The 56,133-nt window shown below is 67.8% G+C and carries 55 protein-coding genes and 1 pseudogene (1 of these 56 only partly in view); 39 read left to right on the top strand and 17 right to left on the bottom strand.

The window, feature by feature from the left end; translation table 11 throughout:
• Positions 1-21 precede the first annotated feature (21 nt).
• Positions 22-579 (bottom strand): NUDIX hydrolase, encoded by a 558-nt coding sequence (locus M2428_RS06420; protein WP_277524890.1) that lies wholly within the window; start codon positions 577-579, stop codon positions 22-24.
• A gap of 172 nt (positions 580-751) precedes the next feature.
• On the opposite strand from M2428_RS06420, the gene M2428_RS06415 reads away from it, so the two are divergent.
• The 5 genes from M2428_RS06415 (at position 752) to M2428_RS06395 (ending at position 6,901) form a co-directional block, all read left to right on the top strand.
• Positions 752-2,230, top strand: a complete 1,479-nt coding sequence (locus M2428_RS06415) for a CCA tRNA nucleotidyltransferase (RefSeq protein WP_277524888.1) — start codon at positions 752-754, stop codon at positions 2,228-2,230.
• Positions 2,231-2,815, top strand: a complete 585-nt coding sequence (locus tag M2428_RS06410; RefSeq protein ID WP_091560715.1) for a histidine phosphatase family protein — start codon at positions 2,231-2,233, stop codon at positions 2,813-2,815. It begins immediately after the preceding gene.
• A 757-nt stretch (positions 2,816-3,572) separates the two neighbouring features.
• Positions 3,573-3,707 (top strand): hypothetical protein, encoded by a 135-nt coding sequence (locus M2428_RS06405; protein ID WP_277524883.1) that lies wholly within the window; start codon positions 3,573-3,575, stop codon positions 3,705-3,707.
• Positions 3,708-3,977: 270 nt separating this feature from the next.
• A complete protein-coding gene (locus M2428_RS06400; RefSeq protein WP_277524881.1) occupies positions 3,978-5,456 on the top strand; it encodes a glycosyltransferase 87 family protein in 1,479 nt (492 codons plus the stop codon).
• Entirely contained in the window at positions 5,453-6,901 is a 1,449-nt protein-coding gene (locus M2428_RS06395; protein WP_277524879.1) for an NAD(P)/FAD-dependent oxidoreductase, read from the top strand. Before M2428_RS06400 ends, M2428_RS06395 begins: the two co-directional genes overlap by 4 nt.
• On the opposite strand, the gene M2428_RS06390 is transcribed toward M2428_RS06395, so the two are convergent.
• Positions 6,898-7,686 (bottom strand): ABC transporter ATP-binding protein, encoded by a 789-nt coding sequence (locus M2428_RS06390; protein ID WP_277524877.1) that lies wholly within the window; start codon positions 7,684-7,686, stop codon positions 6,898-6,900. The two genes, M2428_RS06395 and M2428_RS06390, sit on opposite strands and share 4 nt — an antisense overlap.
• Between M2428_RS06390 and M2428_RS06385 the strand changes: the two are divergent.
• The 14 genes and pseudogenes from M2428_RS06385 to M2428_RS06320 form a co-directional block, all read left to right on the top strand.
• Positions 7,647-8,618: pseudogene (locus tag M2428_RS06385) on the top strand (sensor histidine kinase); the annotation flags it as partial. The gene M2428_RS06390 and the pseudogene M2428_RS06385 overlap by 40 nt on opposite strands.
• Positions 8,615-9,277, top strand: a complete 663-nt coding sequence (locus tag M2428_RS06380; RefSeq protein WP_277524873.1) for a response regulator transcription factor — start codon at positions 8,615-8,617, stop codon at positions 9,275-9,277. The pseudogene M2428_RS06385 and the gene M2428_RS06380, both read left to right, overlap by 4 nt.
• A gap of 125 nt (positions 9,278-9,402) precedes the next feature.
• Complete coding sequence (locus M2428_RS06375; RefSeq protein ID WP_277524872.1) at positions 9,403-11,415, top strand: penicillin-binding transpeptidase domain-containing protein; 2,013 nt, start codon at positions 9,403-9,405, stop codon at positions 11,413-11,415.
• 54 nt (positions 11,416-11,469) lie between these two features.
• Positions 11,470-13,152 carry an ATP-binding cassette domain-containing protein gene (locus M2428_RS06370; protein WP_277524870.1) on the top strand — a complete coding sequence of 561 codons (1,683 nt, stop codon included), beginning with the start codon at positions 11,470-11,472 and terminating at the stop codon, positions 13,150-13,152.
• A gap of 131 nt (positions 13,153-13,283) precedes the next feature.
• The gene (locus M2428_RS06365; RefSeq protein ID WP_277524868.1) at positions 13,284-14,057 is read left to right on the top strand and encodes a DeoR/GlpR family DNA-binding transcription regulator; all 774 of its coding nucleotides are present in this window, start codon (positions 13,284-13,286) and stop codon (positions 14,055-14,057) included.
• The gene (locus M2428_RS06360) at positions 14,054-15,241 is read left to right on the top strand and encodes an MFS transporter (RefSeq protein ID WP_277524866.1); all 1,188 of its coding nucleotides are present in this window, start codon (positions 14,054-14,056) and stop codon (positions 15,239-15,241) included. The genes M2428_RS06365 and M2428_RS06360 overlap by 4 nt, the downstream gene beginning before the upstream one ends.
• Before the next feature lie 77 nt (positions 15,242-15,318).
• Entirely contained in the window at positions 15,319-16,815 is a 1,497-nt protein-coding gene (locus M2428_RS06355) for a bifunctional phosphatase PAP2/diacylglycerol kinase family protein (protein WP_277524864.1), read from the top strand.
• Positions 16,816-17,033: 218 nt separating this feature from the next.
• Positions 17,034-17,975, top strand: coding sequence for an ATP-binding cassette domain-containing protein (locus M2428_RS06350; protein ID WP_277524863.1), 942 nt, complete (start codon positions 17,034-17,036; stop codon positions 17,973-17,975).
• A gap of 3 nt (positions 17,976-17,978) precedes the next feature.
• Positions 17,979-18,869 (top strand): ABC transporter permease, encoded by an 891-nt coding sequence (locus M2428_RS06345; RefSeq protein WP_277524862.1) that lies wholly within the window; start codon positions 17,979-17,981, stop codon positions 18,867-18,869.
• Positions 18,870-18,904: 35 nt separating this feature from the next.
• Positions 18,905-20,284, top strand: coding sequence for a histidine kinase (locus M2428_RS06340; RefSeq protein WP_277524861.1), 1,380 nt, complete (start codon positions 18,905-18,907; stop codon positions 20,282-20,284).
• Complete coding sequence (locus tag M2428_RS06335; protein WP_277524858.1) at positions 20,244-21,011, top strand: response regulator transcription factor; 768 nt, start codon at positions 20,244-20,246, stop codon at positions 21,009-21,011. The genes M2428_RS06340 and M2428_RS06335 overlap by 41 nt, the downstream gene beginning before the upstream one ends.
• Positions 21,012-21,297: 286 nt before the next feature.
• Positions 21,298-22,785, top strand: coding sequence for an amino acid permease (locus tag M2428_RS06330; RefSeq protein ID WP_277524856.1), 1,488 nt, complete (start codon positions 21,298-21,300; stop codon positions 22,783-22,785).
• A 626-nt stretch (positions 22,786-23,411) separates the two neighbouring features.
• Positions 23,412-24,335 carry an intradiol ring-cleavage dioxygenase gene (locus tag M2428_RS06325; protein WP_277524854.1) on the top strand — a complete coding sequence of 308 codons (924 nt, stop codon included), beginning with the start codon at positions 23,412-23,414 and terminating at the stop codon, positions 24,333-24,335.
• Between the two features lie 244 nt (positions 24,336-24,579).
• Entirely contained in the window at positions 24,580-25,896 is a 1,317-nt protein-coding gene (locus M2428_RS06320; protein WP_277524852.1) for a M18 family aminopeptidase, read from the top strand.
• A gap of 13 nt (positions 25,897-25,909) precedes the next feature.
• Here M2428_RS06320 and M2428_RS06315 read toward each other — a convergent pair whose 3' ends face one another.
• Positions 25,910-26,593, bottom strand: a complete 684-nt coding sequence (locus tag M2428_RS06315; protein WP_277524850.1) for a DUF1345 domain-containing protein — start codon at positions 26,591-26,593, stop codon at positions 25,910-25,912.
• Between the two features lie 259 nt (positions 26,594-26,852).
• Between M2428_RS06315 and rpsF the strand changes: the two genes are divergently transcribed.
• The 4 genes from rpsF (at position 26,853) to rplI (ending at position 28,624) form a co-directional block, all read left to right on the top strand.
• A complete protein-coding gene (rpsF, locus tag M2428_RS06310) occupies positions 26,853-27,158 on the top strand; it encodes a 30S ribosomal protein S6 (protein WP_090582123.1) in 306 nt (101 codons plus the stop codon).
• A 55-nt stretch (positions 27,159-27,213) separates the two neighbouring features.
• A complete protein-coding gene (locus M2428_RS06305; RefSeq protein WP_277524846.1) occupies positions 27,214-27,789 on the top strand; it encodes a single-stranded DNA-binding protein in 576 nt (191 codons plus the stop codon).
• Between the two features lie 125 nt (positions 27,790-27,914).
• Positions 27,915-28,154, top strand: a complete 240-nt coding sequence (rpsR, locus tag M2428_RS06300; RefSeq protein ID WP_003800144.1) for a 30S ribosomal protein S18 — start codon at positions 27,915-27,917, stop codon at positions 28,152-28,154.
• Positions 28,155-28,171: 17 nt separating this feature from the next.
• Positions 28,172-28,624: a 50S ribosomal protein L9 gene (rplI, locus tag M2428_RS06295; RefSeq protein WP_091560672.1), complete on the top strand. Its 453-nt coding sequence runs from the start codon at positions 28,172-28,174 to the stop codon at positions 28,622-28,624.
• A gap of 145 nt (positions 28,625-28,769) precedes the next feature.
• Here the strand turns inward: rplI and M2428_RS06290 are convergent, their stop codons facing one another.
• Positions 28,770-29,186 carry a DUF1801 domain-containing protein gene (locus M2428_RS06290; RefSeq protein ID WP_277524688.1) on the bottom strand — a complete coding sequence of 139 codons (417 nt, stop codon included), beginning with the start codon at positions 29,184-29,186 and terminating at the stop codon, positions 28,770-28,772.
• Between the two features lie 140 nt (positions 29,187-29,326).
• On the opposite strand from M2428_RS06290, the gene M2428_RS06285 reads away from it, so the two are divergent.
• A complete protein-coding gene (locus M2428_RS06285; RefSeq protein WP_277524686.1) occupies positions 29,327-29,956 on the top strand; it encodes an FMN reductase in 630 nt (209 codons plus the stop codon).
• 69 nt (positions 29,957-30,025) lie between these two features.
• Positions 30,026-30,442: a zf-TFIIB domain-containing protein gene (locus tag M2428_RS06280; protein WP_277524685.1), complete on the top strand. Its 417-nt coding sequence runs from the start codon at positions 30,026-30,028 to the stop codon at positions 30,440-30,442.
• Positions 30,443-30,523: 81 nt separating this feature from the next.
• Here the strand turns inward: M2428_RS06280 and M2428_RS06275 are convergent, their stop codons facing one another.
• Both M2428_RS06275 and M2428_RS06270 read right to left on the bottom strand, forming a co-directional pair.
• Positions 30,524-31,096 carry a hypothetical protein gene (locus M2428_RS06275; RefSeq protein ID WP_277524684.1) on the bottom strand — a complete coding sequence of 191 codons (573 nt, stop codon included), beginning with the start codon at positions 31,094-31,096 and terminating at the stop codon, positions 30,524-30,526.
• A 3-nt stretch (positions 31,097-31,099) separates the two neighbouring features.
• On the bottom strand, positions 31,100-31,567 hold the full coding sequence (locus M2428_RS06270) for a hypothetical protein (RefSeq protein ID WP_277524683.1): 468 nt from the start codon (positions 31,565-31,567) through the stop codon (positions 31,100-31,102).
• Positions 31,568-32,401: 834 nt separating this feature from the next.
• Here M2428_RS06270 and dnaB point away from each other — a divergent pair.
• Entirely contained in the window at positions 32,402-33,790 is a 1,389-nt protein-coding gene (dnaB, locus tag M2428_RS06265; RefSeq protein ID WP_277524682.1) for a replicative DNA helicase, read from the top strand.
• 6 nt (positions 33,791-33,796) lie between these two features.
• On the opposite strand, the gene M2428_RS06260 is transcribed toward dnaB, so the two are convergent.
• Together M2428_RS06260 and M2428_RS06255 are read right to left on the bottom strand one after the other, a co-directional pair.
• Complete coding sequence (locus M2428_RS06260; RefSeq protein WP_277524680.1) at positions 33,797-34,771, bottom strand: acyl-CoA thioesterase; 975 nt, start codon at positions 34,769-34,771, stop codon at positions 33,797-33,799.
• A 157-nt stretch (positions 34,772-34,928) separates the two neighbouring features.
• On the bottom strand, positions 34,929-35,363 hold the full coding sequence (locus M2428_RS06255; RefSeq protein WP_277524679.1) for a DoxX family protein: 435 nt from the start codon (positions 35,361-35,363) through the stop codon (positions 34,929-34,931).
• Positions 35,364-35,512: 149 nt separating this feature from the next.
• On the opposite strand from M2428_RS06255, the gene M2428_RS06250 reads away from it, so the two are divergent.
• The 3 genes from M2428_RS06250 to M2428_RS06240 all read left to right on the top strand — a co-directional run bounded on the left by M2428_RS06250 (position 35,513) and on the right by M2428_RS06240 (position 37,968).
• Positions 35,513-36,868 (top strand): MATE family efflux transporter, encoded by a 1,356-nt coding sequence (locus tag M2428_RS06250; RefSeq protein ID WP_277524678.1) that lies wholly within the window; start codon positions 35,513-35,515, stop codon positions 36,866-36,868.
• A 59-nt stretch (positions 36,869-36,927) separates the two neighbouring features.
• Complete coding sequence (locus tag M2428_RS06245; protein WP_277524677.1) at positions 36,928-37,521, top strand: hypothetical protein; 594 nt, start codon at positions 36,928-36,930, stop codon at positions 37,519-37,521.
• Positions 37,522-37,605: 84 nt separating this feature from the next.
• Positions 37,606-37,968 (top strand): hypothetical protein, encoded by a 363-nt coding sequence (locus M2428_RS06240; protein ID WP_277524676.1) that lies wholly within the window; start codon positions 37,606-37,608, stop codon positions 37,966-37,968.
• Positions 37,969-38,068: 100 nt separating this feature from the next.
• Here M2428_RS06240 and M2428_RS06235 read toward each other — a convergent pair whose 3' ends face one another.
• Positions 38,069-38,611: a CGNR zinc finger domain-containing protein gene (locus M2428_RS06235; protein ID WP_277524675.1), complete on the bottom strand. Its 543-nt coding sequence runs from the start codon at positions 38,609-38,611 to the stop codon at positions 38,069-38,071.
• Between the two features lie 215 nt (positions 38,612-38,826).
• On the opposite strand from M2428_RS06235, the gene M2428_RS06230 reads away from it, so the two are divergent.
• Both M2428_RS06230 and M2428_RS06225 read left to right on the top strand, forming a co-directional pair.
• On the top strand, positions 38,827-39,780 hold the full coding sequence (locus M2428_RS06230) for an EamA family transporter (RefSeq protein WP_277525515.1): 954 nt from the start codon (positions 38,827-38,829) through the stop codon (positions 39,778-39,780).
• 95 nt (positions 39,781-39,875) lie between these two features.
• On the top strand, positions 39,876-40,148 hold the full coding sequence (locus M2428_RS06225) for a DUF2277 domain-containing protein (protein WP_277524674.1): 273 nt from the start codon (positions 39,876-39,878) through the stop codon (positions 40,146-40,148).
• A 30-nt stretch (positions 40,149-40,178) separates the two neighbouring features.
• On the opposite strand, the gene M2428_RS06220 is transcribed toward M2428_RS06225, so the two are convergent.
• The 4 genes from M2428_RS06220 to M2428_RS06205 form a co-directional block, all read right to left on the bottom strand.
• A complete protein-coding gene (locus M2428_RS06220) occupies positions 40,179-42,470 on the bottom strand; it encodes a heavy metal translocating P-type ATPase (protein ID WP_277524672.1) in 2,292 nt (763 codons plus the stop codon).
• A gap of 87 nt (positions 42,471-42,557) precedes the next feature.
• Positions 42,558-42,788: a cation transporter gene (locus M2428_RS06215; RefSeq protein WP_277524670.1), complete on the bottom strand. Its 231-nt coding sequence runs from the start codon at positions 42,786-42,788 to the stop codon at positions 42,558-42,560.
• A 67-nt stretch (positions 42,789-42,855) separates the two neighbouring features.
• A complete protein-coding gene (locus tag M2428_RS06210; protein WP_277524669.1) occupies positions 42,856-43,218 on the bottom strand; it encodes a metal-sensitive transcriptional regulator in 363 nt (120 codons plus the stop codon).
• A 214-nt stretch (positions 43,219-43,432) separates the two neighbouring features.
• Positions 43,433-43,930: a universal stress protein gene (locus M2428_RS06205; RefSeq protein WP_277524668.1), complete on the bottom strand. Its 498-nt coding sequence runs from the start codon at positions 43,928-43,930 to the stop codon at positions 43,433-43,435.
• 151 nt (positions 43,931-44,081) lie between these two features.
• On the opposite strand from M2428_RS06205, the gene M2428_RS06200 reads away from it, so the two are divergent.
• The 3 genes from M2428_RS06200 (at position 44,082) to M2428_RS06190 (ending at position 45,841) form a co-directional block, all read left to right on the top strand.
• Positions 44,082-44,294 carry a hypothetical protein gene (locus M2428_RS06200; RefSeq protein ID WP_277524666.1) on the top strand — a complete coding sequence of 71 codons (213 nt, stop codon included), beginning with the start codon at positions 44,082-44,084 and terminating at the stop codon, positions 44,292-44,294.
• 79 nt (positions 44,295-44,373) lie between these two features.
• On the top strand, positions 44,374-45,498 hold the full coding sequence (locus M2428_RS06195) for a sialidase family protein (protein ID WP_277524664.1): 1,125 nt from the start codon (positions 44,374-44,376) through the stop codon (positions 45,496-45,498).
• Positions 45,499-45,514: 16 nt separating this feature from the next.
• Positions 45,515-45,841 (top strand): MoaD/ThiS family protein, encoded by a 327-nt coding sequence (locus M2428_RS06190; protein WP_277524663.1) that lies wholly within the window; start codon positions 45,515-45,517, stop codon positions 45,839-45,841.
• A gap of 4 nt (positions 45,842-45,845) precedes the next feature.
• Here the strand turns inward: M2428_RS06190 and M2428_RS06185 are convergent, their stop codons facing one another.
• The 3 genes from M2428_RS06185 to M2428_RS06175 form a co-directional block, all read right to left on the bottom strand.
• Positions 45,846-46,082: a hypothetical protein gene (locus M2428_RS06185; RefSeq protein WP_277524662.1), complete on the bottom strand. Its 237-nt coding sequence runs from the start codon at positions 46,080-46,082 to the stop codon at positions 45,846-45,848.
• A gap of 165 nt (positions 46,083-46,247) precedes the next feature.
• Complete coding sequence (locus M2428_RS06180; RefSeq protein ID WP_277524660.1) at positions 46,248-47,996, bottom strand: alpha-amylase family protein; 1,749 nt, start codon at positions 47,994-47,996, stop codon at positions 46,248-46,250.
• Entirely contained in the window at positions 47,993-48,988 is a 996-nt protein-coding gene (locus tag M2428_RS06175) for a TIGR03885 family FMN-dependent LLM class oxidoreductase (protein WP_277524658.1), read from the bottom strand. The genes M2428_RS06180 and M2428_RS06175 overlap by 4 nt, the downstream gene beginning before the upstream one ends.
• Positions 48,989-49,123: 135 nt before the next feature.
• On the opposite strand from M2428_RS06175, the gene M2428_RS06170 reads away from it, so the two are divergent.
• Positions 49,124-50,209, top strand: a complete 1,086-nt coding sequence (locus tag M2428_RS06170; protein ID WP_277524656.1) for an ATP-dependent DNA ligase — start codon at positions 49,124-49,126, stop codon at positions 50,207-50,209.
• A 109-nt stretch (positions 50,210-50,318) separates the two neighbouring features.
• On the opposite strand, the gene M2428_RS06165 is transcribed toward M2428_RS06170, so the two are convergent.
• A complete protein-coding gene (locus tag M2428_RS06165; RefSeq protein ID WP_277524654.1) occupies positions 50,319-51,635 on the bottom strand; it encodes an MFS transporter in 1,317 nt (438 codons plus the stop codon).
• A gap of 225 nt (positions 51,636-51,860) precedes the next feature.
• Between M2428_RS06165 and M2428_RS06160 the strand changes: the two genes are divergently transcribed.
• From M2428_RS06160 to pcaH, 4 genes are all read left to right on the top strand, one after another.
• Complete coding sequence (locus M2428_RS06160) at positions 51,861-52,703, top strand: IclR family transcriptional regulator (protein WP_277524652.1); 843 nt, start codon at positions 51,861-51,863, stop codon at positions 52,701-52,703.
• A gap of 198 nt (positions 52,704-52,901) precedes the next feature.
• A complete protein-coding gene (locus M2428_RS06155; protein WP_277524650.1) occupies positions 52,902-53,783 on the top strand; it encodes a shikimate dehydrogenase in 882 nt (293 codons plus the stop codon).
• Positions 53,783-55,771, top strand: a complete 1,989-nt coding sequence (locus tag M2428_RS06150; RefSeq protein WP_277524648.1) for a sugar phosphate isomerase/epimerase and 4-hydroxyphenylpyruvate domain-containing protein — start codon at positions 53,783-53,785, stop codon at positions 55,769-55,771. The genes M2428_RS06155 and M2428_RS06150 overlap by 1 nt, the downstream gene beginning before the upstream one ends.
• A 97-nt stretch (positions 55,772-55,868) precedes the next feature.
• A protein-coding gene (pcaH, locus tag M2428_RS06145; protein WP_277525514.1) for a protocatechuate 3,4-dioxygenase subunit beta crosses the window boundary here: on the top strand, positions 55,869-56,133 show its 5' end (the start). The gene runs 587 nt beyond the window's last position; the window shows 265 of its 852 coding nt (coding positions 1-265); the start codon lies at positions 55,869-55,871; its stop codon lies off the right edge, out of view.

Here is a 56,133-nt window from a genome sequence, read left to right as displayed (position 1 = left end):
CGGGGCCGTGACCGGCCGCTTCTAAGGGCGTCGGCGGTCTTCCGGGAGGACTTCTTTGGCCAGATCCGCGATGCGGCGCTCATTCGGGAAGGACAACTTGCGGGCCAGCTCCTGGATAGGAACCCACGCGACGTCGACTGCTTCCTTGTCCGGATCGTTTTCGATGGTGAGTTCCCCGCCCGTGGCCCGCAACAGGTAGTGGTGCACGGTCTTATGGACGCGGTGCCCGCTCACGGTGAACCAGTAGTCGATGCTTCCCAGCGGTGCCAGGATCCTGCCTTCGATGCCGGTTTCCTCGGCGATCTCGCGGACGGCAGCTTCCTCGTTGCTTTCCTTGCCCTCCGGGTGCCCCTTCGGCAGGCACCACTCAAGACGGCCGCCGCGGTTGAGGCGCGCGATGATCGCTACCCGCAGGTCGGCGTCGGACATGTCCACCACGACGCCACCGGCGGAGATTTCCTCGACGGTGGGCAGGGAAGCGTGGCCCGTGTGCTGGACAGGCGCGACATTGGCACCTATTGCCGACGGCAACGGTGCGTTTGTCCTCCTGCCGGGAGCGCTCGGTACGGGATGGGCCATGAGGTCCACTCTAACGACTCTTGCCCGCTGTTGATGACCTAAACATGGCCGGAAAGTGGACGGCCGGGAAAGTCGGCCCGCGCCGGTTCGTCCGCAATCGTGACGAACCGGCCAGATCCTTGAGGGTTCCGGTGTGGGTGCTGGCGCGGTTTTCTGACAAGCTTAAGTAACTATGGCGCACGCACATCACAAGACTGACTCCCACACCGTTTCTTTCCAGGTGGATCCGGTGGTTCTGGAGCTCGGGCAGCGGTTCGTCGACGCCGGCCACGAGCTGTCCCTCGTTGGCGGGCCCGTCCGTGACCTGTTTCTGGGCCGGATCTCGCCCGACCTCGATTTCACCACCGACGCCACCCCGGACCAGACCGTTGCCCTGATCAAGAAATGGGCGGACAACTACTGGGAGATCGGGCGCGCCTTCGGCACCATCGGGATGCGCAAGGGCGACTTCCAGATCGAAATCACCACGTACCGGGCCGACGCCTACGATCCGGAGTCCCGCAAGCCGCTAGTGGCCTTCGGAACATCCCTCACGGATGACCTCCTGCGGCGGGACTTCACCATCAACGCCATGGCACTGCGGCTGCCCATGCTGGAGCTCGTCGATCCTTTCGGCGGCGTCCGCGACCTGCACGCCTCGATCCTCAACACCCCCGGACCGCCGGAAACGTCCTTCTCCGACGACCCCCTGCGCATGATGCGCGCAGCGAGGTTCGCGGCCCAACTGGGGGTGTCGGTGCACCCCGAAGTGCGCGAGGCGATGGTCCGGATGGCGGAACGGATCAGCATCATCTCGGCCGAACGCGTGCGCGATGAACTGATCAAGCTCATCTGCGCCGCACAACCGCGGGCCGGCGTAGACCTGCTGGTCGATACCGGACTCGCGGACCTGGTGCTGCCTGAAGTCTCGGCCCTGCGACTCGAATCCGATGAACACCACCGCCACAAGGACGTCTACCAGCACTCGCTCCAGGTCCTGGAACAGGCCGCCGCCCTGGAATCGAAGGCGGACGGCCCGGTTCCCGGCCCGGACTTTGTGTTGCGGTTCGCGGCGCTGATGCACGACGTCGGCAAGCCGGCCACGCGCCGCTTTGAACCGGGCGGTGCGGTGAGCTTCCGCCACCACGACATGGTGGGCGCCAAGCTGACCGCTAAGCGGATGAAGGCGCTCCGCTTCGACAACGACACCATCAAGGCCGTAGCCAGGCTTGTGGAGCTTCACATGCGCTTCTACGGTTACGGCGAGGCCGGCTGGAGCGATTCCGCGGTCCGCCGCTACATCACCGACGCCGGGCCCCTCCTGGAGCGTCTGCACCGGCTCACCCGCTCCGACGTCACCACCCGGAACCAGCGCAAGGCGGACCGGCTATCCTTCGCCTATGACGACCTCGAGACCAGGATTGCGGCGCTGCGGGAACAGGAATCCCTCGACGCCGTCCGCCCGGACCTTGACGGTGGCCAGATCATGGCCCTGCTCGGCCTCAAGCCCGGCCCCGTGGTGGGCCGCGCCTACAAATTCCTGCTCGAAGAACGCATGGAGCACGGACCGCTCGATCCAGCCGTCGCCGAATCCCGCTTGCGGGACTGGTGGGCGGGCCAGCCCGAGGCGGCGCCCGCCGGCGCCGAACTTTCCACCACAGAGGAGTCCTAAGTGACTGCACCATCTAACGGCCCCCGCCCCCAACTGTGGATCCTGCGGCACGGCGAAACAGAGTGGTCCAAGAGCGGGCAGTACACCGGGCTCACCGACATGCCCCTCACGGTGGAAGGTGAGCAGCAGGCCGTGGAAGCGCGCAGGGTGCTCGAGACCGTCGACTTCGACCTCGTGCTGACCTCGCCCCTGCGCCGTGCCCGCCGGACCGCCGAACTCGCCGGCTACCCTGACGCCCAGCTGGAGCCGCTGGCGGTGGAATGGGACTACGGCGACTATGAGGGCATCAGCTCAGACCTCATCCGCAAGGACAACCCCGAATACCTGATCTGGACGCACGGCGTGCCCAACGGTGAAGCGCTCGACGACGTCGCCGCCCGGGCGGACAAGATCGTGGCCCGGGTACTGGAATCGGGCCTGGACAATGTGCTGATCGTCGCCCACGGACATTTCTCCCGCATCCTGACGGCCCGGTGGCTCGGACTCGACCCCCGCGAGGGCCGGCACTTCGTGTTGGGAACTGCCAAAGTCTGCACTCTGGGATGGGATAAGAAGACCCCGGCAATCGTGCGCTGGGGACTCTAAAACCGGTTTTTAAAACAAAGTCAAAGAAAGTTTATGAATTCGGTAGGCAACTGCCGCATTCGTAGTGTATTTTTATTTCTGACCCCAGAGCGACTTGCCGGGGTCACGGCGCGCGTCGCCCGGCCAGTCAGCCGGAGCCACGGCAGAACAGAAAAGGAGGTTGGGAAAATGATGATTACTTTGACTAGCGGATGGATGTACACCGCCACCGCCACCCCGGCCTCGTTCGCTGTGCCGCGCCCAAATGTCGGACTGACTGTTTCCTGACCGCTTCCCGTCCCAGGTAATACAACCTGGGGCCGGCGGCAGCTGGCTTCCTCAACGGAACGCCTGGTAACGGCAGCCTGAACAGGCGGAACCACGTGGTTGCGCAGCCTCCCCATAGTTCGGAACCCAGCTTCTTGTTGGGGTCTCGGCGCTACCGCTTCCAAGGCCATTCTCCATCGAATAACTTCTCCGTATCCGGAATTCCGGCTTAGTTAAAGCCCTGGAATTTGGCGTCTAATTGTCGCGCCCGGAATCGGCTATTCGAATTCAAGTACTTATGGCTCTATTTGCCGTGCCCAAAATATCCCCGCCCGATTCGCCCGACCATTCCTGTCTGCCGCCTGTTTGTTGTCGGCCAGGCAGCAACCCCCACTAATGAAAGGTCCCTGTGGCTACCCCAACCACCGCTCCAACCCACGACCACACCGCCCTATCCGCCGTACCCGCCGCCAAGACGCACCGATCAAGCCCCCGAGGGGAGGTAAGAGCCATGATGAACAAGCTCTATACGGTCCTGTTCCGAAAGCTGGCATACCGGGAGTCGACCCGCTTCAACGGCCAACTCCTGGACCAAAGGCGAGACGACACCTTCCTCGCCATGCATCAGGCCGGCCTGATTCGCTGAACCCCTGATCTGCTGACTACAGGACACTTCCGCCACTGGTGCACGGACCAACCCCGTGCAGGGACGAAACCCGTTACCGGAAGGACTGTCCGCAGCGAAGGAGAACCTGATGACTGACATCGGAACCGATCCCAGGGAGCCCGTGCGGCGACGCGCGGGCTCCCCCCTTTAAGTCACCTTCATCTCCCCTGTTGCGCGCGGGAGGCGATCCGACGTGCCAGGAACGCCACAGCGCCGCATGGGGCAACCGCCCCCGGTAAGCTCAAGGACATGCAGGAGACAAAGCCGCCGGAGCGCAAACGGATCCGATTGGTCATCCCGAGCCGCAGCGACCCTTTTCTCCGAAACTTCACGGAACTGGTAGGCGGTCCTTTGGGCCAACGCTCGGCGCCCGGGATCGTTTCGCCAGGATTCTTCACGGTGGAGCGTGTTTTGGTGCTCCTCACAGTCCTCGCGGCCCTGGCCGGGATTCTACTCAAGAACTTCTGCCGCACCCACGGCTGGGAAACACCCGGACAGTTCTACGCCACCTGCTACTCGGACTTTCCGGAACTGTTCCGCAACCGCGGCCTCGGCGATGGCGCCTTCCCCTTCATTACACAGGGAAGTCTCTTTGAGTACCCCGTGCTGATGGGGTTCATTGCGGGCGCCACGGCGCTTCTAGTGCCCGGCGCCGGCACCGGGGACCCCCGCGTCCTCGGCTACTTTGACGTCAACGCCACCCTGATCGCCGCCGTCTGGATCGTCACCGTGCTGGCCACGGCACGGACGTACCGGCCGCGGTCCTGGGACGCGGCGATGGTTGCCCTTGCCCCCGGCATTGTCCTGGCCGGTGTCATTAACTGGGACATGTGGGCCGTGTGCATGCTGGCCCTTGGCATGTATTTCTTTTCGCGAAACAAGCTTGTCCTCGCCGGAATCTTCATCGGCTTGGGCACTGCCACCAAGCTCTACCCCCTTTTGATCCTCGGTGCCGTCCTGCTGCTGGCGCTCCGGAGCGGGCGCATCCGGGCGCTCGTTATCACTGCCGGCGCTGCAACCGCGGCCTGGCTGGCGGTCAACGTCCCGGTGGCCGCGGCAAATCCGGACGGCTGGAAGTACTTCTACCAGTTCACGCAAGAACGGCCTGCGGGCTACAGCTCCCCCTGGTTCGCCTACAACCTGGTGGCCGGCCGGCTGGGCTGGAACCCGCTTGAGGCCGAAGCCATCAACTCCCTGGCCCTGGACCTGTTCCTCCTGGCCTGCATCCTGATTGGCGTCCTCGCACTGACAGCACCCCGGCGGCCGAGGATCGCGCAGTTGGCGTTCCTGATCGTGGCCGCATTCATCCTGACCAACAAGGTGTACTCGCCCCAATTCGTACTGTGGCTGATCCCCCTCATCGCCCTCGCCCGGCCCCGTTGGCGCGACTTCCTCATCTGGCAGACCATCGAAGCACTGCACTGGGGCGCCGTCTGGATGTACCTCGGGCAGGCGACCAGCGGCGGTTCGACCCAGCACAACATCGACATGCCCTACTACGTCCTGGCAGTGGTTGCCCACATGCTCGCCACCGCCTACCTGATGGCCCGCGTTGCTTGGGACATCTGGGATCCGTCCTACGACGTGATCCGCCGCCACCGGATCGATGATCCGCATGGCGGACCCTTCGACGGCGCCCCGGACTGGCTGCGGATCAATCTCCGCCGGCCTGCGACGTCCGTAGTGCCGTGGCGGAAGGGTGCCGTGGCGGAAGGCCCCCGCAAATGACTGACGTCGCCGTCGTCGGTTCCGGCCCCAACGGGCTGGCCGCGGCGGTGACCATGGCGCGGGCCGGACTCAAGGTCCACGTGTTCGAGGCGGCCGCCACCCCCGGCGGCGGGCTCCGCACCGCCGAACTGATGGAACCGGGCCATTTCCACGACGTCTGTTCGGCTGTGCACCCCATGGTTCTGGCCTCACCATTCTTCCGCCGGTTCGAGCTGTCCCGGCGCGTGCCCCTGGAGGTGCCGGAACTCTCGTACGGATCCCCGCTCGACGGCGGCCGTGCGGCGCTGGCCTACCGCTCCCTGGACCGTACTGTTGCGGAACTCGGGCGCGACGGCGCCGCGTACCGCCGGCTCATGGAGCCTCTCGTGCGGCGGGTGGAGGGAGTCGCAGACCTGACCCTGAACCAGCTGCTGCGGATTCCGGGAGACCCCGTGGCAGCCGCCGCATTCGGCCTCCGGGCGCTCGAGCAAGGCTCGCCGCTGTGGAACGCGAGGTTCAGCCAGGACCTGGCTCCCGCACTGCTGAGCGGGGTCGCCGCCCACGCCGTGGCGCCGCTGCCTTCGGTGGCCGCTGCCGGCGCGGGCCTCATGCTGGCCGCCCTGGGGCATGCCGGCGGCTGGCCTATTCCGCACGGCGGATCGGCCGCGATTGCCCGGGCGCTGACCGCTGACATCAAAGCCCATGGCGGGGTGATCGAGACCGGGAGGCAGATTACTTCACTCGCGGAGCTGCCGCCGGCCCGGGCCACCCTGCTGGATGTGGCGGCGCCCGCGCTGCTGCACCTGGCGGAGGGCAGGCTCCCGGCACGCTACCGGAGCTCCCTGGAGTCCTTCCGCTTCGGGAACGCGGCCTGCAAGGTCGACTTCATCCTCTCCGGACCGGTGCCGTGGGCGGCGCAGGGCCTCGCCGATGCCGGGACCGTGCACGTGGGTGGCACCAGGGCAGAAACCGCCGAAGCGGAACGCCTGGTTGCCGCGGGACGCCATCCGGACCGGCCCTACGTGCTGGTCTCCCAGCCCTCGCGTTTCGATTCCGGCCGCGCCCCGGCCGGCCGGCACATTCTGTGGACCTATTGCCATGTTCCGGCCGGCTCCGCGGTAGATATGAGCGACGCGGTCATGGCGCAAATGGAGCGCTTCGCACCCGGCTTCCGGGACCTGGTGGTCGAGTTCAAAGTGACGACGGCGGCAGGTTTGGCTGCGTACGACGAGAACTTCGTCGGCGGGGACTTCGGCGCCGGCCGCATGGACCTTTGGGGAGTGCTGCGGCGGCCGGTGCTGAGCCCCGTTCCATGGCGGACGCCGCTGCCCGGCGTGTATTTGTGCTCGTCGTCCACCCCGCCGGGTCCCGGCGTCACCGGGATGCCCGGCTTCCACGCCGCCAGGTATGCCCTCAAGGACATGTTCGGGCTCGGCGTTCCTGGCCTCGGCTACCGCGTCCCCTAACCCAACCTCGGGGCCCCTAACCGCGTGTCCGCAGCCGCCGGCGTCGCCGCCATGGAGGACAGCCGTCCGTCCCGCATACTCGCCACGGCGTCCGTGAGCGGGACGAAATCGGTGTCGTGGGTGACCATGACGGTCGCCACGCTGAACTCGTCCGTGACCTGCCGCAGCAACCGGACGATCGCCTCGCTGCGGGGGTGGTCAAGGGCCGCTGTGGGCTCGTCCACGAGCAGCACGGCTGGATTTCCCATGAGTGCCCGGGCAATGTTGACGCGCTGGCGCTGCCCGCCGGAGAGCTGGTGGGGCCGCTTCGCGAGGGCGTGCCCGAGACCCACAAGATCCAGCAGACCTGCGGCGCGTTCGGCGGCCGCCCGGGCGGCTCCTCCGCGCAGGCGCTGGGTGATCACCAGCTGTTCCATCGCCGTGAGGGAGGGCAGGAGGTTGGGCTGCTGGAAGATGATGCCGAGCTTGTTCCGGCGCAGTGCGGTGCACCCGGCGTCGGGCAGTCCGCCGGCGTCCTGGCCGTCGATCAACACCAGGCCGGCGGAAGGCCGGACGAGGGTGGCGGCGACGGCCAGCAGGGACGACTTTCCGGACCCCGAGGGGCCGATCAAGGACACAAACTCCCCTGCGTGAACCTTGAAGCTCACGTCGTCCAGGGCCTTAAGGGTGCCGTCTCCGTCCGGGTACTCCAGAGTGACGTTGACCAGGTTAAGAGCGGGCTGCCTCAGGGCGGACTTGCTCAGGACACGTGCTCCGGCGCCGGCTGGCGCTGCCCGCGATCGCATTCAGCACCCTCTTTGTCATTGGGGCGCTCTGGTTCCACAACGGCGGTGCCGCATCGCCGCAGCTGCCCATGGTGCTCGGGCCCGCGTTCGGCGCAGCCTTCGCCGTGGTCACAGGGCTGGCCTACCGGGCACTGTTCCTGGAGGCCGAAAACCAGCGGCTGGCGGCCGAGGAGCTCCGCCGCACCCGTGCCCAACTCGCGCGAACCCAGCACAATGCGGGCACCCTGGCCGAGCGCACCCGGCTGGCCCGCGAAATCCACGACACCCTGGCCCAGGGCCTGTCCAGCATTGTGCTCATGGGTCGCGCGGCCGAGAAGGCCCTGGACGACGGCGAACCCGCCGTGGCACGGGAAAGGCTCCGCATTGTCCGGGACACGGCCGCCGCCAACCTGGCGGAGGCCCGCAACTTCGTCCGGGCGCTCCAGTCCCCCGATCTCGAGGACGGCTCACTGGTGGCGGGCCTTCTCCGGCTGTGTGAGACGACCGAGGCGGAGACCGCCGCGCGAGGTGCCGCGCTGCGCTGCCGCCTCGACGTCGAAGGTGTGCCGGTGGAACTCCCGGGCGCCCACCAAACCGCCCTGCTCCGGGCCGCCCAGGCGAGCCTGGCCAACGTCCGCGTTCATGCGCAGGCGCGCACCGCCGTCGTCACCCTTTCCTTCCTGGGCCCGGAAGTGGCCATGGACATCTACGACGACGGCACCGGGTTCGAGCCCGCGGCCTTGCCGGCCCGTCCCGACGGTTCCGGCTACGGGCTGACGTCGCTGCGGGAACGCGTGGCCGCCCTCCATGGCCAGCTGGACATCGAGTCTGCCCCGGGCGAGGGAACCGTGGTGGCCATCCGGCTGCCACTGGGGCAAGCGCCTGATTCCGCGCCGGCCACATCGTCCGGTTCCAACGCCACATCGGGGCAAGCCAGCGGGGGCCGGCCATGAGCAACATCCGGGTGTTCCTGGTGGACGACCACCCGGTGGTCCGGGCCGGGCTGCGGGCGATGCTGGGTGATCTGCAGGGCATCACCGTGGTGGCCGAGGCCGCCGACGGCGGCGCCGCCCTGGCCGGACTGGCCAAGCTCCACACCCTGGGCAAGCCCGCGGACGTGGTGCTCATGGACTTGCAGATGGGCGCGGGCATGGACGGCGTCACCGCCACCGGCAAGATCAAAGCCGGAGAGGCAGGGCAGCCGGCGCCTCCGGTGCTCATCCTCACCACCTATGACTCCGACGCCGACATCCTCGCCGCCGTCGAGGCCGGCGCCAGCGGCTACATGCTCAAGGATGCCCCGCCGGAGCAGATCCGCCAGGCGGTGCTCGCCGCCGCAGCCGGCGGGACGGCGCTGGCACCCGAGGTCGCGGCCAGGCTGAGGCTGATGGGCCGGATCAGGAATCCGGAGCCGGCCCTGTCCGCCCGCGAGATCCAACTGCTCGAACTGCTGGCCACCGGGATGGGAAACCGGGCGATCGCGAAGCAGCTGTTCATTTCCGAGGCCACGGTCAAGACCCACCTGGTGCACATCTACGGCAAGCTCGGCGTCGACAACCGCACTGCCGCGATCGCCGTGGCCGCCCAGCGCAGGATCATCCGGCGGCCCTAGGCAGCCTGAGGCGTGCCCTGTGCCTGAGTTTCGTGACGATGTTATGCGACGGTGTTGTGTGCCGGTGCTTTGTGACAGTCCCATGTGACAGGGGAGTTGTCAGTGGTCCGGGGCATAATGGCGGCATGGGGAACACATCCAAACTTTCACTGGCCCTTGTGGGTCTTGTTCTCGGCGCCTCGCTGGTAGCCTGCGGGGACGGCCGGGACGGCGCAGAAGGCGCCGCCCAGCAGCTCGCCACCGCGGTGTCCGCTCTCGACGTCGGCTCGGTCGCCTTCGAGGGGAAGGAATCGGGCGCCGCCAACGACCAGCTCAAGGAAATATTCCAGGGGCTGGACCCGGACAAACCGGCCGTGCAGGCCGGCGAGCTGACCTTCGAGTCGGACACGGCCACGTTTCCGCTGAACTACACCTGGAAAGTCGGCGCGGAGGAGTGGAAGTACACCGTTTCCGCGCAGCTGACGAAATCCGGCGACAAGTGGCTTCCGGTGTGGACGCCGGCCATCCTGGTGCCGGACCTCGCTGACGGGGAGATCATCACCCGTGCCACCCAGACGCCGCAGCGGGCCTCCATCCTGGGCGCCGGCGGCGCCCCGCTGGTCGCGTACCGGCCAGTGGTCAACGTTGGCATCGACAAGCCGGCGCTCGGCGGCGCTGACCCCGCAGACTCCGCCACCAAGCTCGCCCAACTGGTCGGCGTGGATCCGGCAGCCTACGCCCAGCAGGTCGCGGCGGCCGGTCCGGACGCCTTTGTTCCGGCCATCACCTTCCGCGAGGACGGTGCCCGGACCATCACGGACCAGCAGATCTCCGCAATCCCCGGCGGCCGCGCCATCCCGGACAGCCTGCCGCTGGCACCCACCCGCACATTTGCGCGGGCACTCCTGGGTACAGTCTCCGAGGCGAACGCGGAGCAAATCGAGAAGTCCGGCGGCGCGCTCAAGCCCGGTGACACCACCGGAGCCGGGGGCCTGCAGCAGCAGTATGACACGCAGCTGCGCGGAACCGACGGCATCGTGATCCGGGCACAGAAAGCCGGACTCACCGCCGCGGAAATCCAGGCGGCCTCCCCCGATCCGAGGCGGGTGCTGTTCGAGACCGGCATCAAACCCGGAACCCCGCTGAAAACCACCCTGGACCCGAAGCTGCAGCAGCTCGCCGAAGACGTGCTCGGCAAGGTCGGCCCCGCATCGGCCATCGTGGCGCTCCGGCCCTCCAGCGGCGCCGTCCTGGCGGCCGCGTCCGGGCCAGGCAGCAACGGCTACGACACCGCGATGCTGGGACAGTACGCCCCCGGATCGATCTTCAAGATGGTCGATTCCCTGGCCATGTTCCGCAAGGGAATGACCCCCGATTCCAAGGTGGACTGCCCGGCGACCCTCACGGTGGACGGCCGCACCTTCAAGAACGCCGAGGGATACCCCGCATCCTCACTGGGCTCCGTGACACTGCGCGATGCCTTTGCACACTCCTGCAACACCGCGTTCATCAACGCCCGCGACACCGTCAGCCAGGCGCAGCTCGAATCCGCCGCGACCTCGCTGGGCGTGGCAGTCGAAGCGCCGGCGCTCGGAGCCGCCGCGTTCCTCGGCTCGGTCCCCGGAGACGCCGAAGGAACCGAACACGCCGCCTCCATGATCGGCCAGGGCAAAGTGCTCCTGTCCCCGCTGGCCGCCGCCATCATGGCCGGCTCGGTAGCCAAGGGGGCCCCGGTGGCCCCCCAGCTTGTACTGAACCCGAATGAGGGTGTCACTTCCCCGGGTGCCGGGAGCACCGCCACTGCCGGAACCGGCACGGAGCCGGCCGCCCCGTCCTCCGGTGATGCGACGGCGTCGGCCGCGCCACCGGCCAAGGCCGCCGAAACACCCGTAACGGCAGCGGAAGCCGCGGCGTTGGCTGACATGATGCGCGCCGTCGTGACCAGCGGGCATGCCGGGTTCCTGGCCTCCGTCCCGGGCGAGCCCGTCGGCGCGAAGACCGGAACGGCTGAGTTCGGCAAGGACACCCCGCCCAAGACCCACGCCTGGATCGTGGCTGTGCATGGTGACCTGGCCGTCGCCGTCTTCGTCGAGGACGGCGGCCTTGGAGCCACCACGTCCGGACCGCTGCTCAAGGAGTTCCTCACCCGAGCCAGCTGAGCAGGAAAAGTCCGCGCCGCCCGGCTGCGGGAAGACCGTGGGAAGATTGAACGCGTGGCTCATATTGACGTTTCCGGCATCGACTACTTCCTCTCCGACGGCACCCAGCTGCTCAACGGGGTGACGTTCAAGGTCCCGGACGGCACCAAGACGGCGCTGATCGGGCCGAACGGAACCGGCAAGACCACGTTGTTCCGGATCATTTCCGGCGATCTCGTGTCGGATGAAGGCGTGATCGGCCGCTCCGGCAACATGGGGATCATGCGCCAGTTCGTGGGCCAGGTCCGGGATGACTCCACGGTCCGCGACCTGCTGGTCTCCGCTGCGCCGCCGGCGCTGGCCGCTGCCGCGCGCACCGTCGACGAGGCAGAACTCGCCATGCTGGAGCACGATGACGAACCCACCCAGATGGCCTATGCCCAGGCCATCGTGGACTGGGGAGACGCCGGCGGATATGACGTCGAAACGGTCTGGGACGAGGTCTGCATGGCCGCCCTTGGCCTGCCGTTCGACCGTGCGCAGCACCGCCCGGCGTCGAGCCTCTCCGGCGGCGAACAGAAGCGGCTGGTCCTCGAGGCCCTCTTCGCCGGCCCCGACGAACTGCTGTTGCTGGACGAGCCGGACAACTACCTCGACGTCCCGGGCAAGCGCTGGCTCGAGGCCAAGCTGAACGAGTCGAAGAAGACCGTGTTCTTCATCAGCCACGACCGTGAACTGCTCAATAACGCCGCCGGCCGCATCGTCACGCTGGAACCGGGCATCAACGGCGCCGGCGCCTGGATCCACGGCGGCGGTTTCGGCTCCTACGTGGAGGCCCGGGCGGACCGGAACGCGCGCTTCGAGGAGCTGCGCAAGCGCTGGGACGAGGAGCACGTAAAGCTCAAGGAACTCGTCAACATGTACAAGAACAAGGCCGCGTTCCGTTCCGACATGGCCAACCGCTACCACGCCGCGCAGACCCGGCTCGCGAAATTCCTCGAGGCCGGTCCGCCAGAAGCCCTGCCGATCGAGCAGAACGTGCAGATGCGGCTCAAGGGCGGGCGCACGGCCAAACGCGCCGTCGTGGCGGAGAAGCTGGAACTGACGGGCCTGATGAAGCCGTTCTCCACCGAGATCTGGTTCGGCGACCGGGTGGGCGTCCTTGGCTCCAACGGTTCGGGCAAGAGCCACTTCCTGCGCCTGCTCGCGACCGGCGGCACCGATCCGGAGCGGGAGCACCTGCCGGTGTCCGACGTCGAAATCGCGGAAGTGCCGCATGAGGGCACCGTGAAACTCGGCGCCCGGATCCGGCCCGGCTTCTTCGCCCAGACCCACGTCCGGCCCGACCTGCTGGGAAAGACCCTGCTCGAAATCCTGCACCGGGGCGACGAGCACCGCTCCGGGATGGGCCGGGAAGCCGCCGCCGGGGCGCTGGACGGCTACGGGCTGGCGGCACAGTCCGAGCAGAAGTACGACTCCCTCTCCGGCGGCCAGCAGGCGCGGTTCCAGATCCTGCTGCTGCAGCTCTCCGGCGCTACGCTGCTGCTGCTCGATGAGCCCACCGACAACCTGGACCTGCACTCGGCCGAGGCCCTGGAACGGGCGATCGACCACTTCGAAGGCACCGTCCTGGCGGTCACCCACGACCGCTGGTTCGCCCGCACCTTCGACCGCTTCCTGGTCTTCGGCTCCGACGGCAGGGTCTACGAGTCCGCCGAACCGGTCTGGGACGAAAAACGCGTCGAACGCGCCCGCTAAAGCCAATACGGGTCGCTCAGCACCGGTTCCGACGGAATTCATGGGTCCTGAGTGACACCGTACTGCCACTGAGCCGCGCATGAGACCCGCAACAAAATGATTAAGTGATCATAAACCGTTAGCATTTGAGCATGAATACTGATGAGCGGCACCGCCTGATCGGCGAACTGCTTCGCAACCGGGAACAGGTGACGGTGGACGACCTCATGGCCGCCTGCGGCGCGTCCGGTGCCACCATCCGCCGCGACCTCGACACCCTGGCCCTGCACGGCGTGCTGCGGAGGATCCACGGTGGGGCCAAGAGCCTGGTTTTCGGCGGTGAAAACCCGCAATACGGCCAGCGCGAGCTGGAGGACCACACCGCCAAGATGCGGATCGCCGCCGGTGTGGCGGCCATGCTCCAGGACCGGGGCCACGTCTGGCTGGACAGCGGCACCACAGCCACGGAGGTCGCCCGCCAGTTGCGCCAACGCGAGATGACGATCATGCCGATGTCGTTGCGAGCCGTCACCGCGCTGTCCCTGGACGATGTGCCTGCCGGCCGCCGCCCCGAACTCCTGATGCCGGGCGGCAGCCTCGTGCCCGGTGAACTGTCCTTCCGCGGGCCCATGACGGAATCCAACATCCGCTCTCTGCGCTTCGACACCGCCGTCGTCACGCCCTGCGCCCTGAACCTCAAGGACGGGCTGTTGGCCCACGACCTCGACGACGCCGCAGTCAAGCGTGCCGGCCTGGAATCCGCGGCCCGGGTGATCGTCGCGTGCGCCGGATCCAAATGGAACGCCAGCGCCGTCGCCCTTGTCGCATCCCTGGACGCCGTCGACGCCATCGTGACCGACCGGCAGCTCGGCCCTGAAGAACTTGACCAACTCGCGCAACACTCGGTGGAAGCAGTGATCGTATGACCAGTACCGCAACCGTCCCGCAACTTAGAGCTGCCACCGGGGCGACTTTCCTTGTCTTCGGGATCAACGGATTAGTGTTCGCCAGTTGGGCAGCCCGCATCCCGGCGGTGACGGAGATCCTGCAGATCACCGCGGGCCAGATGGGAACCCTCCTGCTGTGCCTGGCGGTCGGCTCGCTGATCGCCCTGCCCACGGCCGGGTTCGTCGTCGGCCGGATCGGCACGGCCAACACCGTCCGGGGTGCGGGCCTTGTGGCCGCGGCGGCCGGCGTCGGCGTCGCGCTGTCCCTGATGGCGGCCTCCGTCCCGGGGACGGCGATTGCCCTGTTCTTCTTCGGCATCGGCGTCGGGCTCTGGGACGTTTCGCAAAACATCGAAGGTGCCGACGTCGAGCACCGGCTCGGCCGGACCATCATGCCGCAGTTCCACGCGGCCTTCAGCGGCGGCGCGTTCGTCGGCGCCCTGATCGGCGCCGGACTGTCCACCCTGGGGGTCGGGCTCCCGGAGCACCTGCTGGTCATAGCCGCAGTCGTGGCCGTCCTGACCACGGTGGCCCCGCGGTACTTCCTGCCGCATCTGCCCGCCGCGGTGCCCGCCGCCGGGGACACGGACCACGCAAAGGGCGGTTTGGCCTGGCGGGATGGCCGCACGCTGCTGATCGGCGTCGTCGTTCTCGGCGCCACCCTGACTGAAGGCGCCGGCAACGACTGGATTGCCAAGGCCGCGGTGGACGGCCTGGGCGCCGAACAATCCACGGGGGCGCTGCTCTTCGCCGCCTTTGTGCTGGCGATGACCGCCATGCGCTTCTTCGGCGGCCGCGCGATCGATGCCTACGGCCGCGTGGCCGTGCTCCGCGCCAGCATGGCCGCGGCAGCTGCGGGCCTCTGCCTCTTCGTCTTCGCAGGAACCATCTGGCTGGCCGCTGCCGGTGCCGTGCTGTGGGGCGTGGGTGCCGCCCTCGCATTTCCGATCGGGATGTCCGCCGCGGCGGATGACCCCCGGAGAGCGGCCGCCCGGGTGTCCGTCGTGTCCACGCTGGGCTACATTGCCTTCCTGGCCGGGCCGCCGCTGCTGGGCTTCCTGGGGGATGTCACCGGTATCAGGGCCGCCCTGCTGGCGATCGGGATTCCGATTCTGGTGGCCCTGGTGCTCGCTGGAGCCGCGAAGCCCTTGCGCGCGAGGTAGATACCCGCGAGGCGGGTGCCCCGCCGCGCCCGCCGAACTCCGCCTGCGGCCTGGCTCTCCGGCAGTATGGTGGTCAAATGCGATCCATGCTGAGGAAGGCCCCAGGCCGCCTGTCGAAATTCGACCGCAAACTCGTCCGCGCCGTCTCTAATCTGCCGGGCGGAGGCCACGACGACTTCTTCCGCCGCCTGTCCGCTTCCGCCAACAAAGGCAAACTCTGGTTCGGCGTTGCCGGGGCCATGGCCCTGGTGCCCGGAAAGACGCGCCGGGCAGCGGTACATGGGCTCATCGCCCAAGGCGTGGCGTCGGCAGTCACGAACCTCGTGTTCAAGACCCTCCTGCCGCGGACCCGCCCCCTGCCCGAACACCTTCCGGTCTTCCGCTTCGTCCACCCACAGCCGACGAGTTCGTCCATGCCGTCGGGCCATTCGGCCTCCGCGGTGGCCTTCGCGCTCGGAGTCGGCATGGTCCGCCCGGCGCTGGGTGCGGCGGTGGCCCCTGTCGCGGCCGGGGTGGCCTACTCCCGGATCCACACCGGGGCCCATTGGCCCTCGGACGTGCTGTTCGGTTCCGCGATCGGCGCCGGCGCGGCCATGGTGACGCGGAAGTGGTGGCCCGTCCGGCCGCCGTTCCCCGAAACCCGCCGCGCCGCCGCCCGCGCCGCGGAACTCCCGGAGGGACAGGGGCTCTGCATCGCGGTCAACACCCTCGGCGGGTCCTATGCTGACGAGACAGTTGACGCCCTGCAAAAAACATTCCCCAAAGCGTATATAAAGAAAATCGCGCCCGACGAGGCCGTCGACGCTGGCATCGCCCAGCTCGCAACACGGCCGGGCATTGCGGCCCTGGGCGTCTGGGGCGGGGACGGAACCGTGGGCGCCGCGGCCGCCGCCGCCGTCGAACGTTCCCTTCCGCTGCTGGTGCTCCCCGGCGGAACGCTCAACCACTTCGCCCGCGACGCCGGGACGCCCACCCTGGCGGCGGCGGTCCAGGCGGGCTCGCACGGCGAGGCCGCCGTGGCCGACGTCGGTCACGTGAGCGTCGAACGCGGGCTCCCCGACAGCCCGGAGCACCTCGAACTGATCATGCTCAACACGGCCAGCATCGGTCTGTACCCGAACCTGGTCCGCCGGCGCGAACAGCTCCAGCCGGCGCTGGGGAAACCCCTGGCCGGAGTGGTGGCCATGTTCCGGACCTTCGCGGCCGGCACCCCCACCACCCTGATCGTCAACGGGGTGCGGCACCGGCTGTGGATCCTGTACATCGGGCGCGGGCGCTACTACCCCCGCGACCACGCGCCGCTGGTGCGCCCTGTGCTGGCGGACGGGGTCCTGGACCTGCGGATGATCACTGCCGATGAGCCGTTCGCCCGGCTGCGGCTGCTCTGGGCGGTGCTCACGGGCACCGTGGGCACGTCCGGGATCACCCATCTGAGCGAAACGGACCGGATCACGGTGGAACCCGGGAACGGGCCCATGGTCCTGGCTGTCGACGGAGAGGTCATGCCCGGGGTGCGGAGCGTGGAATTCACGGTCCGCCGCGACGCGCTGACCTACTACTCGCCGCTCGGCTGAGCGGGCGCCCGCCCGCGCCGGCCGACACTCCCGCCCACACAGATCCGCGGCCAGATCCCGGGCGGGCGGGTGTGTCATCCTCCCGGACTACCCTGATTCGCCCCTGAATCATCCCTGAGACCGGCGAAATACGCCGCCGGCCTCGGTAGCGTGGTGTGCAGACGGGCCCGTGACTGCGGTGCCCCGGACCATCTCCCGCTACGCAAAGGAACGCTTCCATGATCGAAGCACGAGGCCTGACCAAGGTTTACGGCGACAAGACCGCCGTCGCCGGCGTCAACTTCACCGTCGAAGCCGGCCGGGTCACCGGCTTCCTGGGTCCGAACGGGGCCGGAAAATCCACCACCATGCGCATGATCATGGGGCTGGACCGGCCGACGTCGGGCTCAGTGACCGTCAACGGGTCGCCGCTGGCCGGGCACGCCGCCCCGCTGCGCGACGTCGGCGCACTGCTCGACGCCAAGGCCGTCCACACGAGCCGCTCCGCCTACAACCACCTGCTGGCCATGGCCGCGACCCACAGCATCCCCAAGAAACGGGTCCACGAAGTCATCGAGATGACCGGGCTGGCCGAGGTGGCCAAGAAAAAGGTCGGCGGCTTCTCGCTGGGTATGGGCCAGCGGCTGGGCATCGCCGCCGCCCTTCTGGGCAACCCGCAGACCGTGATCCTGGACGAGCCCGTCAACGGTCTTGACCCGGAAGGCGTGGTGTGGGTCCGCAACCTGGTGAAGTATCTGGCCTCCGAGGGCCGCACGGTCTTCCTCTCCAGCCACCTCATGAGCGAAATGGCCGTCACGGCGGACCATCTGATCGTGATCGGCCGCGGGAAGATCATTGCGGACGCCCCGATCCAGGAAATCATCACCGGCCAGGGCCAGGGCCGCACTCGGGTCCGCACCGACCAGCCGGACCGGCTCATGCAGCTGCTGGCCGGAACCGGCGTCTCGGTGGAGGCCCGGGAGCGCGAGCTCCTCGAGGTCACGGGCCTGGACCCGCGGCAGATCGCCACCGCAGCGCTGGAGAACCACGTCATGATCTACGAACTCACCCCGCTGCAGGCCAGCCTTGAGGAGGCCTACATGGAATTGACCAAGGATGAGGTCGAATACCACTCGTTGATCACCACGGGCGCCGTGCCCGTCGAAGCCGGAGGCAACTAAGCCATGAGTTCCACAACCGTTGAATCCACGCCCTCGCCCCGCGGCGCCGAAACCCCCGCGCAGCGGTCCGGAGACGGCAGCAGTTCCGGCCCCGGCCCCAGCTTCCTGCGGGTCCTCAACTCCGAATTCATCAAGTTCCGCACGCTGCTGTCCACGCTGATCCTGCTCGGCTCCACCGTGGTGGTCATGGTGGGGTTCGGGGCGCTGTCCGCCTGGGGGACGGGTCAGTTCTCCCAGGCCGCGGCCCAGGACCCGGAAGCGGGCGCCAGGTTCGCGGCGCAGGGCGGTGACCTCGCCGTCAGCGTACCCACCTCCGGCATCGCTTTTGCCCAGCTGATCCTGGGCTCCCTCGGCGTGCTGCTGATGAGCTCCGAGTTCACCACCGGCATGGCCCGGTCCACGTTCGCGGCGGTGCCCAAGCGCACCCCGGCGTTCGCGGCCAAGCTTGTGGTGGTGGTGCTGACCTCCTTCGTCATCACCGCCGCCTCCACCCTGGTGGCCGGGTTCGTGTCGGTGCCGATCCTGGATAACTACGGCCTCGGCCTGGACCTGGGCAGCTCACAGTCGGTCAAGCTGCTTGTAGTCAACAGCATCTATGTGGCAGCAGTCGCGGCCATCGGCATGGCCCTGGGCACGCTGATCCGCAACTCGGCAGGCGGGATCATGAGCCTGGTTGGCCTGTTCTTCGTGGCGCCCATTGCGTTCCAGCTGATTCCGGGCGACTTCTTCGTGGAGGCCCGCAAGTACCTGCCCGGCAACACCGTGGAACCGCTGACCGCCGTCGAGCATCTCCCGGACACCCTCGAAGCCTGGCAAGCCGGCCTGGTGCTGGGCGCCTGGGTTGTGGTCCCGGTGCTCCTGGCCGGCATCCTGCTCAAGAAGCGGGACGTCTAAGCCGGGCCCACGGGCCCAGCGTCTAGGCTCAAAGCATGATCGATGCAGTACCTGTAAGGGACGCGTCGGCCGGTCCGGCCGACGCGTCCCTCGCCGAACTCACCGCCCGCCGCCGCGGCCGGCTCCGGCGCTACCTGCTGGCCAATCCGCGGGTCATGGATGTCCTGGTGGTGCTCTGCTACCTTGTCCTGGTCACGCCCACGGCGGTCGAGTCAATCCTGCACGGCGACTGGCCGGTGGCCGTACTGCTCGCCGCGGCTGCGCCGGTCCTGCTCTTCCGGCGGGCCTATCCCGTGCAGGTGGCGGCGGCCGTCGGGGCACTGGAACTGGCCGTCACCTTCCTGCATCCTTGGGGATCCAACGTGTCCGCCGGGCTTTGGTTTTCGCTGTACGCCGTCGCGGTGGTCCGCTCGCGGCGGTTCGCCCTGGCTGCCCTGGCCCTGACCACCGCCCCGCTTCTGCTCCTGTACTTCCTGTTGGCCGTCGGCCCGCTGGACGGGCGGCTGCCGGACATGGCGGTCGGCACGCCGGAGAATTTCCAGCTGCTCACAAGCATCGCGGCCGGCATCGGCATCACGCTCTCCAACGTGATCGCCACGGGGATCGGGATCTCGATGCGGCAGCGTCGCGAGCACGAGCACGAGATCGCCGCCTGGGCCGCCCGGGCCCAGCAGCTCGGTTCGGTCACGGAACGGAACCGGATCGCGCGGGAAATGCACGACGTCGTGGCGCACTCGCTGACGGTCATGATCAGCCTGTCGGACGGCGCCGCCGTCGTGGTCAAGAAGGACCCGGCGCGCGCCGCCGGCGTCCTGGCCGAACTCTCCCGGACAGGACGCACCGCGCTGGCCGACATGCGGCGGGTCCTTGGCGTGCTGCGCGAGGACGCCGCCACGGGACACGCCCCGCGCGAGCCGCTGGTGGCCGCAGGCAGCCTGGCCACACTGCTGGAGGGTTTCCGCACCGCGGGACTGCCGCTGCATTACACGCACACCGGCCCATCGCTGCCCGGCGATGCGGCGTTCCAGCTGACCGTTTACAGGATCGTGCAGGAGTCGCTGACCAATGTGCTGCGCTACGGCCGTGCGCTCAGCCGCGTGGATGTCAGCATTGTCCGCAACGGTTCCAGGGTCACCATTGAAGTGGTCGACGACGGCAGGGGCACCGTTGACTCCGGCAGCGCCGGGGCCGCCGCACAGGCAAAGCCCGATTCACTGGATACCTTCGGCAGCGGGCACGGAATTGCCGGGATGCGGGAGCGGGCCAGGATCTACGCAGGCACCGTGCACGCCGGGCGCGCGGGTGGGCGCGGCTGGCGCGTGCACGCGGAACTGAATTGCAATGACGAGAATGCCACGGATACAGGGGGGAACAATGCTCGACAAAGGACCGGTACGCGTTCTGCTGGTGGATGACCAGCCGCTGCTTCGGATGGGCTTCCGGCTGATTCTGGAGGGTGAAGACGATTTGTGCATCGTGGGCGAGGCGTCCAATGGTGCCGAGGCGGTACGCCACGTCCGGGAGCTCGCGCCCGACGTCGTCCTGATGGATGTGCGGATGCCGGTGCTGGACGGGATCGAGGCCACCCGGGCCATCGCGGCCTCGGGTTCGGAGGCCAAGATCATCATCCTGACCACCTTTGATCTCGATGAATACGCCTTTGCCGGGCTGCGTGCCGGGGCATCGGCGTTTCTGCTCAAGGACGTAGCGCCGGTGGACCTGATCAGCGCGGTGCGGGTGGTGGCCAGCGGCGACGCCGTCGTGGCCCCGCGGGTTACGCAGCGGCTGCTGGAGACCTATGTCCGCGGCGCCGGTGCCGGCATGGATCCTGCCGGAACGGACCGCGACGGCGGCGGCCAGCGCGCCGGGGCGGACGGCGGCGGCCAGCCGGCCGGCAGCGCGGCACGCCCGGCGAGGGATCCGTTGCTGGAGGACCTGACGCCCCGCGAAAACGAGATGCTCGGGGCGATGGCGGAGGGGCTCTCCAACGCCGAAATCGCGCACAGGTACTTCCTGTCGGAGGCCACAGTCAAGACGCACGTGCGCCGGATCCTGACCAAGCTCCACCTCCGCGACCGGGTCCAGGCCGTCGTGTACGCCTACGAGACGGGCCTGGTGGTGCCGAGCAACGCGGACTACTGACGGGAGCGGCCTGCCGGCGGTGCGGGCCGGCTACCGGTGGGTAGTGGCTGAAGCAGTGGTTTCAGGCACATTGCCGAATTGCCCATCAGGCAACTTTTGTTGTGCCCAGCGCCTCCGCGTTGGGGGATGGCCCGGTCTTGCCGGTCGTCATTTGTGGGATTGCACAAGACGGAGCGTGCGCCGGGCGGTCTAGTGTGAAACGACACTGTGGTCCGCCGCACAGCATGGATTCGATTCCGTGCCGGCAAAGAGCGGGCCTAAACCCCCCACGAAGGACGGCGCTTCCATGCCCGCTGACCAGCAGCTCTCAAAATCCCTGAAACCCAGGCATCTGTCCATGATCGCCATCGCCGGCGTGATCGGCGCCGGACTGTTTGTCGGTTCGGGTGCGGCGATCCAGCAGGCCGGCCCGGGCATCCTGGTTGCCTACGCCGCGGCGGGACTCGTCGTCATCCTCGTCATGCGGATGCTGGGTGAGATGGCTGCGGCCAACCCGGAAACCGGCTCGTTTTCCACCTATGCGGACAAGGCCCTGGGCCGCTGGGCCGGGTTCAGCATCGGCTGGCTGTACGCATGGTTCTGGATCATTGTCCTCGGCATCGAGGCCACGGCCGGGGCCGCGATCATGCACCGCTGGGTCCCCGGCATTGACCAGTGGGTGTGGGCGCTTATCCTCATGGTGCTGCTGACGCTGACCAACCTCGGGTCCGTGAAGTCGTACGGCGAGTTCGAGTTCTGGTTCGCTTCCATCAAGGTCGCGGCAATCGTGCTCTTCCTGCTCTTCGGCGCTGCCGCGATCCTCGGCCTCGTCCCCGGCGTTCCGGCGCCCGGTCTGGACAACCTCATCGGCAACGGCGGGTTCATGCCCAACGGCCCCGGCGCCGTCTTGGCCGGCATCCTCGTGGTCGTCTTCTCCTTCTTCGGGGCGGAAATTGCCACCATCGCCGCCGGTGAATCCGAGAACCCGGTCGACGCCGTCAAGAAGGCCGTGAAGTCCACGGTCTGGCGCATCCTCGTCTTCTACATCGGCTCCATCGCCATCGTGGTCACCCTGCTGCCTTGGAACTCCGCCTCCGTCGCCAAGAGCCCCTACGTTGCGGTCATCGAACTCTTCGGCATCCCCGGCGCCGGAACCATCATGGACATTGTGGTGCTGACCTCGGTGCTCTCCTGCCTGAATTCGGGCCTCTACACCGCGAGCCGCATGCTGTTCTCGCTGTCCCGCCGCGGCGACGCCCCCAAGTCATGGATGCGGATTTCCAAGCGCGGCGTGCCCGCGGCGGCCGTGCTGGCCTCCACGGTGGTCGGCTTCGTCACCGTCGGCCTGAACTACATCGCCCCGGACACGGTCTTCCTGTTCCTGGTCAACACCTCCGGCGCCATCGCGCTGTTCGTGTGGCTCGTGATTGCCTCCTCCCAGCTGATCCTGCGCCGTCGCATGGGCGCCGCCGCCAAGGACCTCCAGCTGAAAATGTGGCTCTTCCCGTACCTGACCTGGCTGTCAATCGTCAGCATCGTGGCCCTGCTGATCGGCATGGTGATCCTGGAATCCACGCGGGAATCGCTCCTGCTCTCGCTGGCTCTGGCCGCTGTCGTGGTGGGGATCGGCGTGTTCCGATACCGCAGCAACGGCTCCAAGACCGCCGTTGCCGCAGCATATGCCGCCGAGACTCCTGCCGGGGACGCAACGGTGGTTGACGCCGACGCTCCTGCCGAAGCTCCTGCCGGCGCTGCTGCCGAGGGCACCGCGGTGGGCGCCCGCGCGGGGTCGTAGGTCCGGGCGGCTAGGTCCGGGTCTGTTTTAGGGCGAGGGCCGGAGCCAGCCCAGGTTCGGGCCACTGGTACGCCGGGGGCGCAGGTCGCCCGGGCCGGCCCCACACCACCGGACATGCCCTCCCCCGGCGCCCACCAGTGAACATAGTGGCATTATGTCCATCCTTTGGCCCGAGGGGTGGGCATGTCCATGGGGATCGAGGGGCATGTCCACTCCCGGGTGCGGATGGGTGGGCATGTCCGGGATGAACGTGGGCATGTCCGGGGTAAACGCGGAACATGTCCATTCCCGGGTGCGGATGGAGTGCCGGCCCATGGGGATCGAGGGACATGTCCGTTCCCGGACGCGGATGGAGTGCCGGTCCTTGAAGCACGCGGGACATGCCCATTCGCGGGTGCGGATGGAAGTGCCGGTCCGCGGGGAAGACGGGACATGTCCAGTCCCGGTGCCCACCAGTGGACATAGTGGCATTATGTCCATCCTTGGGTGCGAGGGCTGGGCATGCCCGTGGGGCACGGGGGACATGTCCATTGCCGGGACCGAGGGGAGGGCATGTCCAGCCGAGACACAGCCGCTTCACAGGAAGGGACTAGCCAGCCCATAGCGCTGCCGGGTTCGATGGGATCATGACAAAAAGGCCCCAGCCCCCGCACGAGCCGCACCCCAACCATGACCGCGGCCTGGAATTCGATCTCTCCACGCTCATGAGCCGCCGCTCGCTGGGCATGTTCCTCGGCGCCGGAACGGCCGCCGCCCTGGCCGCCGCCCTGGCCGCCTGCACCCCTGGCGGCACCAGCGGCAGTGCGACCTCCGATCCGGCCGCAGGGACGTCGGCGGCCTCCCCGCCGCCCAGGACGTCGGCCGCGGCAGCAACAACAACGTCGTCCGCCACTCCGACGCTGACCCGTGCGATCGCCGAGTGCAGCGTCGAAATACCGCAGGAAACCGCCGGCCCCTTCCCTGGTGACGGTTCCAACGGGCCCAACGTCCTCGAGGCGTCCGGCGTGGTCCGCCAGGACATCACGTCCAGCTTCGGGACCTCCACCAGCACGGCCGAGGGCGTGCCGCTGACCGTCACGCTGACACTGCTCGACAACGCCAACGGCTGCACCCCGCTGGCCGGCGCCGCCGTCTACGCCTGGCACTGTGACCGCGAGGGCAGGTACTCCATGTACGATTCCGGGCTCCAGAACGAGAACTACCTGCGCGGCGTCCAGGAGGCCGACGCCAACGGGCAGGTCACGTTCAAGACCATCTACCCCGGCGCCTACAGCGGCCGCTGGCCCCACATCCACTTCGAAGTGTTCGAGTCCATGAGCAATGCGACGGCGGCCGGCCAGGTCCTGGCGGTTTCCCAGATTGCGCTGACCGAGGCGGCCTGCAAAGAGGTCTACGCGTCGGCCGGCTACGAATCCAGTGCGCAGAATTTTCCCCGCACCACGCTGAAATCCGACAACGTGTTCGGCGACGACGGCGGGATCTACCAGCTGGCCACGATGAGCGGCTCAGTAGCCGCGGGCTACGCCGCCGGTCTCAACGTCACCGTTTAGCCCAGAAGGAAACCGGCACCAGTACCCCGCGTCCCGCGGCCTGGCGCCCCGGCGCCAGGCGCGACCCCGACACCGCCCTCCGCACCCGGTCGCCAGGCCCAACCCGGTCGCCAGGCCCAACCCGGCCCCCGCCCTCCGCGCGACTTGGCAACTCGGTCGCCAGGCCCAACCCGGTCGCCAGGCCCAACCCGGTCGCCAGGCACCATGCCCGGGGCCCCGTGCGTGCCGGGCTAGACTCGGAGCCATGCCAACACCGAGCACTGCCGAAGAGCACATCCAGGACCTGGGCGCGTACGTCAGCGCGTCGCCGTCGAGCTTCCACGCCGTCTACGAAGCCGCGCGCCGGCTGGACGCGGCGGGCTTCACGGGCCTGGATGAACTGCAGGCCTGGCCGGAGCCGCAGGCCGCCGCTGCAGGCAAGTTCTACGTGATCCGCGACGGCGCCCTCATCGCCTGGGTGGTGCCAACAGGTACCGGACCGACCACGGGCTTCAACATCCTCGGCTCCCACACGGATTCGCCGTCCTTCAAACTCAAGCCGAAGCCCACAACAGGCAAATTTGGCTGGCTGCAGGCCGGCGTCGAGGTCTACGGCGGGCCCCTTCTGAACTCCTGGCTGGACCGCGAACTCCAGCTCGCCGGCCGGCTCGTCATGCGCGACGGCACACAGCACCTCACGGCCACGGGCCCGCTGCTGCGCTTCCCGCAGCTCGCCATCCACCTGGACCGGGCCGTCAATGAAGGCCTGGCCCTGGACAAACAACAGCACATGAATCCGGTCTATGGCCTGGGCGATCCCGCCGGCGAGGACCTGCTCGGACTCCTCGCGGACAGGGTTACCGGCGCCGCGGCGGATCCGGCGCAGATCGGCGGGTACGACGTCGTGATCGCGGACACCCAGGCCCCCGCGGTGTTCGGCGCGCGGGGCGAATTCTTCGCCTCCGGCCGGCTCGACAACCTCTCCGCGACACACGCCGGGCTCACCGCGCTGATCGCCCACGCCGCCGCGCCGCTGCCGGACGGTGCGCCGATCGCCGTGCTGGCAGCCTTCGACCACGAGGAAATCGGCTCAGCGTCCCGTTCCGGAGCGTGCGGGCCCATCCTCGAAGACGTCCTCGTGCGGATCTCCGACGGGCTCGGAGCCTCGGCAAGCCAGCGGCGGCAGGCCTTCGCGGCGTCGTTCTGCGTCTCGGCGGACGCGGGTCATGCCGTGCACCCGAACTATCCGGAGCGGCATGATCCCGCCAACCGGCCGGTCCTCAACGGCGGGCCACTGCTGAAGATCAATGCCAACCAGCGCTACGCGACCGACGCCGCCGGGGCCGCCCTCTGGGCGCGGCTGTGCACCGACGCCGGGATTCCGTACCAGGAATTCGTCTCCAACAACGTGATGCCGTGCGGCTCGACGATCGGCCCGCTGACCGCCACCCGGCTGGGAATCCGGACGGTCGACGTCGGCGTGCCCCTGCTCTCGATGCACTCGGCGCGCGAGCTCTGCGGAGTCCAGGACCCGCACCGGCTGGCCACGGTCACCCGGACGTTTTTCCGGACGGCGGCGTAAAGGACCCCGACAACTACGCTGCGACCCCGACTACGAGGTTGATGGTGGTAGCCAGGATGATTGTCCCAAAGAGGTAGGACAGCAGGCTGTGCTTGAGCGCCTCTGCCCGGATGCCATGGTTCTGCAAGGCGGTATCCGAAACCTGGTACGTCATGCCAAGGCTTGTGGCCAGGTAGGCGAAGTCGGTGTACTGCGGCGGCCGGCTCTGGTTGAAGTCGATGCCGCCCACCTTGGAGCCTGCCTTCCGGCCCGTGCCGTAGTACAGCTCCGCGTAGCGCAGTGTGAAGAGCGTCTGCACCAGCGTCCAGGACAGCGCCACCGAGACCACCGCGAGCAGCCCGCCCCCGATCCGGGACACGATGTCGGTGTTGTTGTGGGAATCCACGATGACCGCCGCCGCCGCCGCCAGGCTGGCCACATTTGCCCCCAGGATGAGCAGGTCCGTGGTGCTCCGGGACGGATCTTCCGCTGTGGCGTGCAGCCGTGTGTCCGCCGGATCGAGGCGCCCGATGACCAGCCAGACCCAAACGATGTAGGTCAGGGCGGCCCCGCACCAGCCAATTGTGGGAGCCTGCACCCAGTGCCCGGCGAGGCCGGCTGCCGTTGCGGCAAGCAATCCCGCCAGCAGCATGACAGCGAAACGCAGGCGGCTCTTTCTGGTGCGAACGGCACGTCGGTGCGGGGATCCGGTGTTCATGCCCTGATCATGGCATGCCAACGTAGGCCGCCCCGCCGCAACAGTTATCCACATGCCCGCCGGCACTCTTCCGGGCCCGGTCGCAGGGCCGTACGGTGGGGGCACGGAATCGCGGAAACCGGTCCGGATGCACTAAGCTATTGAAGTCTGTGCTGCGCCCTGCCTCCGTTCCGGCGGCCGGGCATTGCATGACACCGCAAATGAACCTCCTGTTACGGAAATGCCGTAACCGCTTAGCCCAAAGGAGGTGGGTTCACATATGCGTCCTTACGAATTGATGGTAATCATCGACCCCGAGGTCGAAGAGCGTGCCGTTGAGCCGTCGCTTCAGAAGTTCCTGAACGTCATCACCAACGATGGTGGAACCATCGAAAAGGTTGACATCTGGGGCCGCCGTCGCCTGGCTTACGAAATCCAGAAGAAGTCCGAAGGTATCTACGCCGTGGTGAACTTCACCTCTGAGCCGGCTACCGCCAAAGAACTTGACCGCCAGCTGAGTCTCAACGAGACCATCATGCGCACCAAGATCACCCGCCCCGAAGAGCAGAAAGTTGTTGCTGAGTAATTCAGCAACCAACCTTCAATCTTCATCCCCGCAGGAACGCACAAGGAGGCAGTAGATGGCAGGCGAAACCACCATCACGGTTGTCGGTAACCTCACCAATGACCCCGAACTCAGGTTCACACCGTCCGGTTCGGCTGTAGCGAATTTCACCATCGCGTCTACTCCCCGCACCTTCGACCGGCAGTCCAATGAGTGGAAGGACGGGGAAACCCTGTTCCTCCGCGCGTCGGTCTGGCGCGAAGCAGCCGAAAACGTCGCCGAATCCCTGACCAAGGGCATGCGCGTGATCGTCTCCGGCCGCTTGAAGAGCCGTTCCTACGAAACAAAAGAAGGCGAGAAGCGCACCGTTATCGAGCTCGAGGTCGATGAAATCGGCCCGAGCCTGCGCTACGCCAATGCCAAGGTCAACCGCACCCAGCGCTCCGGCGGTCAGGGTGGACAGGGTGGCTTCGGCGGCGGCAACAGCGGCGGTGGCTTCGGTGGCGGCCAGGGTGCAAGCCAGGGCGGCAACACCGGTGGAACATGGGGCGGCAACCAGCCCGCCGCGCAGGAAGACCCGTGGGCCACGCCCGGGGTCAGCAATGCGGGCGGCGGCTGGGGCAACGGCCCGGATTCCGAACCTCCCTTCTAAACAACATCTAAGGTCCGGCGACGAAAACCGCCCGGACGCCGCAAGGCGGCCGGGTGCAGACCGCGCCGGATCACCACCATCCCGTGGATCAATATCCACGGGCTCCATCGAATAGGAGCTCCACGATGGCTAAGGCTGAACTCCGTAAGCCCAAACCAAAGTCCAACCCCTTGAAGGCCGCTGACATCACTGTCATCGACTACAAGGACGTAGCATTGCTGCGCAAGTTCATCTCCGACCGCGGAAAGATCCGCGCCCGTCGCGTCACTGGCGTCACGGTGCAGGAACAGCGCAAGATCGCCCAGGCAATTAAGAACGCCCGCGAAGTTGCTCTGCTGCCTTACTCCGGCGCTGGCCGCGGCTAAGGAAGGGATTAACTAACATGGCAAAGCTCATTCTGACCCACGAAGTAACCGGTCTCGGTGCTGCTGGCGATGTTGTCGAGGTCAAGGACGGTTACGCGCGTAACTACCTGCTGCCCCGCAACTTCGCCCTGACCTGGTCCAAGGGTGGCGAGAAGCAGGTTGAGTCCATCAAGGCTGCTCGCGTTGCCCGCGAGCACGCTTCCCTGGAAGATGCTCAGAAGCAGGCCGCTGCACTCTCCGCCAAGCCGGTCAAGCTGATCGTCAAGGCTGGCGCAACCGGTCGCCTGTTCGGCACCGTCAAGCAGGGCGACGTCGCCGACGCTGTTGAGGCCGCTGGCCTAGGCCGCATCGACAAGCGCAAGGTTGAACTGCCGGCACACATCAAGTCGACCGGTTCCTACCAGGCAAACGTCCGTCTGCATGACGACGTTTCCGCTGTGATCGAACTCGACGTAGTCGCAGGCAAGTAGCCCTCACCGGCTGCAGTCCTGAACTGCTGGAAGGCCCCCGCCTTCGGACCCTCTGAGGGACCGAAGGCGGGGGCCTTCTGCTTTAACCGGGCCAATTCAAACCGGCCAATCCGACCCATGAGACCCTGCGCGGGATGGACTGCACTCAGCCGTGGTGCAGCGCCGTGGTGACATGCCGGTAGCCGAGCCGGATCAGTTCCGCCAGCACGGCCTCGTCGACGTCGTCGAGCTTGTTGACGTACAGGCACCCGGCGCCGACCTTGTGCTTGCCCAGCCTGCCGAGCAGATCTGCGGCCTCCGGCCCGTACGTGAGGCCATAGAGCGACAGGCTGGATTTCCTGGGGGAGAATCCGACCGCCGCGGCGTCGCCCTCCCTGCCGCTCGCGTACTTGTAGTGGTAGCGGCCGAAGCCCACAATCGTCGGACCCCACATTTGTGCCGGTTCCCCCGTGATTCCGGACATCAGCGCCAGCAGACGGAACCCGTCGCCGCGCCGGACCGGATGCTCGGCCAGGAACTCCTCCACCGACGCGCCGGTTGCCTGCGTTTTGTTTTCAGCCATGAGGGCAGTCTGGCAGAGCGCGGCACTCCTGTCAGGCAAGGCGAGGGCCAGGGAATAAATCCATGCACCCGCCGCTTCTAGAGGTAGATGCAAACGCATGTAAAGGCGTTGCTGACCAGGATTCAACTTAGGAGCACTCCGTGGAAACCCGCCGTATCACCGTTATCTCCGCCGGACTCGGCGTCCCCTCGTCGAGCCGCCTGCTGGCGGACCAGCTGGCGGCCTCGGCCGAACGGCAGCTTGCCGCGGCCGGCTACGCCGTGGACATCGAGGTTGTGGAGCTGCGGGACCTCGCCGTGGACATCGCCAACAACTTCGTGACCGGCTATGCGGCTCCCCGGCTGGCCGAAGTGATCGCCGGCGTCGAGGCCTCTGACGGCCTGATCGCCGTCAGCCCCGTGTTCAGCGCCTCCTACAGCGGGCTTTTCAAATCCTTCATCGACGTGCTCGATCCCAAGGCGCTGGAAGGCAAGGCCGTTCTGCTCGGGGCCACCGCCGGCACGGACCGGCACCAGATGGTGCTGGACTTCGCGATGCGGCCGCTCTTCACCTACCTGCGCACCCGGATCGCCGCCACCGCGGTCTTCGCCGGACCGCAGGACTGGGGAAACAGCGACGACGACGGCGGCTCGCCGCTCTCAGTGCGCGTGGACCGGGCAGCGGGGGAGTTCGTAGGCCTGCTGCAGGACTCAGGGCCGCAGCAGAAGCCTGCCGCGCTGGAATCCCTACCGTTTGAGCAGCTGCTCGCCGGGATCACCGGCCAGCGGTAGAGGCTGCCGGGCCCGCCGAACCTGCAGGGCCGTCCGAACCTTTTCGGCGGCCCGCTCGTTGTCCGGGACATGAAGTGTCCCGTGGATTCTATTGACCTGATTATGAGTGAACGCAGCGGTGTGGAGATCGACTACTGCCCCCAATGCCGTGGAGTGTGGCTGGACCGGGGGGAGCTGGACAAGATCATCGACCGTGCGGCGGAGTCCCTGGGCCCGGCAGCAGCCGTCCCCGCCGCCCCGCAGCCGCCGACCGCGTTCCCGCCTGCGGCGCACATTCCGCCGCCGCTGTACAACCTCGACCCGCGCCGGGATGACCGGCGCCCCGACGACCGCCGCTATGACGACCGCAGGTACGATGATCGCCGCGACCGTCCGCGCTCTGAACAGTCCCGCCCTGAACAGTCGGGGTATCAGCAGCCGCGTTACGATGACCGCCGCCGTCCCAAGAAGAAGGAAGGCTGGCTGGGAGACCTGTTCGACTTCTAGCACTGCCGATTCCAGCTTGCCGTGCGGAGTGCGCCGGGCAGGCCCCCGATAAGTCCGAACGGCGCCCGGGCCGCCCTGTGCTCAGTCGCCGAGCAGTGCGATGAATTCCCTGGCCTGCTTCATGGAAATATCCGAGTGGCGGGTCAGGGCCGTCGCTGCCGCCTCGGTGTCGCCGCTCTTGGCCAGGGTGCGGATCCTCCCGTAGATCTCATCATTGAGCATGTTGCTGCTCACCTCGCGAGTGACATCACCCTTGCTGGCGATCGCCCGGTAGCGGTATGCGAACCGCTGTGGCACGTCGTCCTCGTCCGGAACGGGCTCCGGCGCTGCCTCCGGGGCGCGGAACGGCTGGGGGTGCTCCGCCAGTGCCGCGACGGCGTCGCGGGACGCCCGGAGGCCCTCGCCCGTGGCCTCGAGGTACACCTTGATGGCGGCCATCGCCTGCCCCTGCGCGATCAGGGCGTACAGCTGCCTGTGCTGCTCCTGGGTGAGCCTTGCCGCCGCCGCACGCGCCAGCTCCGCCGAGTCAGGGCCCGGCTGCGGCATGGGTGCCGGCCTGGGTCGATCGCCGCGCCGGCTCCAGGCGCGGACCACCATCAGCACGCCGGCGGCCACGAGCACCAGGATCAATACGGGAATGAGCATGGAGTCCATGTGCTACAGCCGATCTACGTAATTCTTTGCGGTCTTGAAGTCCGTGTGGGTCGACTGCCGCAGCAGCCGGGCGGCCTTCGTCTTCTGGCCGTCGCGGGCCAGTGACTGGAGTTGCAGGAGGAGTTGGGGACTCAGGTGCCCGACGGCGAGCAGGGCGTCCTCGCGGCCGTGGCGCGTCCGTGTGGGGGCGGAACCGATCCGGGCCAGCAGGGCGGAACGGGCGTTGTCGGCCTGTTGCGACTGCTGCTGGGAATTTTGGCTGGGGCGCGTGGTCGCTTCAACCCGGGCGCGGGCGGCCTCGGCAGCCTGGACCTGTGCCGAGTAGTGGGCAAGGGACTTCACGGCCAGTTCCCGCTGGTAGCGCTCGGCGTCGGAGATGCCGAAATTCCGCGGCTTCAGGGCCGTGGTCACCGCCCAGAGCACTGCCGCCAGAATGAGGGCAGGCAACATGACTAGCAGTACATCGCCCATGTTTAGAGCTTATGCCAGATTGCCGTTATCCACAGCATGTTCCGCACCTCGCGTACAGTGCGCCGTGGCCGGCGTCAATTCGGCGCGGAGGCGTGAGTCCGGTCACAAAATGTGCACATCGGGCGGCAAATGTGGCCTCGGGCGCCGCAGTGTATCCCCAGCCGCAAGGTGCAGGCTGTGGATGAAGCTTGGCGGAAAATGTTTTGTGTCCACAAGATGAATCCAATGTTTCCGCAGGTCAAGTACGGATTACGGGTCCAACTTTTTTTCTATCCACAGCTCTACCCACAGACTGTGCACAAGCATCTGGCACTAGTGCACAGGTTATCCACAGGGCCAGGGGCTGGCCGGGTTGGTGCCTGACCGATCGGCGGATAACGTTGCAGGATATCGGGCCTGGGAAGCGGAAAACCTGCGGTCGCCAGGTGGTGCCAACCAGGGCCCCGCCCCCGGATCCCGGTGGCATCCGGCCGCACCAACGCTGTGGATAACGGCGGCGGGCCGGACCGGCGCGGACTGTCGGAGCTCACTGATAAGAATTGGGCGACCGGCATGTGCCAGGTTTTGCCGCTGGGCAGCACAGTAGTTGGGCAGCATAGTAGTTGGGCTGCGCGGCCGTTGGGCACTGCGGCAGTTGGGCAGCACGGCCGTTGGGCACTGCGGCAGCCGGGCACCACAGCAGTTGAGCATCAAGGCACTGGGCACGCAGGCGTCGCGTACTAAGGCGCTGGGTACTAAAGGCGCTGGGTATCAAGGCGCAGCGCATTAAGGCACTGGGCACACGCGCCGCGGCGAACAGACATCCGCCACGGCACACAATGAAGGACGGCAGTTTTGTCAGTTACGCATCTGGACTCGGTCGAGGGTACGCGGGGAGGCGAGGGTAGCCGCAAGCCCCCGCAGGACATCCCCGCGGAGCAGTCAGTCCTGGGCGGCATGATGCTGTCCAAGGACGCCATCGCCGACGTCGTCGAGATCCTGCGTGGCCAGGACTTCTACCGCCCGGCGCACGAGACCATCTACGAGGCCATCATCGACCTCTACGGCCGGGGCGAACCCGCTGACGCCGTGACGGTCTCGGACGAACTGACCAAGCGCGGCGAGATCAACAGGATCGGCGGACCCGCCTACCTGCACGAACTCATCCAGACCGTCCCCACAGCCGCCAACGCCGGTTACTACGCCGAAATTGTCGGCGAACGCGCGGTCCTGCGCCGCCTGGTCAACGCCGGCACCAAGATTGTCCAGCTCGGCTACGGACAGGACGGCGAGGTCGAAGACCTCGTCAACCAGGCCCAGGCCGAGGTCTACGCCGTCGCCGAACGCCGGACCGCCGAGGACTATGTGGTCCTCAAGGACGTCATGGAATCCACCGTTGACGAGATCGAGGCGTCGGGCCACCGCGGCGAGGGAATGACCGGCGTGCCCACCGGCTTCTACGAGCTCGACGAACTGACCCACGGCCTGCACCCGGGCCAGATGATCGTCATCGCCGCCAGGCCCGCCGTCGGCAAGTCCACGTTCGCGCTGGACTTCGCCCGCTCGGCCGCCATCAAGAACAACCTCGCGACCGTTATGTTTTCCCTCGAAATGGGCCGCAACGAGATCGCCATGCGCCTGCTGTCCGCCGAGGCCACCATCGGTCTTCAGGACCTCCGCAAGGGCACCATCAAAGACGAGCAGTGGTCCAAGATCGCCACCACGATGGGTCGCATGAACGATGCCCCGCTGTTCATCGATGACAGCCCCAACATGTCGCTGATGGAAATCCGGGCCAAATGCCGGCGCCTGAAGCAGCAGCATGACCTCAAGCTGGTGATCCTGGACTACCTGCAGCTCATGAGCTCGGGTAAAAAGGTGGAATCCCGCCAGCAGGAAGTCTCCGAGTTCTCCCGCGCCCTGAAGCTCCTGGCCAAGGAACTCCAGGTGCCCGTGATCGCGCTGTCGCAGCTGAACCGTGGCTCCGAGCAGCGCCAGGACAAGCGCCCCATGGTCTCTGACCTGCGCGAGTCCGGCTCCATCGAGCAGGACGCCGACATGGTGATCCTGCTGCACCGCGAAGACGTCTATGACAAGGAGTCCCCGCGCGCAGGCGAAGCGGACATCCTGATCGCCAAGCACCGTAACGGCCCCACAAAGGACATTGTGGTGGCCTTCCAGGGCCACTACTCGCGGTTTGCCAACATGGCGGCCGACGCCGGCGGTGGTGGCGGCGGCTTCTAGCCGGCCCTAGCCCTCGCCCGCCCCGAGCAGGTGGTTGGGCAGCCGGTTCCCCGGTGCCCGGCCGCGGATTTCCAGCAGTTCGCGGGCGTGGGCGTGGAGCCGGACGTCTTCTTCGGACACCGGCAGCCACTGCGGAATCGGGACCGAGGTGCCGGTCTCGTCGCGGGCGACCATGACCGTCAGGCAGTACGTGGTGAGGTTCAGCTCGCGCCCCTTCGGATCCCCGGACCGGACATGGACGGCGATGTGCATGCCCTTGGTCCCGGTGTAGACCAGCCGGGCCTCCACCTCCACAACGTGGCCGATCAGCAGCGGCCGGTAGAACCGCACGCCGCCGGAGAACACAGCCACGGTGTCCTTCCCGCAGTAGCGGGAGGCGCAGACGTAGGCCGCCTCGTCGATCCACTTCATGACGATGCCGCCGTGGACCTTGCCGCCCCAGTTCACGTCCGTGGGCGCCGCCATGAACCGCAGCACCACACGCTCTGCCGTGCCGGCGTCGGTATATTCCTGTCCGCTCATGGCCTGGACGATGTCCTCGCGGACCTTGATCCGGGCCAGCGCGTTGTCCCGCTGTTCGATTTCTTCCGGTGTCACCGGTTCAAACTGCGGCACCGGGATGGGCTTGCCGTCTGCGCCCACGGCCACGAAGATCACGATGCACTGGCTGCGCATGGTGGCCGGTCCGCCCTTGGGGTCGCCTGAGGACACCACGGTGCGGATATGCATCGAGGACCGCCCGGTGTACACGATCGTGGCCTCGACCTCCACCATGTCGCCGCTGTTGACCGGGTCCGCGAAGTGGATGTTCCCCACGTAGGCCGTCACACAGTAGGACTTTGCCCAGCCGACGGCGGCGGCATAGGCCGCCTTGTCCACCCACTCGAGCACGGTGCCGGCGTCGACCGAGCCGCTGTGGCCGACATCGGTGGGGGCCGCCAGGAAGCGCAGGGTCACGGAATTGGGCGCGTTCTCGCTCATGCTGCGAGTTTACTGAAAGGCCCGGCAGGCGCCGCGCGCCGGCGACACATTCGCTGTCCGGGACGCCATAACCCGGAGACGCGCGACCGCGGGCGGCCACCAGGAGGTGACCGCCCGCCGTCGCGCGCTATGGGCTTAGAGCTATGCCGTGAATGCCTTAGGCCAGGATGCTGAGCTTCGAGTTGGCGCGGCCGAACAGCACCTTGTCCACCGAGACTTTGCCCGCGCCGACCAGGGCCACGGCCAGGGCGGCGGCAGCAAGGATCAGGACGAGTTCGTAACCGCCGGTAGCGGCAAACACTCCAGCGGAGGCGTGGACCAGGAACAGGGCACCGAGCATGTCCACGGCGAGGAGGGCGGCGAACACGCGCGTCAGGACGCCAAGGATCAGGGCGATACCGCCGACCAGTTCCAGGGTCGCGATCACCGGGGCAGCAACTTGCGCCGCCGGGACGCCCATCTGGGTGAAGGCGGCCTGGGTGCCGGGGATGGTGAACTCGGAGAACTTCTGCCAGCCGTGGGCGGCAAACAGGAAGCCCGCGATGACGCGCAGGACGGTTCGGGCGGAGGTGGTCAGGGCGGGCTGGTTCATGGGAAATACCGTTTCGTAAATAGGAGGCGTCGCGGCTGGTTGCCGCCGCGGCTTCGGTTGCGTTCCAGATCAAGTCTTCCCGATTTTTACTTGAAATGTCAACTAAAAGACGCGCGGTGTCGATTCGTGGGCCCGGCTAGGGTTAAGCCGTGCATCCTTCCCCGCCGCTGTCCACGACCCTGCCGCCGTCTACAGGGCACCGCCGGGAGATCCTGCGCCTGGCCGTGCCGGCCTTCGGCGCGTTGATCGCCGAGCCGCTGTTCCTGCTCGCGGATTCGGCCATTGTGGGCCATCTTGGCGTGGCCGAGCTCGCCGGCGTGGGGCTGGCATCGGCGGTACTTCACACGGCGGTCGGACTCATGGTGTTCCTCGCCTACTCCACGACGCCCGCCGTGGCGCGGGCCATCGGCAACGGCCAGCTGGCGAAAGCCCTCGCCGCCGGACGCGACGGCGTCTGGCTGGCGCTCCTGCTGGGACTCGTCCTGGCGGCCGCCGGGTTCCTGGCGGCCGGGCCGCTTCTGGAACTGATGGGCGCCCGCGGTGAGGTGCACGGGTTTGCCGTGGACTACCTGCGCGGGTCCATGCCCGGCCTCGTGGCGATGCTGCTCATCTTCGCGGGCACCGGGGTGTTGCGCGGACTCCAGGACACGCGGACCCCGCTGATCGTCGCCGCCGCGGGTTTCACGCTGAACATCGCGCTGAACCTGGTCCTGGTCTACGGGCTGGGCTGGTCCGTGACGGGCTCGGCCGTGGGCACGAGCATCGCGCAGTGGGCCATGGCGGCCGTGTATGTGCTGATCGTCCGGCGCAACGCCCGCAACAACGGGGTTCCCCTGCGGCCGGACTGGCGCGGCATCCGGGCACTGACCAGGGTGGGCTCCTGGCTGATGCTGCGCACGCTCAGCCTTCGCATCGCAATTCTCGCCACGGTGGTGGTGGCCACCGCCCAAGGTCCCGTCAACCTCGCCGCACACCAGCTGGCCATGACCATCTTCACGTTCTTCGCCTTCGCGCTGGACGCCCTTGCGATCGCGGCCCAGGCCCTGATCGGCAAGGAACTCGGCGCGGCCCGGCCGGTGGCGGCACGCGCGCTGACGCGCACCATGACGCGGTGGGGGCTCGGCTTCGGCGTCCTGGCCGGGATCGTCCTGGCTGCGGCGGCGCCGTGGGCAGGCGCCCTCTTCACGTCCGACGCCGAAGTCCGGGGGGCGCTGACGCTCGCCCTTTGGGTGCTCGCCGCCGGGCAGCCGCTGGCCGGTTACGTCTTCGTCCTCGACGGCGTCCTGATCGGCGCGGGCGACGCCCGCTACCTGGCGATCGCCGGCGTCGTCAATCTCGCGGCCTACCTGCCGCTGCTGCTGGCCGTGGGGTATTCGGGCACCAACGGCGGCGCGGGACTGCTCTGGCTGTGGGCCGCCTTCTCCCTGGGCTACATGGCGGCGCGTGCGCTGACGCTGGGCCTCCGGGCCCAGACGGAGAAGTGGATGGTCCTCGGCGCGCGCTAGGTGCGTTGAGCCGGAATGGCCGGGCGCGCGCAGTGGCGGCTTCGCACTAAACTGGACGGGTGACTCTTCCCGCAGCGCCTGACGCGACCCCTGCCATCCGCGCCGCGGCCGACCTCTGGAAGCCCGTGCTGGTCAGGGCGGCCGTTGCGCTCGTGTTTGGTGCGGTAACCGTGTTCTGGGCCGCGCCGTCCGAGGCCGGCATGGGCTGGGCCGGCGGCCTCTACCTGCTGGCCACCGGTGTGGTGATGCTCTGGACCGTGCCCAAGACCGGATTCCGCCCCCGGGAAGGCGCCGGCAAGATCCTCTCCGCCGGCGGAGCAGCCCTGGCCGGGGCCGGTGCGGCCGTGGCACTGATCCCCGCCCCACTCGTCTTTGGAACGATCGCGGCCTTGGGCCTGGGCGTTGCCGGCGCCGCAGAGCTCTTCGCGGGCATTTCCGCCCGCGGCCGGTCCGTGCTGGCCCGTGACTGGATCGCCTCCGGCGTGATCGGGCTGGGCACTGCAATCGCGCTGCCGTTCTTCATCGGCCTCGGCCCGCACGCACTCCTCGGCGTTGCGGGCGGCGGGGCCATCATCAGCGGCGTCCTGTGGATGCTGTCCGGCCTGACCCTGCGGCATGATGCTCCGGGCGATTCCGCGGAGGCCGTAAACTAGTACGGACAGGTTCTACCCGGCGTAGAACAATTGCGGTAACAAGACAGCCACGCTTCCCCGCGCGGGCTGCAGGAGGAAAGCACCTTGGCACAGCAGAAACCCGGAGCGTCCCGCAGCCTGCGGACATCGGTCAAGGGACCGCTCATGTTCTCCGCGTTCTGGGCCGTGGTGGTGTTCTTCGGCGTCCTGATCTTCGCCTCGGGCGGCAGCGCCCGCTCACCCCGGTTCGACCTCGCGCTCATCGGCGCCGGGATCGCCTTCATTGTGATTCTGGTGGTGGCCGCCATGCTCGCAATGAGCCACAAGGACAACCCCGAGGACCTGGGCAAGGGCTCCGGCGTCAACCTCAGTTCCAAGCGCCCGTCCTCCGGCCACGGCGGCCCTTCGGCGCAGCGCCGCCCCGAGGCCGGCTCCGGCGATTCCCGTGACGGCGGCCCGCAGGCCTGACGGCCCAGCCCTAACACCACGGGCCTGACAAATTACGCCTAACACCGCAGGCCTAGCGGCGGAGTCTCAGCAGCGAAGGCCGCAGCCCGGGCCGTCGCCGTCAGGACGCGGCTTTCCGGGCCCGGTATGCGGCCACGTGTGCGCGGTTGGCGCAGTTGCCCGTGTCGCAGTAGCGCTTCGAGCGGTTGCGGCTCAGATCCAGCACGACGGCGTCGCAGTCGTCCGCGGCGCACACCAGCAGGCGGTCCATTTCCTTGCTGCGGATCACGTCAACGATCGCCATGGCCGCCTCTGTGCTCATCCGGTCGGCCAGCGGCGCCTCAGGGGTGGTGGCGTGCAGGTGCCAGTCCCACGGATCATGCTTGACCAGCTGAGGCAGTGCCCGGGCCTCCCGGAGCAGCCGGTTCACGGTCTCCGCGGCAGTGGCCTCCTCCGCCAGCCAGAGCTCGGCGAGCTCACTGCGCAGGCGCCGCACGCTGGCCAGCTCGGCCTCGTCCCGGGTGCGGGAGCCGGTGAAGCCCTCGGCCCCCAGGAAGTCATCCAGATCCTTGGCGGTGGCCAAGTGTTCCTCACCGTTGGCCGCGGTGTTGATGAGGTTGACCACAGAACGCAGGGCAACTTCCGTGTCAGGGGCAAAAACCATCTTGACTCCTTACCTCGTTCGGGCGTAATGTCATGACCATAACCCTACTTTACTCCTGACAGGAGATTGCCGTGTCTGCCCCCCAACGCCCCGTCGCCGCCCCGGTCCGAGACCTCGCCGCCCTGCGGCCTGCCTCCGAACCGGCCAGCGCCAAGCAGGGCGCGGGGCCGGGTGCCGGGCAGGGGGCCAAGCGGACCGGCGCGGCGTCCGGCTTCATGGCCTCGGGCCTGGGGGTCGCCCTGTTTTCGTCCGCGGTGTTCGGGCTCTCCGGATCATTCGCCAAAGCGCTCCTTGAGACGGGCTGGACACCCGGCGCGGCCGTCACGGCCCGGCTCACGGGCGCGGCCCTGATTCTGGCCATCCCGGCCATTGCCGCCCTGCGCGGGCGCTGGCACCAGCTCCGGGACAACTGGCTGACCGTCATGCTGTTCGGATTCATCGGGGTCGCCGCCTGCCAGCTGTTCTATTTCAACGCCGTGTCCCGGCTCTCGGTCGGCGTCGCCCTGCTGCTGGAGTACCTCGCGCCGGTCCTTATCGTGCTCTGGCTCTGGGCCGCCAGCCGGAAACGGCCCCGGCCGCTGACCATTGCCGGCACGCTCCTGTCCCTCGGCGGGCTGGTCCTGGTCCTGGACCTCACGGGAGCGGTTAAGGTCGACCTCATCGGCGTGCTGTGGGGGATCGCGGCCGCCGTCTGCCTCGCCATCTACTTCTTCATCACTGCCAAAGAAAACGACACCCTCCCGCCCATCGTCCTGGCCTCCGGCGGGCTCATGGTGGGCGCGATCGTCATGTGGCTGACCGCCGCTACCGGGCTGCTGCCCATGGCCTTCAGCACCGCCGACACCCGCCTGGGGCCTTGGGTCACCCCGTGGTGGGTGGCGCTGGGCGGCCTCGTGGTCTTGGCCACGGTAGTGGCGTACGTCTCCGGCATTGTCGCCGCGCGGGCGCTCGGCTCGAAAGTCGCCTCCTTTGTCTCGCTCACCGAGGTGCTGTTCGCCGTTATCTGGGCGTGGCTGCTGCTCGGCGAACTGCCCGGACCCATCCAGCTCCTGGGCGGGCTGCTGATCGTCGGGGGCGTGGTGCTGGTCCGGCTGGACGAGCTCCGGGCCCCGGCCGGCACAGGTGCGGCAGCGCTGGACCACGCGAACGACTGCGAGCCGGTGCCGTAAGCACCCGCCTTGGCCCGCGCAGGCCTGCCTGCCGGGTGCCAGCATTCTCGCCTCGGGCCCTCGTTCCCTGGCCCGAAGGCACCTAGCATGGAGATATGTGCCGAAACATCCGGACCCTCCACAATTTCGAGCCCCACGCCACCACCGCCGAGGTGGAGGCCGCGGCGCTGCAATACGTGCGCAAGATCAGTGGCAGCACCAAGCCGTCCAAGGCCAACGAAGAGGCCTTCATCCGGGCTGTGCACGAAATTGCCCACGCAACGCAGCACCTGCTCGACTCCCTGGTGACCCACGCCCCGGCCAAGGACCGCGGGGAGGAAGCCGCCAAGGCCAAAGCCCGGGCTGCCGTCCGCTATGGTGCGGCCTGAGCCAGGGGCGCCGCCCGGGCGAGGGCCGGCTTAGCTGCCGAAGCTGCGCAGCCGCAGCGAGTTGGCCACCACCAGCACCGAGCTGGCGGCCATCGCGGCGCCGGCGATCATCGGGTTGAGCAGGCCCAGGGCTGCCACTGGGATGCCCACGGCGTTGTAGAAGAACGCCCAGAAAAGGTTCGTCCTGATGGTGCCGAGCGTCCGGCGGGAAAGCTCGATCGCCTGCGCCACCTGCCCGAGGTCGTTGCCCATCACCGTCAGATCCGCGGCCTCGATTGCGACGTCGGTGCCGGAGCCCATCGCGATGCCCAGGTCCGCCTGCGCCAGCGCCGCGGCGTCGTTGACCCCGTCCCCGGCCATCGCCACAGTGGCGCCCGCCGCTTGCAGCTTCCGCACGGCCTCGACCTTGCCCTCCGGCAGCACCCCCGCGAAGACGTCGTCCGGACTGATCCCGACGGCGGCCGCCACCTGCGCGGCCACGGCGGCATTGTCACCGGTCAGCAGGATCGGCCGGAGCCCGAGTTCCCGGAGCCGGGTGACCGCGGCTGCGGAGCCGGGCTTGACGGTGTCCCGCAGGCGGATGATGCCGGCGGCTTCGCCGTCAACGGCCACCCAGATGGCCGTGGCGCCCGAGTCCTCGGCAGCGGCCAGCGCTTCCCGCTGGGCGGGGGCCGTGGCAATGCCGAGCTCCAGCAGCCAGCCGGTGCGCCCCGCGGTTACCAGCCGGCCGTCCACGGTGCCCTGGACGCCGCCGCCGGGCGCGGAACGGAAGCCGGCGACGGTGGGGTGGGCGGCGCCGTCGTTGTTCAAGCGCTCTGCGGCGAACGCCGCAGTGGCGATGGCCCGGGCGATCGGGTGCTCGGAGGCGTTTTCCACGGCCCCCGCGAGGCGCAGGACCTCGGCTTCGCTGTGCGGTCCAAAGCTCTGGATGCCGTCCACGGCAAGCCGGCCGGTGGTGACGGTCCCGGTCTTGTCCAGCAGGATCGTGTCCACCGTCCGGGTGTCCTCGAGGACCTGAGGCCCCTTGATCAGGATGCCGAGCTGGGCGCCGCGGCCGGTTCCGGTGAGCAGCCCCACCGGCGTGGCCAGCCCCAGGGCGCAGGGGCAGGCGATGACCAGCACGGCGACGGCGGCGGTGAAGGCTGCCCGGACGTCGTCGGGGCCCGCGGCCGGTCCGGCCGCCATCAGCCAGGCCCCGAAGGTGAGGGCGGCGATGGCCAGGACGACCGGTACGAAGGTGGCGCTGATGCGGTCTGCGAGCCGGGCGATGGGTGCTTTCCCGGTCTGCGCGGCGGAGACGAGGCGGCCCATCTGGGCCAGGGTGGTTTCGGATCCGACCCGGGTGGCGCGGACCAGGAGCCGGCCGGAGGTGTTGATGGTGGCCCCGGTGACCTGGCTGTCCGGGCCAACTTCCACCGGCACGGATTCGCCGGTCACGAGGGAGGCATCCACGGCCGAGGCGCCGTCGAGGACCACGCCGTCGGTGGCGATCTTCTCGCCGGGGCGGACCACCATCACGTCTCCGACGGCCAGCTGGTCGGCCGGGATCTTGTGCTCGGTGCCGCCGCGCAGGACGGTTGCGTCTTTTGCGCCCAGGTCCAGCAGGGCCCTGAGGGCGTCGCCTGCCTTCCGTTTGGCATTGGCCTCGAGGTAGCGGCCTAGCAGCAGGAACGTGGTGACCACGGATGCGACCTCGAAATACAGGCCGCCGGGGCCCATGCCCTCCGCTGCCGGGTGTGCGGTCATGCGCGGGTCGGCAAGGAGTTGGCCGGCCGAGAACGCGTAGGCAGCAATGACGCCGATTGATACCAGGGTGTCCATGGTCGAGGCCAGGTGCCGGGCGTTGGCGGCCGCGACGCGGTGAAACGGCCACGCCGCCCACGTGACCACCGGCAGGGCCAGGACGGCGGCCGCCCAGCCCCAGTTCGGGAACTGCAGCGCCGGGATCATCGAGATCGCGAGCACCGGGACGGTGAGTGCGGCTGCCACGACGAGCCGCGGGCGGAGCGAGGGTGCGGCTGGGCCGGTCGGGCCCTTGGCCGGATGGCCAGCGGGTTCAGCCGGGGTGCCCGGGTACCGGGGGGCCCGGACCGTGGCCTTGTACCCAGCGGCCGCGACCGTGGCGGTGATTTGGTCGTCGGTAATGTCCGCCGGGACGCTGACTCGGGCCGATTCGAGGGGCAGGTTGACGCTGGCTTCGACGCCGTCGAGCTTTCCGAGCTTGCGCTCGACCCGGTTGACGCAGGAGGCGCAGGTCATGCCCTCGATATCGAGGTCAATGACCCGGCTTCCGGCCCGGTCCAACAACTGCTCGCTGCTCACTGTGTCTTTCCCTGTCGATTCGTTTTGTGCCGTCCGACGGCGGCCCCGCTCGCCGGCGGGTGTGCCGCCGGCCGGCGCGAACGTCACTCAGGCTTCGCTGGCGACCACGAGGTAGCCGGCCTCGGCGACTGCCTCGCCGATCTCGGAGGAGGAGAGTGTTTCGCTGGACGTGATCGTGACGGCGGAGATGCCGCCGGCCTTGAGGTCGACGTCGACCTTTTCGACGCCGGAGAGCGCCTCAAGTTCTTCACTGACGGAGGACACGCAATGGCCGCAGGTCATGCCGGATACGTTGACGGTGGTGGAAACGGTGGCCATGGCGTGCTCCTTGTCGCTGGGCAGGTGATGGTTCCCCGGCCCGGTGGTGTGGTGGGTGGTGCAGGTCCTAGCGCAGGAGGCGTCCGATGGCATCGGTGGCTTCCTTGACTTTGAAATCGATGGCCTCGGCCCGAAGCTCGGGATCCGGCTCGGCGGCGGCGCCGACTACGCAGTGGCCGATGTGCTCTTCGACGAGGCCCAGGCTCACGGCATGCAGGGCCTTGGTGACGGCGGCGACCTGGGTGAGGATGTCGATGCAGTACTTGTCCTCGTCAACCATCCGGGCGATGCCGCGGACCTGCCCTTCGATCCGCTTGAGCCGGCGGAGGTAGGCATCCTTGTTGGCCGTGTAGCCGTGCTGCTCGTGGGGTGATAGGTCGAGGGGTGACGGGTCCAGGCGCGCCGTGACGGGGACTTCTGACTCGCTCATACCCCCAACATATACCCCCTAGGGGTATCTTTCAACCCTCCGTGCGGGCCGGTGCTGTAACTGGGACGTTGCGCAAATTAAAGAGCTCCGGAGTGCGTTATTGGGGGATACGCACTCCGGAGCAACTTTGGGGTAGGCGGTTCTTCCGGCCTACACATCGAGCTTACTCGGCGGACGTGGGATAACACCAGAACCCCGAATAAGTACTTTCGCTTTATTTTCTACCTTCCGGAGCGGGCGCCGGCACAATCAGGATCGGACGGTCCTGATGGTGGCTCAACCACGCCGCCACAGAGCCGTTGAGCGCCGCGGAAATGCGGTGGCCGATGCCGCGCTCGGGGGTTCCCACCACGATCATGCACGCGTTGGCGTCCGCGGCCAGCCTGCCGATAGCCCGGGCGGGGTCTCCGGCAAGGGTGCGCAGCGTCCAGTCGATCCCCAGGCTGGCGCAGCGTGCCTCAATGCCGGAACGCAACTCCTGGGTGGTCTCCCTGGTCCGGGCGTCGTCCGCGTCCGGGTGCAGCGACAGGCGGTGCGCGGACCGCGCCGGATCCCACTCCACGAGGTAGCTTGCCTCGTCCACGTAGGCGCAGATCATTGGCGCGGCGAGGCTCTTCGCAAGGGATGCCGCCATCTGCAGCACTTCGGGATGCTGCCCCGGAATCACGCCCACCACGAGGGGCGCCGTGCTGTTGGCGGGGTTGTCAGACATACTTAATTCTGGCTCCGGTGTGCTGCCCTGAACAGGGGCTTACTTCCCGTTCCCGCAGCTCGGGACGGTGCTGACGCTGTTTGCCGCGTAGTCCCTTGAACAGCCCGGGGACGGGGCCTACGGTTGAAGAACACAGGAGGAGGTGGCCGCCGTGGAGATTTACATGTGGTGGTTGGATCTGGATTTGGCGAGCAAGGAATGGCTCCGGGAAAACCTCCGGACCGTCGAACTGCCCGAGGCCGTACAGCAGGGGATCGCCGCCGCAGGTGGCCCCCGTCCCGCTGAATCATCCGCCGGCGGCGCCGCGGTATTGACTTCTGCGGACTGGGACTTCATCGAGACTCAGTCGGAGTTCGTCGATTGATACGGATGCCACCGGCGCGGTAGCGCATACCTGCGGCGCGGGTAGAAAACCATTGCGGCCTTCCGGCGGGGATGGTTGCATGGGACGCATGGCTACTGCAGAGAGTTATGTCCTGGCGATCGGGACCAAGAAGGGCCTTTGGCTGGCGACCAGCCGGGACCGAAGGGACTGGTCCCTGTCCGGGCCGCATTTTCTGATGAGTGAGGTGCCCAGCATCGGCATCGATACCCGCGATGGCCGGACCCGGATCCTGGTAGGCGTCCGCTCCGAGCACTGGGGTCCCACGGTTTTCCACTCCGATGACCTGGGCGAAACCTGGAACGAACCCGAAAACGGTGCCATCACGTTCCCTGACGGCACCGACGCCGCCTTGGAACGGATCTGGCAGATCCACCCCGACGCCGACTCCCGCCCCGGCGTCGTGTGGGCGGGCTGCGAACCGATCTCCGTCTGGAAATCGACCGACGGTGGCGAGCACTTCGAGCTCAACCGCGGCCTGTGGGACCATCCGCACCGCAGCGAATGGGGCGCAGGCTATGGCGGCGCCGCGGCACACTCGATCGTCGTTGACCCCACGGGCGAGAAAGTCCACGTTGCCATGAGCACGGGAGGGGTCTACCGCTCGCTCGACGGCGGCACGTCCTGGGAGCCGCGCAACAAGGGGATTTCTGCTTACTTTATGCCGGACCCCAACCCGGAATTCGGCCAGTGTGTCCACAAGATCGCGGCCGACGCCGCCGTCGACGGCCGCCTCTACGCCCAAAACCACCACGGCGTGTACCGCAGCGACGACGACGCCGAATCGTGGGAGTCGATCGCCGAGGGTTTGCCGGCGGACTTCGGCTTTGTGATGCTGACGCATCCGCGCCGGGCCGGTACGGCCTGGGTGATCCCACTGAAGGCTGACGGTGAACGAATTCCGCCGGACGGGAAGTTGGCCGTGCACCGGACCGATAACGCCGGTGCCAGCTGGAAGCGGCTCGACGCCGGGCTCCCGGAAGCCGAGTACAACGCCGTGCTGCGCGATGCCGCCAGCGTCGACGGCGCGGAGCCAGCGGGCGTCTACTTCGGAACGCGGGGCGGCAGCGTCTACGCCAGCGTTGACGAAGGGGAACACTTCACCGAAGTGGCCTCGCACCTGCCGGACGTGCTGTGCGTGCGGGCAGCGGTGGTTTCCGCCGCCCTGCTTCCGGCGCAGCTGTGAAGGGATGAACAATCGCATGAACAGCGCCATGATCAGCGGCGAGTCCATGCCGGCGGATTCGGCGATCAGTGTGGTCCTGCCGAGCGTCCTTCAACCGCTGGCCGGCGGGCAGTCCATCCTGACTGCGCCCGCGGAGGCAGCGGTAACGGTGGAGTGGCTGCTGGATGCGGTGACCGGGGACTATCCGGCGTTGTCGCGGCGGTTGCGGGACGAGACCGGAGCTGTTCGCCGTTACGTGAATATATACGTCAACGGGAATGAGATCCGGCGGCTGCAGGGCCTGGTGACTGCCGTGGCACCAGGCCAGGAAGTCCTCATCATCCAGTCAGTGGCGGGAGGCTGACGCCTCAAGCGACCCGCCAGACGGAGCATTCGTCGGCATTAATGGCTTTGCGCATGCCGGTGTGGCGGTCCATGATCCAGACGACGCCGATTCCGGGGGCCGTTTCCTGGACGCTGCCGCGGCGGACCACGACGTCGTCGTAGTTCGGGCCCACCCGCAGGCGGGCCTCGATCTCGTCGCCGCGGTGCAGCTGGTCGAGGGCGCGGATACGGGTTACATGGGTTTTCGCTTCCTTCAACATGGCGGGGCCTCCTGGACTGGAGTTGGTGCCTGCTCTTGCCGGCAGTTCCAGTGTCCTGCGCCAATGTTGCGTCCGCGTTTCAGCACGGTAAGGGGCCGGTTAGTTTTCGACGGCGCCGCGGTTACCGGCCTCCTTCATGCCGTCCCCTTCATGCCGGCGGCCGCCTCAGGGGAGTTGGCGTTCCCCCGGGTGCTGGACCCGGAACCACCGGTACCCGTAGCGGTCCAGCGGGAGTTCGAAAGAGCCGTCGTCGGAGAGCGGGATGTCCTCGCGGCCGAGCAGGTCCCGGAGCACGGCCCCGGCGTACGAAGGCCCCGCAACGCCCGTTCCGTCCGGAGCCTCCGGCCCGCCTTCCTCGCCTTCCACGCTCTCCTCCGGCGATGCCGCCACCGCGGCCGTCACGGACGCCGGCTCGGCGCCGAAGTTGTGGGCGACAATCACCATGGAGCCGTCCCAGGTGCAGCGGTGCAGCAGCACTGCCGGTGAGGCCTGTTTGATGAGTTCGAACCTGCCCCAGCCGAGTTCGGGGCATTCCCGGTAGCGCTGGATCAGCGTCGCGACGAAGTTCCACAGCGAGTCCGGATCGCGTTTCGCGGCCGTGGCGTTGATGTGCGCCGGGCCGAAGGGTCCATCCACGGGCTGAGCGACGAGGTCCCCGGCCGGGGCGGTCGAGAAGCCGCCGTTCCCGGTGTCGTCCCACTGCATGGGGGAGCGGACGGCCGAGCGGCCCTTCGCCCGCAGATCCTCGCCCATCCCGATCTCTTCGCCGTAGAAAAGCACCGGGGTGCCCGGCAGCGAGAACATCAGGGAGTAGACCATGCGAATCCTGGCCGGGTCGCCGCCGAGCATGGTGGGCAGCCGCCGTCGCAGTCCCCGGCCGTACATCTGCATGTCGGGATCGGGGCCGAAGGCTGCGAAGACTTCCGCGCGTTCGTCATCGCTGAGTTTGTCCAGCGTGAGCTCATCGTGGTTCCGGACGAACATGGCCCATTGGTTGTCAGGGTTGATTTTCGGACGGCTGCTGAGCGTCCGGGCCAGCGGCCGGGCGTCCTGCCGGGCAAGCGACAGGTACATGTTCTGCATCGAGAGGAAATCAAACTGCATGTTCAGCTCGTTGCCGGCGGGGCCGCCGAAGTACTTCAGTTGCTCTTTGTACGGGAGGTTGACCTCGCCCAGCAGCACGGCACTGCCCTGGCGGCGGTTGAGGAAGCTGCGCAGGGCGCTCAGGTACTGGTGCGGGTCGATTTTCGCGGCTTCGTCCTTGGGCTCGCCGAGCAGCTCCAGGAAGAACGGCACCGCGTCCAGCCGGAAGCCGTCCAGGCCCAGTTGGAGCCAGAACCCCATCGACTTCGCGATCTCGTCCCGCACCTTGGAATTCATCACGTTCAGGTCCGGCTGGTGTTTGGCGAACATGTGCAGATACCACTCACCGGTGGCTTTGTCCTGGGTCCAGATGGACGTTTCCTCGCCCGGAAACACCACCTGGTCCGAGGTGTCCGGCGGCGTGTCCTTCCGCCAGACGTAGTAGTCGCGGTAGGGGTTGTCCACGGACTTGCGGGCCTGGACGAACCACGGGTGCCGGTCGGAGGTGTGGTTGATGACAAAGTCAGCGATCACCCGGATGCCGCGGTCGTTGGCGGTGCGGATGAACTCGACCAGGTCCCCCGGGCTCCCTAGCCGGGGGTCCACGCCGTACATGTCGGTGACATCGTAGCCGTCGTCGCGGTCCGGGGAGGGGTAGAAGGGCATGAGCCAGATGCAGGTGATTCCGAGCGCGGCAAGATAGTCCACGCGCTGGATCAGGCCGCCGAAGTCCCCGGTGCCGTCGCCGTCGCCGTCGAAGAATGTCTCCGGGTCCAGGCAGTAGATCACCGCGTTTTTCCACCAGAGGTCAGAGGTTTCGGCGATTCTCACAGCGCACCGTCCGTTCCGGTCAGCGTTGGTCCAGCGGGCCGGAGCTGGGGGAGGACGTGTTCGGCGAAGAAGTCGATATACGGCGCCTGCTCCTGGCCGACGAAGTGCAGGTACAGCTCATCGAATCCAAGGTCCAGGTAGGAGGCGAGCCACTGGGCGTGCTGACCGGGATCGGAGGAGATGTTGACGGCCGCCCGGACCTGATCCTCCTGGACACCGGCGCTGACGCCGTCGAAATGGGCCGCCGTGGGCAGGTCCCAGGGAATCGGCGGTGCAAAGACGTTGGTGCGCCACTGGTCCACGGCGATCGCGACGGCCTCGGCCTCTGTCGGCGCCCAGGACAGGTGGACCTGGAGGGCAGCGATCCCGCGGCCACCGGCGTCCCGGTAGGCCGCCAGCATGTCCTTCAGCTTTTCGGGCGGCTGGTTCACGGTGACCAGTCCGTCCGCCCAGGCCGCCGCCCGGCGCGCTGTTTGCACGCTCACGGCCGGGGCAATGAGCGGAGGCTTGGTCTCCGGAACGTCCCAGATCCGGGCTTGCTCCACTGTGACCAGCCCGTGGTGTGTGACAACGTCACCGGCGTGGAGCCGGCGGATGATGTCAACGCACTCTTCCAGCCGGCGCTGCCGCGTCTCCTTCGGCGGCCAGGCCCCGCCGGTGACGTGCTCGTTCATGTACTCGCCGCTGCCCGGGGCCATCCAGAAGCGGCCAGGGAACATGTCCGCCAGGGTGGCCGAGGCGTGCGCGATGATCGCCGGGTGGTAGCGCTGCCCGGGCGCCGTCACCACCCCGAAGCGCAGGCCGGTGGTGGCCAGCGCGGCCCCGAGCCAGGACCAGGCGAACCCGGAGTGGCCCTGCCGGGCGGACCACGGCTCAATATGGTCCGAGCACATGGCGGCATCGAAGCCGGCCTGCTCGGCCAACTGCACGTCCTTGAGGAGGCGGCCGGGGCTGATCTGTTCATGCGAGGCGTGGAACCCGATGGTAACCATCACCCATGTCTACCGTGGGGGCGGGGCCGTGTCGAGGGACCCCTCGTTGAGGAGACCCCTGTTGAGGAAACCCTCGTCGAGGAACCACTGCGTGGGGGCTGGCGGTGCCCGGTCAGCGGCGCAAGAATGGGCGCTATGCGACTGCCGTTGATGCCTCCCATTGCGCCCATGCTGGCCAAATCCCTCCCCGCCCTGCCAGTGCCGGACACCGGAAAGGGCTGGCTCTTTGAACCGAAGTGGGACGGATTCCGCTCCATCATCTTCCGCGACGGCGACGAGGTGGAGATCGGCAGCCGGAACGGCAAGCCGATGACGCGCTACTTCCCCGAGCTCGTCGAGGCGCTGAAGACCGAGCTGCCGGAACGCTGCGTGGTGGACGGCGAGATCATCCTGGTGGCGGCCTCCGGGGACCGGCTCGACTTCGATGCGCTCCAGCAGCGCATCCATCCGGCCGCCAGCCGGGTGAAGCTGCTCGCCGAACAGACCCCGGCGCGCTTCGTGGCGTTCGACCTGCTGGCCCTGGGCGACGAGGACCTCACCGGCCAACCCTTCGCCGAGCGCCGGCGGGAGCTCGAACGCGCACTCGCAGCCAGTGCGGCTCCGGTCCACCTGACCGCCGCGACCTCCGACCGGGACACCGCGCAGCGCTGGTTCCGGCAGTTCGAAGGCGCCGGACTGGACGGCATCGTGGCCAAGACGCTGGAGGGCACCTACCAGCCGGACAAGCGCGCGATGGTCAAGGTCAAGCACGAACGGACGGCGGACTGTGTGCTTGCCGGATACCGCGTGCACACCTCCGGTCCGGACCGGATCGGCTCGCTGCTCCTGGGACTCTACGACGACGCCGGGGTGCTGGCGAATGTCGGCGTGGTGGGCGCCTTCCCGATGGCACGGCGCACGGAGCTGTTTGCCGAGCTGCAGGAGCTGGTCACCGGTTTCGAGGACCACCCCTGGGCCTGGGCCCGGCAGGAGGAGGGGGCGCGGACGCCGCGGAAGGCCGAGGGAAGCCGGTGGAGCGGCGGCAAGGACCTGTCCTTCACCCCGCTGCGGCCCGAGCGCGTGGTGGAAGTGAAGTACGACCACATGGAGGGCGCACGGTTCCGCCACACCACCCAGTTCGTGCGCTGGCGTCCGGACCGGGATCCGCGCTCCTGCACCTATGACCAGCTGGAGGAGCCGGTGAAGTTCGATCTCGCCGCGGTGCTCGGCGCCACGCCTTAGCGCCCCAACAAAGGCGGCGCGTAAACGTCTTAACGCCTTAACGACGACGGCGGCCCGCCCCAGAAGGGACGTGCCGCCGTCCTGCGGTGAGCCACAGCCGGGCGGGAACCTAGCGCTGGCCGAGCTCCCGGGTGGGGACGCGGAAGGTTTCCTTGGCCGTCAATGCCGCGATGGTGGCGATCAGGCAGATGATGGCCGTGAAGATGGAGATCTGGACCCAGCCGCCGGACTGGATGCCGCCCATGGCCGCGACGATCGCCGGGGCGAAGCCGGCCATCAGGAAGCCCAGCTGGGTGCCGATTGCGAGGCCGGAGAAGCGGACGTTGGTGCTGAACATCTCGGCGTAGAAGGAGGGCCAGACCGCGTTTGCTGCCGCGTAGCCGAAGGAGAAGAAGGCGATGGCTGCCAGGAACATCAGCGGGACGCTGCCGGATTCGAGGCTCAGCAGGAAGACCGGGGTCAGGACCGCGCTGGACAGTGCGCCGTAGATGAAGACCGGCTTGCGGCCGATCCGGTCCGCGAGCATGCCGAACAGCGGCTGGGTGCCCAGGGCCAGGAAGTTGGCGCCGACTACGAGCCAGAGGGTGGTGGTGCCGTCCACGCCGGCGACGTTCTTGGCGTAGCTGATGGCCAGGGTGCCGAAGACGGTGGACACGGCGGCGATGAAGGCGCAGGCGATGACGCGGAGGACATCGCGCCAGTGGCTCTTGAGGAGGTCGGCAACCGGGAGCTTGGAGATCTGCTTGGTCTTCTGGGCTTCCTCGAAGGCCGGCGGCTCGTGCAGGGTGCGCCGGATGAAGAACGCCACCAGCACAACCACGGCGCTGAGCCAGAACGGGATGCGCCAGCCGATGGTGTACTTGATCTCGTCGGGCAGGGCCAGGACGGGGATGAAGACGAGGGCCGCGAGGATCTGGCCGCCCTGCGTGCCGGTCAGGGTCCAGGAGGTGAAGAAGGAGCGGCGGCCATCGGGGGCGTGCTCAAGCGTCATCGAGGACGCGCCCGCCTGCTCGCCGGCTGCGGACAGGCCCTGGCAGAGCCGTGCCAGCACCAGCAGGGCCGGAGCCCACCAGCCGACCGTATTGAAGTCCGGAAGGCAACCGATGACGAAGGTGGAGGCACCCATCAGCAGCAGCGTGAACATGAGGACCTTCCGGCGGCCCACCCTGTCGCCGAAGTGGCCGAGGATGACGGCGCCGACCGGACGGGCCACGTAGGCGAAGCCGAAGGTAGCGAAGGACATGATGGCCGCGTTGGTGTCCGCATCGGGGAAGAAGACGTGCGGGAAGATCAGTGCCGCTGCGGAACCGAAGATGAAGAAGTCGTAGTATTCGACGGCGCTGCCCAGGAAGCTGGCGAGGGCAGCCTTCTTCGGCGTCCCTCCTGTGGTGATACCCGGCGTCGTGGACGGGACAGTGTGGCTCATGGTGTTCCTTTGGTGTGACGACGTTGTCGCGGATGGATCAGGAAGGTCTCGGCTGCCGTTTGTTCAAGTGTGGTGCAACCGGAAGTCCGTGGAAAGACCCGGACTAGTAGCCACATGGTGGAAGCTACTTGTGCGATGTAGCAAGCATGACTGTGAGCGCAGTCACTTGTCAAGAAAAATAATCACCATCTAGAAATAGCTCTCACCATGTGGCAACATGAATGCATGAGTGTGAATCAAGACACAGATGTACCCGCCGTTTCCGGCCCTCCGTTAGAAGCTCCCTCGAAGCCCGTTAAGGCTGCCAAGGAGGACTCGCGGACGGACATGGTGGGCAAGGCCCTGGGCCTGCTGGTCCTCCTGGGGGATGAGCCGCGCGGAGCCAGCGCCGCGGAAATCTCCCGGCGGGCCGAGCTGCCGTTCAGCACCACCTACCGCCTGCTCGGCTCCCTGACGCGCGACGGATTCGTCGACTACGAGCCGGACGGCCGCCGCTACCACCTGGGGCTGCGGGTCTTCCAGCTCGGCCAGCGCGTCTCAAACCACCACGGGTTTGCAGGTACGGCCCTGCCCATCCTGCGGCGAGTCACCGAGGAAACGGGCGAGGCGACCATCCTCTCCGTGCGGGACGGCATCCACCACCTGACGGTGAACAAGGTGGACGGTCCGCAGACCTTCCGGGTTACCAGCGATCCCGGTCATCTCGGGGCACTGCACACCACCTCCGTGGGCAAGGCGCTGGTGGCGTTCGCCGATGACGCTACCCGCGCCCAGCTCGTCGACGAGCTGCCCCTGGAGCCGCTGACGGCGCTCTCCATCACGGACCGCGAGGCGTTCCGGGCGGAAATCGAACAGGTCCGGCGCCAGGGCTACGCCACCATGGACGAGGAAAACGAGCTCGGCATGCGGGCCGTCGCGGTCCCGGTCTTCAACGCCCAGGGCCACGTCTTCGCCTCGCTGGCCACGGCAGTCCCGGTGTTCCGCCTGAGCATGGAATCCCTGGTGGCCCTTGTGCCGTTGCTGCAGGCGGCGGCCGCGGAGCTATCGGCCAGGCTGCCCCAGCGGTAACGACGGTCCGCTTCAGCGGTGGCGGCGAGCCCGCAGGCGCCGCTGGCGTAACAAGAATTTCCGTAATAAAAAGTTCGTCATTCGAACAATAGTGCAACATGTGAACAAACTCTGTAATGTAATCCCCATCACCCGGCCCGCCGCGGACGCCGCAAGCGTCAGCGCCCGCCGAGTGCAGTTGTCAAAGGAGCTAACCGGATGAGCAATCGAGCAGAGTCCTTCCTCGTGGGCCTCGTGGGAGACGGCGTCATGCCCTCCCTCACGCCCTACATGCATGAACGCGAGGGCGACGTGCAGGGCCTCCGATACCTCTACCGCCCCATCGACCTCACCGAACTGGGCCTGCCCGGCGAAGCCGTGGGGGAGCTGCTCGCCGGCGCCCGGAGCCTGGGGTTCAACGGATTGAACATCACGCACCCCTGCAAGCAGCTCGTGCTCGCCTACCTCGACGAGGTCTCGGCCGATGCCCGGCGCCTGGGCGCCGTCAACACCGTGGTCATCCGCGAGGGCCGCTTCATCGGCTACAACACCGACTTTTCCGGCTTCGCGGCGGCGCTGGCCTCCGGGCTCCCCGGCGCCACCCTGGACCGCGTGGTGCAGCTTGGTGCCGGTGGCGCCGGTTCCGCCGTCGCCTACGCCTTGCTCACCGCGGGGGTCCGCGAGCTGGACCTCGTGGACACCGACCTGGCCCGGTGCGCCGCCCGGGCGGCAGAACTCGCCGGATTCTTCCCGGACCGGACCGTCACTGCCCGGACGACGGCGGAGCTCCCGCAGCTCATGCCACAGGCCGACGGTCTGGTGCACTGCACCCCCGTGGGCATGGCCGCCCACCCGGGCGTTCCGCTGGACATATCCCTCGTGGAGTCCCGGCACTGGGTGGCCGACATCGTGTACCGGCCGATCGAAACCGAGCTTGTCCGCGAGGCGCGCGCCAAGGGCTGCAAGGTGCTCGACGGCGGCCGGATGGCCGTGGGCCAGGCGGCGGACGCCTTCCGGATCTTCACCGGGCGCCCGGCCGACGCCGACCGCATGCGCTCCCACTTCCTGGAACTTGTCGCCGCCGAAGAAGTGGCCGCCTGATGCGCACCGGAATCGCCACCGTCTGCCTCGCCGGCACTCTGCGCGAAAAAATGCAGGCCTGCGCCGTGGCCGGCTTCGACGGGATCGAGATCTTCGAACAGGACCTCGTGACCTCCCCGCTTAGCCCGGAGGATGTCCGGAAACTGGCCGCCGACCTCGGCCTCACCCTGGACCTCTACCAGCCGTTCCGCGACTTCGACAGCGTCCCGGAGGACTTGCTCGCAGCCAACCTGCGCCGCGCGGACGCCAAGTTCCGGCTCATGTCCCGCCTGGGCATGGACACCATGCTGCTCTGCTCCAACGTCGGCACGGCCACGATCGACGATGACGAGCTCCGCGCCACCCAGCTCGCCCGGCTCGCGGACCTCGCGGGTGAACACGGCGTCAGGATCGCCTATGAGGCCCTGGCCTGGGGCAAGTACGTCAACGACTACGAGCACGCCCACCGGCTGGTCGGCATCGTGGACCACCCCAACCTGGGCACCTGCCTGGACTCGTTCCACATCCTTTCCCGGGACTGGGACACCGCGCCGATCGAGGTTTTCAACCCGGAGAAGATCTTCTTCGTGCAGGTCGCCGATGCCCCCAAGCTCTCCATGGACGTGCTGTCCTGGAGCCGGCACTACCGGGTGTTCCCGGGCGAGGGCCAGTTCGAGCTCGCCAAGTTCATGGGCCACGTGGTCCGGGCCGGCTACACCGGACCGGTGTCGCTGGAGGTGTTCAACGACGTCTTCCGCCAGTCCGACGTCGAACGCACCGCCGTCGACGCCATGCGGTCGCTGATCTGGCTCGAAGAGCAAAGCGCCGCCTGGCTTGAGGCAAGCCAGGCCCTCGCCGAAGGCGAGGTGGCCAGCGGTGTGACAGGTCAGGCGCCCGGCGCTCCCGCCCGGCGCCGCTACCCCATGGAGCTCGCCACCCTTCCCCGGGTGGCCGAGCCCGCCGGCTTCAACTTCGCCGAGGTCCGCACAGGGGACACCGCAGGCCTGGAAACCCTGCTCGGCCAGCTGGGGTTTGCATTCAACGGGCGGCATCGGACCAAGGACGTGCAATTGTGGACCATGGGCCATGCCCGCGTGATCATCAACGAAGAGCCACCCGCCGGCGGCCAGCCGACGTCGGCGCCTGCTATTCCCGCTGCCATTTCTGCCGTTGGCTTCGACGTCGACTCCCCGGTGATCGCCGCCGCCCGCGCCCAGCAGCTCAAGGCCCCGGCCGTGCCGCGCAAGAGCCAGGCCAACGAGGAGATCTTCCAGGGCTTCGCCGCCCCGGACTCCACCGAAATCTTCCTGTGCCAGGGAAACCCGGACGGCACCGCCGCGTGGACCCGGGAATTCGGCGACGGTCTGGACCAACCCGCGGCGGACCGGGCCGCGAACCCGGGCGCCGTGATCGACCACGTCAACCTCGCCCAGCCGTGGCAGCACTTCGATGAGGCCGTGCTCTTCTACACCAGCGCCCTCGCGCTGGAACCGCAGCCGTTCGCCGAGGTAGCCAGCCCCACCGGACTGGTCCGGTCCCAAGTGATGCTCACGCAGGACCGCGGCGTCCGCCTGGTGCTGAACCTGGCCCCGCTGATCCAGCAGGAAGGAACCACACCAGGCACCGCCGCTGGCATCGTAGGGACACCCGGCCCCCGCCCCGGCTACCAGGAACACATCGCGTTCGCGGTGGATGACCTGGTCGCAACGGCCCGGGCCGCACGGGACCGCGGCCTGGACTTCCTGCAGATCCCGGCGAACTACTACGAGGACCTCGATGCCCGGTTCGCGCTGGAGCCGGATTTCCTGGCCACGCTCCGCGACCTCAACCTGCTCTACGACCGTGATGCCGACGGCGAATTCCTGCATTTCTACACGGCCACGGTGGGCAGCGTGTTTTTCGAAATGGTGGAACGCCGCGGCGCCTACGACGGCTACGGCGCTCCAAACGCGCCCGTGCGGCACGCCGTCCAGTACGACCACCTGCACCAGCTGGCCCGCCGTCCCTGATCACTTGCCCGAACAACAATCACACCATCGAAAGGAGGCTGCTGTGCCTGAAGAAATCAATCTCGAGATATTCAACGCCGACCCGATCACCGAGGACTTGGCCAACCAGACCACGGAGGCCGCACCAAAGACGTACGCCAGTGCTGTCCCTGCCGGGGATGCCGCCCTTGAGTCCCAGGCAGACCTCAGCGCCGAGATGAAGGCGATCGGGGAGGCCTACGGCCGGGCCCTCAAGGACGGAGCCCCGGCCGAGATCCAGCCGCGGCTGGACTACGCGCCGTACCGCAGCAGCGTCCTGCGCCACCCCACGAAGAGCCTGCACCACGCGGACCCGGAAACCATTGAACTGTACTCGCCGGCGT

Origin of the sequence: Arthrobacter sp. ES3-54, assembly GCF_029504395.1 — a bacterium.
GTDB lineage: Bacteria > Actinomycetota > Actinomycetes > Actinomycetales > Micrococcaceae > Arthrobacter.
This window is presented reverse-complemented; position numbering and strand designations above follow the sequence as displayed.

Coding starts and splice junctions, on each gene's coding strand:
- M2428_RS06330 (WP_277524856.1), top strand. CDS start 21,298: ATGCCCGCTGACCAGCAGCTCTCAAAATCCCTGAAACCCAGGCATCTG.
- M2428_RS06280 (WP_277524685.1), top strand. CDS start 30,026: ATGAAGTGTCCCGTGGATTCTATTGACCTGATTATGAGTGAACGCAGC.
- M2428_RS06415 (WP_277524888.1), top strand. CDS start 752: ATGGCGCACGCACATCACAAGACTGACTCCCACACCGTTTCTTTCCAG.
- M2428_RS06320 (WP_277524852.1), top strand. CDS start 24,580: ATGCCAACACCGAGCACTGCCGAAGAGCACATCCAGGACCTGGGCGCG.
- M2428_RS06390 (WP_277524877.1), bottom strand. CDS start 7,686: ATGCGATCGCGGGCAGCGCCAGCCGGCGCCGGAGCACGTGTCCTGAGC.
- M2428_RS06195 (WP_277524664.1), top strand. CDS start 44,374: ATGGGACGCATGGCTACTGCAGAGAGTTATGTCCTGGCGATCGGGACC.
- M2428_RS06420 (WP_277524890.1), bottom strand. CDS start 579: ATGGCCCATCCCGTACCGAGCGCTCCCGGCAGGAGGACAAACGCACCG.
- M2428_RS06350 (WP_277524863.1), top strand. CDS start 17,034: ATGATCGAAGCACGAGGCCTGACCAAGGTTTACGGCGACAAGACCGCC.
- M2428_RS06150 (WP_277524648.1), top strand. CDS start 53,783: ATGCGCACCGGAATCGCCACCGTCTGCCTCGCCGGCACTCTGCGCGAA.
- M2428_RS06255 (WP_277524679.1), bottom strand. CDS start 35,363: ATGAACCAGCCCGCCCTGACCACCTCCGCCCGAACCGTCCTGCGCGTC.
- M2428_RS06210 (WP_277524669.1), bottom strand. CDS start 43,218: ATGAGCGAGTCAGAAGTCCCCGTCACGGCGCGCCTGGACCCGTCACCC.
- M2428_RS06360 (WP_277524866.1), top strand. CDS start 14,054: ATGACCAGTACCGCAACCGTCCCGCAACTTAGAGCTGCCACCGGGGCG.
- M2428_RS06405 (WP_277524883.1), top strand. CDS start 3,573: ATGATGAACAAGCTCTATACGGTCCTGTTCCGAAAGCTGGCATACCGG.
- M2428_RS06160 (WP_277524652.1), top strand. CDS start 51,861: ATGAGTGTGAATCAAGACACAGATGTACCCGCCGTTTCCGGCCCTCCG.
- M2428_RS06165 (WP_277524654.1), bottom strand. CDS start 51,635: ATGAGCCACACTGTCCCGTCCACGACGCCGGGTATCACCACAGGAGGG.
- M2428_RS06175 (WP_277524658.1), bottom strand. CDS start 48,988: ATGGTTACCATCGGGTTCCACGCCTCGCATGAACAGATCAGCCCCGGC.
- rplI (WP_091560672.1), top strand. CDS start 28,172: ATGGCAAAGCTCATTCTGACCCACGAAGTAACCGGTCTCGGTGCTGCT.
- M2428_RS06205 (WP_277524668.1), bottom strand. CDS start 43,930: ATGTCTGACAACCCCGCCAACAGCACGGCGCCCCTCGTGGTGGGCGTG.
- M2428_RS06305 (WP_277524846.1), top strand. CDS start 27,214: ATGGCAGGCGAAACCACCATCACGGTTGTCGGTAACCTCACCAATGAC.
- M2428_RS06345 (WP_277524862.1), top strand. CDS start 17,979: ATGAGTTCCACAACCGTTGAATCCACGCCCTCGCCCCGCGGCGCCGAA.
- M2428_RS06325 (WP_277524854.1), top strand. CDS start 23,412: ATGACAAAAAGGCCCCAGCCCCCGCACGAGCCGCACCCCAACCATGAC.
- M2428_RS06395 (WP_277524879.1), top strand. CDS start 5,453: ATGACTGACGTCGCCGTCGTCGGTTCCGGCCCCAACGGGCTGGCCGCG.
- M2428_RS06290 (WP_277524688.1), bottom strand. CDS start 29,186: ATGGCTGAAAACAAAACGCAGGCAACCGGCGCGTCGGTGGAGGAGTTC.
- M2428_RS06225 (WP_277524674.1), top strand. CDS start 39,876: ATGTGCCGAAACATCCGGACCCTCCACAATTTCGAGCCCCACGCCACC.
- M2428_RS06230 (WP_277525515.1), top strand. CDS start 38,827: ATGGCCTCGGGCCTGGGGGTCGCCCTGTTTTCGTCCGCGGTGTTCGGG.
- M2428_RS06335 (WP_277524858.1), top strand. CDS start 20,244: ATGCTCGACAAAGGACCGGTACGCGTTCTGCTGGTGGATGACCAGCCG.
- M2428_RS06375 (WP_277524872.1), top strand. CDS start 9,403: ATGGGGAACACATCCAAACTTTCACTGGCCCTTGTGGGTCTTGTTCTC.
- rpsR (WP_003800144.1), top strand. CDS start 27,915: ATGGCTAAGGCTGAACTCCGTAAGCCCAAACCAAAGTCCAACCCCTTG.
- M2428_RS06260 (WP_277524680.1), bottom strand. CDS start 34,771: ATGAGCGAGAACGCGCCCAATTCCGTGACCCTGCGCTTCCTGGCGGCC.
- M2428_RS06275 (WP_277524684.1), bottom strand. CDS start 31,096: ATGGACTCCATGCTCATTCCCGTATTGATCCTGGTGCTCGTGGCCGCC.
- M2428_RS06190 (WP_277524663.1), top strand. CDS start 45,515: ATGAACAGCGCCATGATCAGCGGCGAGTCCATGCCGGCGGATTCGGCG.
- M2428_RS06400 (WP_277524881.1), top strand. CDS start 3,978: ATGCAGGAGACAAAGCCGCCGGAGCGCAAACGGATCCGATTGGTCATC.
- M2428_RS06170 (WP_277524656.1), top strand. CDS start 49,124: ATGCGACTGCCGTTGATGCCTCCCATTGCGCCCATGCTGGCCAAATCC.
- M2428_RS06315 (WP_277524850.1), bottom strand. CDS start 26,593: ATGAACACCGGATCCCCGCACCGACGTGCCGTTCGCACCAGAAAGAGC.
- M2428_RS06270 (WP_277524683.1), bottom strand. CDS start 31,567: ATGGGCGATGTACTGCTAGTCATGTTGCCTGCCCTCATTCTGGCGGCA.
- M2428_RS06365 (WP_277524868.1), top strand. CDS start 13,284: ATGAATACTGATGAGCGGCACCGCCTGATCGGCGAACTGCTTCGCAAC.
- M2428_RS06215 (WP_277524670.1), bottom strand. CDS start 42,788: ATGGCCACCGTTTCCACCACCGTCAACGTATCCGGCATGACCTGCGGC.
- M2428_RS06155 (WP_277524650.1), top strand. CDS start 52,902: ATGAGCAATCGAGCAGAGTCCTTCCTCGTGGGCCTCGTGGGAGACGGC.
- M2428_RS06355 (WP_277524864.1), top strand. CDS start 15,319: ATGCGATCCATGCTGAGGAAGGCCCCAGGCCGCCTGTCGAAATTCGAC.
- M2428_RS06235 (WP_277524675.1), bottom strand. CDS start 38,611: ATGGTTTTTGCCCCTGACACGGAAGTTGCCCTGCGTTCTGTGGTCAAC.
- M2428_RS06185 (WP_277524662.1), bottom strand. CDS start 46,082: ATGTTGAAGGAAGCGAAAACCCATGTAACCCGTATCCGCGCCCTCGAC.
- rpsF (WP_090582123.1), top strand. CDS start 26,853: ATGCGTCCTTACGAATTGATGGTAATCATCGACCCCGAGGTCGAAGAG.
- M2428_RS06340 (WP_277524861.1), top strand. CDS start 18,905: ATGATCGATGCAGTACCTGTAAGGGACGCGTCGGCCGGTCCGGCCGAC.
- M2428_RS06380 (WP_277524873.1), top strand. CDS start 8,615: ATGAGCAACATCCGGGTGTTCCTGGTGGACGACCACCCGGTGGTCCGG.